This is a genomic window from Pseudomonas simiae (assembly GCF_900111895.1).
In the GTDB taxonomy this organism is placed as follows: domain Bacteria; phylum Pseudomonadota; class Gammaproteobacteria; order Pseudomonadales; family Pseudomonadaceae; genus Aquipseudomonas; species Aquipseudomonas simiae.
Genome location: NZ_FOKB01000003.1, coordinates 227,308 through 281,569, shown reverse-complemented (window position 1 = coordinate 281,569; position 54,262 = coordinate 227,308). Strand labels below are relative to the sequence as shown.

Annotated in this window: 59 protein-coding genes (1 of these 59 cut by a window edge); 31 read left to right on the top strand and 28 right to left on the bottom strand. The window is 61.9% G+C overall.

Annotated features, from left to right (window positions below):
- The first annotated feature begins 42 nt into the window (after positions 1-42).
- Together BMZ57_RS11310 and mutM are read left to right on the top strand one after the other, a co-directional pair.
- A complete protein-coding gene (locus BMZ57_RS11310) occupies positions 43-855 on the top strand; it encodes an HDOD domain-containing protein (protein ID WP_175439655.1) in 813 nt (270 codons plus the stop codon).
- A 21-nt stretch (positions 856-876) separates the two neighbouring features.
- Positions 877-1,689 (top strand): bifunctional DNA-formamidopyrimidine glycosylase/DNA-(apurinic or apyrimidinic site) lyase, encoded by an 813-nt coding sequence (gene mutM / locus BMZ57_RS11305; RefSeq protein WP_010207270.1) that lies wholly within the window; start codon positions 877-879, stop codon positions 1,687-1,689.
- 133 nt (positions 1,690-1,822) lie between these two features.
- Here the strand turns inward: mutM and BMZ57_RS11300 are convergent, their stop codons facing one another.
- From BMZ57_RS11300 to BMZ57_RS11280, 5 genes are all read right to left on the bottom strand, one after another.
- Positions 1,823-2,074 (bottom strand): YfhL family 4Fe-4S dicluster ferredoxin, encoded by a 252-nt coding sequence (locus tag BMZ57_RS11300; RefSeq protein ID WP_003195146.1) that lies wholly within the window; start codon positions 2,072-2,074, stop codon positions 1,823-1,825.
- A gap of 103 nt (positions 2,075-2,177) precedes the next feature.
- Positions 2,178-2,657, bottom strand: coding sequence for a pantetheine-phosphate adenylyltransferase (coaD, locus tag BMZ57_RS11295; protein ID WP_003176711.1), 480 nt, complete (start codon positions 2,655-2,657; stop codon positions 2,178-2,180).
- 114 nt (positions 2,658-2,771) lie between these two features.
- Positions 2,772-4,367 carry a GMC family oxidoreductase gene (locus tag BMZ57_RS11290; protein WP_042571415.1) on the bottom strand — a complete coding sequence of 532 codons (1,596 nt, stop codon included), beginning with the start codon at positions 4,365-4,367 and terminating at the stop codon, positions 2,772-2,774.
- 85 nt (positions 4,368-4,452) lie between these two features.
- Positions 4,453-4,998 (bottom strand): hypothetical protein, encoded by a 546-nt coding sequence (locus BMZ57_RS11285; RefSeq protein WP_010207265.1) that lies wholly within the window; start codon positions 4,996-4,998, stop codon positions 4,453-4,455.
- Positions 4,999-5,026: 28 nt separating this feature from the next.
- Entirely contained in the window at positions 5,027-6,454 is a 1,428-nt protein-coding gene (locus tag BMZ57_RS11280) for a coniferyl aldehyde dehydrogenase (protein WP_010207264.1), read from the bottom strand.
- A gap of 146 nt (positions 6,455-6,600) precedes the next feature.
- Here BMZ57_RS11280 and BMZ57_RS11275 point away from each other — a divergent pair, with 146 nt between their 5' ends.
- Together BMZ57_RS11275 and BMZ57_RS11270 are read left to right on the top strand one after the other, a co-directional pair.
- Complete coding sequence (locus tag BMZ57_RS11275; RefSeq protein WP_010207263.1) at positions 6,601-7,272, top strand: TetR/AcrR family transcriptional regulator; 672 nt, start codon at positions 6,601-6,603, stop codon at positions 7,270-7,272.
- A gap of 33 nt (positions 7,273-7,305) precedes the next feature.
- Complete coding sequence (locus BMZ57_RS11270; protein ID WP_010207261.1) at positions 7,306-8,169, top strand: sulfurtransferase; 864 nt, start codon at positions 7,306-7,308, stop codon at positions 8,167-8,169.
- Between the two features lie 29 nt (positions 8,170-8,198).
- On the opposite strand, the gene BMZ57_RS11265 is transcribed toward BMZ57_RS11270, so the two are convergent.
- From BMZ57_RS11265 to BMZ57_RS11250, 4 genes are all read right to left on the bottom strand, one after another.
- Positions 8,199-9,194, bottom strand: a complete 996-nt coding sequence (locus tag BMZ57_RS11265; protein ID WP_010207260.1) for a hydrolase — start codon at positions 9,192-9,194, stop codon at positions 8,199-8,201.
- 71 nt (positions 9,195-9,265) lie between these two features.
- Positions 9,266-9,874 carry a 16S rRNA (guanine(966)-N(2))-methyltransferase RsmD gene (gene rsmD, locus BMZ57_RS11260; RefSeq protein WP_010207259.1) on the bottom strand — a complete coding sequence of 203 codons (609 nt, stop codon included), beginning with the start codon at positions 9,872-9,874 and terminating at the stop codon, positions 9,266-9,268.
- Positions 9,874-11,364: a M16 family metallopeptidase gene (locus BMZ57_RS11255; RefSeq protein ID WP_010207257.1), complete on the bottom strand. Its 1,491-nt coding sequence runs from the start codon at positions 11,362-11,364 to the stop codon at positions 9,874-9,876. The genes rsmD and BMZ57_RS11255 overlap by 1 nt, the downstream gene beginning before the upstream one ends.
- A complete protein-coding gene (locus BMZ57_RS11250; RefSeq protein WP_010207255.1) occupies positions 11,357-12,712 on the bottom strand; it encodes a M16 family metallopeptidase in 1,356 nt (451 codons plus the stop codon). Before BMZ57_RS11250 ends, BMZ57_RS11255 begins: the two co-directional genes overlap by 8 nt.
- Positions 12,713-12,944: 232 nt before the next feature.
- Here BMZ57_RS11250 and ftsY point away from each other — a divergent pair, with 232 nt between their 5' ends.
- The 4 genes from ftsY to rpoH all read left to right on the top strand — a co-directional run bounded on the left by ftsY (position 12,945) and on the right by rpoH (position 17,004).
- Positions 12,945-14,330: a signal recognition particle-docking protein FtsY gene (ftsY, locus tag BMZ57_RS11245; RefSeq protein ID WP_047542507.1), complete on the top strand. Its 1,386-nt coding sequence runs from the start codon at positions 12,945-12,947 to the stop codon at positions 14,328-14,330.
- Entirely contained in the window at positions 14,327-14,998 is a 672-nt protein-coding gene (gene ftsE, locus BMZ57_RS11240; RefSeq protein ID WP_003234627.1) for a cell division ATP-binding protein FtsE, read from the top strand. Before ftsY ends, ftsE begins: the two co-directional genes overlap by 4 nt.
- Positions 14,995-16,020 (top strand): permease-like cell division protein FtsX, encoded by a 1,026-nt coding sequence (gene ftsX / locus BMZ57_RS11235; protein ID WP_010207250.1) that lies wholly within the window; start codon positions 14,995-14,997, stop codon positions 16,018-16,020. The genes ftsE and ftsX overlap by 4 nt, the downstream gene beginning before the upstream one ends.
- Positions 16,021-16,149: 129 nt before the next feature.
- Positions 16,150-17,004 carry an RNA polymerase sigma factor RpoH gene (rpoH, locus tag BMZ57_RS11230; RefSeq protein WP_003176698.1) on the top strand — a complete coding sequence of 285 codons (855 nt, stop codon included), beginning with the start codon at positions 16,150-16,152 and terminating at the stop codon, positions 17,002-17,004.
- Positions 17,005-17,112: 108 nt separating this feature from the next.
- Here the strand turns inward: rpoH and mtgA are convergent, their stop codons facing one another.
- Positions 17,113-17,835, bottom strand: a complete 723-nt coding sequence (mtgA, locus tag BMZ57_RS11225) for a monofunctional biosynthetic peptidoglycan transglycosylase (RefSeq protein ID WP_069672935.1) — start codon at positions 17,833-17,835, stop codon at positions 17,113-17,115.
- A gap of 74 nt (positions 17,836-17,909) precedes the next feature.
- Between mtgA and BMZ57_RS11220 the strand changes: the two genes are divergently transcribed.
- From BMZ57_RS11220 to trmB, 4 genes are all read left to right on the top strand, one after another.
- On the top strand, positions 17,910-18,287 hold the full coding sequence (locus tag BMZ57_RS11220; RefSeq protein WP_010207248.1) for a DUF423 domain-containing protein: 378 nt from the start codon (positions 17,910-17,912) through the stop codon (positions 18,285-18,287).
- 71 nt (positions 18,288-18,358) lie between these two features.
- A complete protein-coding gene (gene thiS / locus BMZ57_RS11215; RefSeq protein WP_010207247.1) occupies positions 18,359-18,559 on the top strand; it encodes a sulfur carrier protein ThiS in 201 nt (66 codons plus the stop codon).
- Between the two features lie 52 nt (positions 18,560-18,611).
- Positions 18,612-19,406, top strand: a complete 795-nt coding sequence (locus BMZ57_RS11210; RefSeq protein ID WP_021492666.1) for a thiazole synthase — start codon at positions 18,612-18,614, stop codon at positions 19,404-19,406.
- Between the two features lie 9 nt (positions 19,407-19,415).
- Positions 19,416-20,141 carry a tRNA (guanosine(46)-N7)-methyltransferase TrmB gene (gene trmB, locus BMZ57_RS11205; RefSeq protein ID WP_010207243.1) on the top strand — a complete coding sequence of 242 codons (726 nt, stop codon included), beginning with the start codon at positions 19,416-19,418 and terminating at the stop codon, positions 20,139-20,141.
- Positions 20,142-20,285: 144 nt separating this feature from the next.
- On the opposite strand, the gene BMZ57_RS11200 is transcribed toward trmB, so the two are convergent.
- The 9 genes from BMZ57_RS11200 to BMZ57_RS11160 form a co-directional block, all read right to left on the bottom strand.
- Positions 20,286-20,609: a DUF3392 domain-containing protein gene (locus BMZ57_RS11200; protein WP_010207241.1), complete on the bottom strand. Its 324-nt coding sequence runs from the start codon at positions 20,607-20,609 to the stop codon at positions 20,286-20,288.
- Positions 20,610-20,628: 19 nt separating this feature from the next.
- Positions 20,629-21,831 carry a radical SAM family heme chaperone HemW gene (gene hemW, locus BMZ57_RS11195; RefSeq protein WP_069672934.1) on the bottom strand — a complete coding sequence of 401 codons (1,203 nt, stop codon included), beginning with the start codon at positions 21,829-21,831 and terminating at the stop codon, positions 20,629-20,631.
- Entirely contained in the window at positions 21,828-22,424 is a 597-nt protein-coding gene (rdgB, locus tag BMZ57_RS11190; RefSeq protein WP_010207239.1) for an RdgB/HAM1 family non-canonical purine NTP pyrophosphatase, read from the bottom strand. Before rdgB ends, hemW begins: the two co-directional genes overlap by 4 nt.
- Positions 22,421-22,855 carry a DUF4426 domain-containing protein gene (locus BMZ57_RS11185; protein ID WP_010207238.1) on the bottom strand — a complete coding sequence of 145 codons (435 nt, stop codon included), beginning with the start codon at positions 22,853-22,855 and terminating at the stop codon, positions 22,421-22,423. Before BMZ57_RS11185 ends, rdgB begins: the two co-directional genes overlap by 4 nt.
- A 21-nt stretch (positions 22,856-22,876) precedes the next feature.
- On the bottom strand, positions 22,877-23,497 hold the full coding sequence (gene metW / locus BMZ57_RS11180) for a methionine biosynthesis protein MetW (protein ID WP_010207236.1): 621 nt from the start codon (positions 23,495-23,497) through the stop codon (positions 22,877-22,879).
- Between the two features lie 7 nt (positions 23,498-23,504).
- Positions 23,505-24,644 carry a homoserine O-succinyltransferase MetX gene (gene metX / locus BMZ57_RS11175; RefSeq protein WP_010207235.1) on the bottom strand — a complete coding sequence of 380 codons (1,140 nt, stop codon included), beginning with the start codon at positions 24,642-24,644 and terminating at the stop codon, positions 23,505-23,507.
- Positions 24,645-24,851: 207 nt separating this feature from the next.
- Positions 24,852-25,442 carry a YggT family protein gene (locus BMZ57_RS11170; RefSeq protein WP_010207234.1) on the bottom strand — a complete coding sequence of 197 codons (591 nt, stop codon included), beginning with the start codon at positions 25,440-25,442 and terminating at the stop codon, positions 24,852-24,854.
- 9 nt (positions 25,443-25,451) lie between these two features.
- Positions 25,452-26,270 (bottom strand): pyrroline-5-carboxylate reductase, encoded by an 819-nt coding sequence (proC, locus tag BMZ57_RS11165; protein WP_010207233.1) that lies wholly within the window; start codon positions 26,268-26,270, stop codon positions 25,452-25,454.
- A gap of 34 nt (positions 26,271-26,304) precedes the next feature.
- Positions 26,305-26,991, bottom strand: a complete 687-nt coding sequence (locus tag BMZ57_RS11160) for a YggS family pyridoxal phosphate-dependent enzyme (protein ID WP_047542517.1) — start codon at positions 26,989-26,991, stop codon at positions 26,305-26,307.
- Positions 26,992-27,048: 57 nt separating this feature from the next.
- Between BMZ57_RS11160 and BMZ57_RS11155 the strand changes: the two genes are divergently transcribed.
- Positions 27,049-28,083 (top strand): type IV pilus twitching motility protein PilT, encoded by a 1,035-nt coding sequence (locus BMZ57_RS11155; RefSeq protein ID WP_069672933.1) that lies wholly within the window; start codon positions 27,049-27,051, stop codon positions 28,081-28,083.
- Positions 28,084-28,223: 140 nt separating this feature from the next.
- Here the strand turns inward: BMZ57_RS11155 and BMZ57_RS11150 are convergent, their stop codons facing one another.
- Positions 28,224-28,862 (bottom strand): C40 family peptidase, encoded by a 639-nt coding sequence (locus tag BMZ57_RS11150; protein ID WP_021492670.1) that lies wholly within the window; start codon positions 28,860-28,862, stop codon positions 28,224-28,226.
- Positions 28,863-29,130: 268 nt separating this feature from the next.
- Here BMZ57_RS11150 and BMZ57_RS11145 point away from each other — a divergent pair, with 268 nt between their 5' ends.
- Positions 29,131-29,541, top strand: coding sequence for an NINE protein (locus BMZ57_RS11145; RefSeq protein ID WP_164673138.1), 411 nt, complete (start codon positions 29,131-29,133; stop codon positions 29,539-29,541).
- A 149-nt stretch (positions 29,542-29,690) separates the two neighbouring features.
- Here the strand turns inward: BMZ57_RS11145 and BMZ57_RS11140 are convergent, their stop codons facing one another.
- From BMZ57_RS11140 to gshB, 7 genes are all read right to left on the bottom strand, one after another.
- Positions 29,691-30,962, bottom strand: a complete 1,272-nt coding sequence (locus tag BMZ57_RS11140) for a dihydroorotase (protein ID WP_010207225.1) — start codon at positions 30,960-30,962, stop codon at positions 29,691-29,693.
- Complete coding sequence (locus tag BMZ57_RS11135) at positions 30,959-31,963, bottom strand: aspartate carbamoyltransferase catalytic subunit (protein ID WP_069672932.1); 1,005 nt, start codon at positions 31,961-31,963, stop codon at positions 30,959-30,961. Before BMZ57_RS11135 ends, BMZ57_RS11140 begins: the two co-directional genes overlap by 4 nt.
- Before the next feature lie 24 nt (positions 31,964-31,987).
- Entirely contained in the window at positions 31,988-32,494 is a 507-nt protein-coding gene (gene pyrR, locus BMZ57_RS11130) for a bifunctional pyr operon transcriptional regulator/uracil phosphoribosyltransferase PyrR (RefSeq protein ID WP_010207223.1), read from the bottom strand.
- Positions 32,495-32,575: 81 nt separating this feature from the next.
- Positions 32,576-33,013 carry a Holliday junction resolvase RuvX gene (ruvX, locus tag BMZ57_RS11125; protein WP_003195067.1) on the bottom strand — a complete coding sequence of 146 codons (438 nt, stop codon included), beginning with the start codon at positions 33,011-33,013 and terminating at the stop codon, positions 32,576-32,578.
- Entirely contained in the window at positions 33,013-33,582 is a 570-nt protein-coding gene (locus tag BMZ57_RS11120; protein WP_010207221.1) for a YqgE/AlgH family protein, read from the bottom strand. The genes ruvX and BMZ57_RS11120 overlap by 1 nt, the downstream gene beginning before the upstream one ends.
- A gap of 67 nt (positions 33,583-33,649) precedes the next feature.
- Positions 33,650-34,555 carry an energy transducer TonB gene (locus BMZ57_RS11115; RefSeq protein WP_010207219.1) on the bottom strand — a complete coding sequence of 302 codons (906 nt, stop codon included), beginning with the start codon at positions 34,553-34,555 and terminating at the stop codon, positions 33,650-33,652.
- 77 nt (positions 34,556-34,632) lie between these two features.
- Positions 34,633-35,586 carry a glutathione synthase gene (gene gshB / locus BMZ57_RS11110; RefSeq protein ID WP_010207218.1) on the bottom strand — a complete coding sequence of 318 codons (954 nt, stop codon included), beginning with the start codon at positions 35,584-35,586 and terminating at the stop codon, positions 34,633-34,635.
- A gap of 239 nt (positions 35,587-35,825) precedes the next feature.
- Between gshB and pilG the strand changes: the two genes are divergently transcribed.
- The 6 genes from pilG to BMZ57_RS11080 all read left to right on the top strand — a co-directional run bounded on the left by pilG (position 35,826) and on the right by BMZ57_RS11080 (position 45,667).
- Positions 35,826-36,233, top strand: coding sequence for a twitching motility response regulator PilG (gene pilG, locus BMZ57_RS11105; RefSeq protein WP_010207217.1), 408 nt, complete (start codon positions 35,826-35,828; stop codon positions 36,231-36,233).
- Between the two features lie 46 nt (positions 36,234-36,279).
- Positions 36,280-36,645 carry a twitching motility response regulator PilH gene (gene pilH, locus BMZ57_RS11100; protein WP_010207216.1) on the top strand — a complete coding sequence of 122 codons (366 nt, stop codon included), beginning with the start codon at positions 36,280-36,282 and terminating at the stop codon, positions 36,643-36,645.
- Positions 36,646-36,657: 12 nt separating this feature from the next.
- A complete protein-coding gene (locus BMZ57_RS11095; protein WP_010207215.1) occupies positions 36,658-37,182 on the top strand; it encodes a chemotaxis protein CheW in 525 nt (174 codons plus the stop codon).
- The gene (locus tag BMZ57_RS11090; RefSeq protein ID WP_010207214.1) at positions 37,179-39,230 is read left to right on the top strand and encodes a methyl-accepting chemotaxis protein; all 2,052 of its coding nucleotides are present in this window, start codon (positions 37,179-37,181) and stop codon (positions 39,228-39,230) included. The genes BMZ57_RS11095 and BMZ57_RS11090 overlap by 4 nt, the downstream gene beginning before the upstream one ends.
- Positions 39,231-39,414: 184 nt before the next feature.
- The gene (locus BMZ57_RS11085) at positions 39,415-45,219 is read left to right on the top strand and encodes an Hpt domain-containing protein (RefSeq protein WP_069672931.1); all 5,805 of its coding nucleotides are present in this window, start codon (positions 39,415-39,417) and stop codon (positions 45,217-45,219) included.
- Positions 45,212-45,667: a chemotaxis protein CheW gene (locus tag BMZ57_RS11080; protein WP_069672930.1), complete on the top strand. Its 456-nt coding sequence runs from the start codon at positions 45,212-45,214 to the stop codon at positions 45,665-45,667. The genes BMZ57_RS11085 and BMZ57_RS11080 overlap by 8 nt, the downstream gene beginning before the upstream one ends.
- A 118-nt stretch (positions 45,668-45,785) precedes the next feature.
- Here BMZ57_RS11080 and BMZ57_RS11075 read toward each other — a convergent pair whose 3' ends face one another.
- Positions 45,786-46,076 (bottom strand): HigA family addiction module antitoxin, encoded by a 291-nt coding sequence (locus BMZ57_RS11075; RefSeq protein ID WP_045791536.1) that lies wholly within the window; start codon positions 46,074-46,076, stop codon positions 45,786-45,788.
- Between the two features lie 415 nt (positions 46,077-46,491).
- Here BMZ57_RS11075 and BMZ57_RS11070 point away from each other — a divergent pair, with 415 nt between their 5' ends.
- The 11 genes from BMZ57_RS11070 to madL form a co-directional block, all read left to right on the top strand.
- Positions 46,492-46,731 carry a DUF6124 family protein gene (locus BMZ57_RS11070; protein ID WP_045791537.1) on the top strand — a complete coding sequence of 80 codons (240 nt, stop codon included), beginning with the start codon at positions 46,492-46,494 and terminating at the stop codon, positions 46,729-46,731.
- A 61-nt stretch (positions 46,732-46,792) separates the two neighbouring features.
- The gene (locus BMZ57_RS11065) at positions 46,793-47,422 is read left to right on the top strand and encodes a nucleotidyltransferase domain-containing protein (RefSeq protein ID WP_045791538.1); all 630 of its coding nucleotides are present in this window, start codon (positions 46,793-46,795) and stop codon (positions 47,420-47,422) included.
- The gene (locus tag BMZ57_RS11060) at positions 47,385-47,819 is read left to right on the top strand and encodes a hypothetical protein (protein ID WP_045792402.1); all 435 of its coding nucleotides are present in this window, start codon (positions 47,385-47,387) and stop codon (positions 47,817-47,819) included. Before BMZ57_RS11065 ends, BMZ57_RS11060 begins: the two co-directional genes overlap by 38 nt.
- Positions 47,820-47,983: 164 nt before the next feature.
- Complete coding sequence (gene mdcA, locus BMZ57_RS11055) at positions 47,984-49,654, top strand: malonate decarboxylase subunit alpha (RefSeq protein WP_021492675.1); 1,671 nt, start codon at positions 47,984-47,986, stop codon at positions 49,652-49,654.
- On the top strand, positions 49,655-50,488 hold the full coding sequence (locus BMZ57_RS11050) for a triphosphoribosyl-dephospho-CoA synthase (protein WP_010207204.1): 834 nt from the start codon (positions 49,655-49,657) through the stop codon (positions 50,486-50,488).
- Positions 50,488-50,787 (top strand): malonate decarboxylase subunit delta, encoded by a 300-nt coding sequence (locus tag BMZ57_RS11045; RefSeq protein WP_010207202.1) that lies wholly within the window; start codon positions 50,488-50,490, stop codon positions 50,785-50,787. The genes BMZ57_RS11050 and BMZ57_RS11045 overlap by 1 nt, the downstream gene beginning before the upstream one ends.
- Positions 50,780-51,622: a biotin-independent malonate decarboxylase subunit beta gene (locus tag BMZ57_RS11040; RefSeq protein ID WP_010207201.1), complete on the top strand. Its 843-nt coding sequence runs from the start codon at positions 50,780-50,782 to the stop codon at positions 51,620-51,622. Before BMZ57_RS11045 ends, BMZ57_RS11040 begins: the two co-directional genes overlap by 8 nt.
- Entirely contained in the window at positions 51,619-52,389 is a 771-nt protein-coding gene (gene mdcE / locus BMZ57_RS11035; protein WP_010207200.1) for a biotin-independent malonate decarboxylase subunit gamma, read from the top strand. Before BMZ57_RS11040 ends, mdcE begins: the two co-directional genes overlap by 4 nt.
- Positions 52,383-52,970 (top strand): malonate decarboxylase holo-ACP synthase, encoded by a 588-nt coding sequence (locus tag BMZ57_RS11030; protein ID WP_042571427.1) that lies wholly within the window; start codon positions 52,383-52,385, stop codon positions 52,968-52,970. The genes mdcE and BMZ57_RS11030 overlap by 7 nt, the downstream gene beginning before the upstream one ends.
- Entirely contained in the window at positions 52,967-53,866 is a 900-nt protein-coding gene (gene mdcH / locus BMZ57_RS11025) for a malonate decarboxylase subunit epsilon (protein ID WP_069672929.1), read from the top strand. The genes BMZ57_RS11030 and mdcH overlap by 4 nt, the downstream gene beginning before the upstream one ends.
- Positions 53,867-53,933: 67 nt before the next feature.
- Positions 53,934-54,262: the 5' portion of a malonate transporter subunit MadL gene (gene madL / locus BMZ57_RS11020; RefSeq protein ID WP_010207195.1), read on the top strand. 76 nt of this gene lie beyond the right edge of the window; 329 of the gene's 405 nt are visible here — the first part of the coding sequence; its start codon is at positions 53,934-53,936; its stop codon lies beyond the right edge, outside the window.

The following is a 54,262-nucleotide window of genomic DNA, read 5'->3' as shown; positions in this document are numbered from 1 at the left end:
CTTTCCGCCGAACAGATCCAACAGGCCCTGCAAGGCATCAGCGTGCCGCCCCAACCGCAAATCATGGTGGATTTGCAGATGGAGCAGTACATGCCCGACCCGGACCTGGAAGTGATCGCGCGGTTGATCTCTCAAGACCCGGGCCTGTCCGGTGCACTGCTGAAGATCGTCAACTCGTCGTATTTCGGCCTGAGCAACAAGATCGCCTCGATCCAGCGTGCGGTGAACCTGCTGGGCAGCCGTTCGATCATCAACCTGATCAACGCGCTGTCGATCAAGGGCGAAATGAGCGACGACACCATCGTTACCCTCAACCGCTTCTGGGACACCGCTCAGGATGTGGCGATGACCTGTCTCACCCTGGCCAAGCGTACCGGCGCCCAGGCGGTGGACGAAGCCTATGCCCTGGGCCTGTTCCACGATTGCGGCGTGCCGCTGATGCTTAAGCGTTTCCCCAATTACATGTCGGTACTGGAGCAGGCTTATGCCAATGCCGGCCCCGACAGCCGCGTGGTCGACACCGAAAACAACGCGTTCAACACCAACCATGCCGTGGTCGGCTACTACACCGCCAAGTCCTGGCGTCTGCCGGAGCATGTGACCGACGCCATCGCCAATCACCACAACGCCTTGGCGGTGTTCAGCGATGAGTCATCGCGCAATTCGCAACTGAAAAACCTGCTGGCGATCCTGAAGATGGCCGAGCACATCTGCTCGTCCTATCGGGTGCTGGGCAACCAGGCGGTGGACCATGAGTGGAATGCCATCGGCCATTTGGTGCTGGACTACGTGGGCCTGTCGGACTACGACTTCGAAAGCATGAAGTTGTCGATCCGCGAACTGGGTGCCCACTGACCCTTTCTTCACGAGGTACACATGCCCGAGTTACCCGAAGTCGAAACCACCCGGCGTGGAATCGCGCCGCACCTGGAAGGCCAGCGGGTCAGCCGCGTGGTGGTGCGTGAACGACGCTTGCGCTGGCCGATCCCGGAAGACCTCGATGTGCGCCTGTCCGGGCAGCGCATCGTGCTGGTGGAACGGCGGGCCAAGTACCTGCTGATCAATGCCGAAGTGGGCACCTTGATCAGCCACTTGGGCATGTCCGGCAACTTGCGCCTGGTGGAGGTCGGCATGCCGGCGGCCAAGCATGAGCATGTGGATATCGAATTGGAGTCGGGCCTGGCCCTGCGCTACACCGACCCTCGGCGTTTCGGCGCGATGCTCTGGAGCCAGGACCCGCACAACCACGAACTGCTGATCCGCCTGGGGCCCGAGCCGCTGACTGACCTGTTTGACGGCGAGCGCCTGTTCCAACTGTCCCGTGGCAAGTCGATGGCGGTGAAGCCCTTCATCATGGATAACGCGGTGGTGGTGGGCGTGGGCAATATCTATGCGACGGAAGCGCTGTTTGCGGCAGGGATTGATCCGCGTCGGGCCGCTGGCGGCATTTCGCGCGGGCGTTACTTGAAGCTGGCCATAGAGATCAAACGTGTGCTGGCTGCTGCCATCGAACGCGGCGGTACCACGTTGCGTGACTTTATCGGCGGCGACGGACAGCCGGGGTATTTCCAGCAGGAACTGTTCGTCTATGGCCGGGGCGGTGAGGCGTGCAAGGTCTGCGGGAGCGAATTGCGCAATGTGGTGCTGGGGCAGCGGGCGAGTGTGTTTTGCCCTAAGTGCCAGCGCTGATTGATGAGTGATGGCTGATGCAGCCTTCGCGAGCAAGCCCGCTCCCACATTGACCGAGTTTCTTCAGGTTGAATGCGGTCAAGTGTGGGAGCTGGCTTGCCTGCGATGAGGCACCAACAGGCACTGAAAAAGCTCAAGCCTTACCGGTAATCTTCCGGTACTTCTCCATTAACTGCTCTTCCGTCTCCGGATGGGCTTCATCCAGAGGAATGCAATCCACCGGGCACACCTGCTGGCACTGAGGTTCGTCATAGTGGCCGACACACTGGGTGCACAGGTTAGGGTCGATCACGTAGATCTCTTCGCCTTGGGAAATCGCGGCGTTCGGGCACTCGGGTTCGCAGACGTCGCAGTTGATGCAATCGTCGGTGATGATCAAGGACATGGAAACTCCTGCCGCGGCAGTCAGCCAAGGCATCTGAAAAACTAATGCGCGCAATTGTGCCGCATTGGCGCCCGCAGTGCGAGCAGGCGCCGATTCAGCGGTCTTACTTCTTGAAGCGCAGGGTCAGCGCATCGGCCACGGCCGGGTGCACGAACTTGGTGATATCTCCGCCCAAAGCGGCAATTTCACGGACTAACGTCGAGGAAATGAACGAATAGCGCTCCGACGGCGTGAGGAAAAGGCTTTCCACATCCGGCGCCAGTTGGCGGTTCATGTTGGCCAGCTGGAACTCGTATTCGAAGTCCGACACCGCACGCAGGCCGCGCAGGAACACATTGGCGTTCTGCTCTTTGGCAAAATGCGCCAGCAGCGTCGAAAAGCCCACCACTTCCACGTTGGGCAGGTGCTTGGTGACCTCGCGCGCCAGCTCCACGCGCTGTTCCAGGGGAAACAGCGGGTTTTTCTTGGGGCTGGCTGCGACCGCGATGATCACATGGTCGAACAAGCGTGAGGCACGTTCGACCAGATCGCCATGGCCTTTGGTAATCGGGTCGAAGGTTCCTGGGTACAACACTCGGTTCATCGCGTCGTCCTGGCGGAGTCCGTTGGGGAACCGGATGGTATCGCAGCCATCCCGGTCGGGAAAGTCAACTTATGCAGAAGAAAGCACTATAGACATGACGAATACCGTGTTTTTTCACGCTGTTTTCAGACGTTCGGCCAATGCTGTCGCCAGTTGGGCGGTCAAACCGTACACCGATAATTGTGGGTTGGCCCCAATACTGGTGGGGAATAAAGAGCCGTCATGGATCGACAGGTTGCGCAGTTGGTGATGGCGCCCGAGGCTGTCGGCCACTGCGTTTTTCGGGTCTTCACCCATGGCGCAACCGCCCATCACATGAGCGCTGCCCAGGCAGGTGCGGTGCAACTCCAGGTTCAGGTCGTCAATCATCGTGCGAGCTTCGCCGAGGGTTTTGACGTAGCGCGCATCGTGATGCAGCGGCTTGACCGACTTGGCGCCGGCCGCGAACTGGATCTCGGCCATGCTGTGGAACGCACGGCGCAAGCCATCCCAGGCGTAGGCCGACACCTGGTAGTCGAGCACCGGCGTGCCATCGCCGCGCAACTCCACACTGCCGCCCGGGCTGTCGGGGTGGAAGCCGTCGCGCAGGAGCGCCAGCATCGCGTGGGTGTTGGGCAACTGGCTCATGTCCAGGGCGTTCTGGGCGCCATAGCCGCCGAGCAGGGTGCTGGCCAACGCCGGGTGCAAGGGCGGTGCCTCCAGCTTGTATGACATTTTGCCAGTGGTGCCGTCCTGCCACTGGAAGTGATCGGAATAGATCGATTGCGGCGCGCCGTAGAACGGATTGATCACCTCGTCGAACAACCCGGCGGAGAAATTCACCAGGTGCAGGAAGGTGCGTTTGCCCAGCCGCGTATGCGGGTCAGGCGCGTCCGAGCGCATCAGCAGCGCCGGGCTGTTGATGCCGCCGCCGGAGAGCACGTAGTGCTTGGCCTTCACGGTGATCTTGCGGCCAGTCGGCGCCACGCACAGGCTATCCATGGCCACACATTCCAGGCTGCTAATCGTGTCACCGCTGTAGACGAGCCGTTCGGCGCGTGCCAGGTAGAGCAGTTCGCCACCCTTTTCCAGGGTGGATGGAATCGTGGTCACCAGCATCGATTGCTTGGCATTGACCGGGCAACCCATACCGCAATACCCCAGGTTGAAGCAGCCGCGCACGTTACGAGGGATGACATGCCAGCTGTAACCGAGCTGTTCGCATCCTTTGCGGATTACGTCGTTGTTGGGGTTGGGCGGCAGAGCCCAGGGCGCGATGCCCAGGCGTTGCTCCATTTTTTCAAACCATGGCGCCATCTCGGCGCTGCTATGGCCCTTCACCGCGTATTCGCTGGCCCAGTGGCTGAGGGTGGCGTCCGGCGTACGGAAGCTCGACGTCCAGTTGATCAGCGTCGTGCCGCCTACCGCGCGACCTTGCAGGATCGTGATCGCGCCATCCTTGCTCATGCGGCCGATGCCTTCCTGATAGAGGCTGGTGTAGGCCTCGTCTTCCAGCAGCTTGAAGTCGCTGCTGGTCTTGAGCGGGCCTTCTTCGATCAGCAGCACCTTGTAACCGGCGGCACTGAGGATTTCGGCGGTGGTGCCGCCACCGGCGCCGCTGCCGATGATCACGACGTCGGCTTCCAAGGTCAGGTCGTTGTCGAGGGTGGCGCCATTGTGGGTTTTCCAGCCACGGGCCATGCCGTCGCGGAACAGATCAGGTACGGGCATAGGAATGCACTCTTATTTTTGTACGGAGTTGCGGTCAATGTGGGAGCTGGCAAGCCAGCTCCCACATTTGATTGGGTTATCAAGGCTAAATCTTCGGCGGGCCTGGATAACCGCAGTGCGCCCATGACGTCGGCTGGAAGTACCAGGCCATGATCACCAGCTTGAGCAGCGAGCCCTGGCCCATGCGCAGCAGGTTCAGGTAGCTGTTTTCCCAACGGTGCAGGAAGTTGCGGATCTGCTCGCTGCTGGCGTTTTCCCAACTGCCCCAGATCCCGGTCAAGGGCCCACGGGTGATGGCCATGCCCAACACGTCGAACAGTTGCTGGGTGAGCTTGAACATCTCTGGCGACAGATGCTGCAGGCTGAAGTCGAGTTTTTTGAGGGTGCCCTCAATGCCGCTCGCAACCGCCTGGGCGCTGGCCACGCCTTCCAGCAACACAGGGATCACCGCGCGCAGGAACGGCAGATCACTGCTACGCAACATCACGAAACCGCTGGCCGGCGTGCTGCTGGAACAACCCGTGAGACTGGCGCCCAGCCCGGCGGTAGCCAGGAAGGCGCTGGCACACAGGCCGATTTTCAGGACGCCGCGCCGCGTCAACGCGGGTGAATCAGTCAGGCTAGGGTTCATTGTTGTTGTTATCCCGTGAGTGGCGGTTTCAGCGGATGAACAGCTTTTGGATCAACGTCTGGATCGATTTTCCGTAGGGCGGGTAGATCAACTTCGCTGCGTTCAGGCGCTGTTTCACCAGCACACCCTTGGCTTTGCTGAACGTGAGGAAGCCTTCATGGCCGTGGTAGTGGCCCATGCCCGACGGGCCGATACCGCCAAACGGCATGTCATCCTGGGCCACGTGCAGCAGGGTGTCGTTCAGGCACACACCGCCGGAATGGGTTTCGTGAAGCACGCGGTTTTGCTCGCCCTTGTTGTAGCCGAAGTAATACAGGGCCAGCGGGCGAGGGCGCTGGTTGATGTAGGCAAAGGCCTGGTCGATGCCGCGATACGGCACGATCGGCAGCACCGGGCCAAAGATTTCGTCCTGCATCACGGTCATGTCATCGCTGACGTTCAACAATAGGCTGTGGGCCATGCGCCGCGCCTGGCCTTGGTCGTACAGTGGAATCAAGGTGGCGCCTTTGTCGGTGGCGTCCTTGACGTAGGCATTGAGTCGCGCGAGCTGTCGCTCGTTAATGATGGCGGTGTAGTCCGGGTTGTCGGCCAGGGTCGGATAAAACCCGCGAACGGCCTGGGTGTAGGCCTCGACAAATCCCTCGACGCGATCTTCCGGCACCAGCACGTAGTCCGGTGCTACGCAAGTTTGGCCGGCGTTCAGCGCTTTACCGAAGGCGATGCGCTCGGCGGCGTCCTTGAGCGGTACATCGGCGGACACAATGGCGGGCGACTTCCCGCCCAGTTCCAGCGTGACCGGCGTAAGGTGTTCGGCCGCCGCACGCATCACATGCTTGCCAATGCTGGTGGCCCCGGTAAACAACAAGTGATCGAAGGGCAACTTGGAGAACGCCATGCCGACTTCGGCCTCACCCAGCACCACGCACACCAGGTCCTCGGGGAAGATCTTCGCCAGCAGCGCCTTGAGCAGCTCGCCGGTGGCAGGCGTGGATTCGCTCAGCTTGAGCATCACCCGGTTACCCGCCGCCAATGCGCCGACCAACGGACCGATGGCCAGGTACAGCGGGTAGTTCCAGGGCACGATCACACCGACCACGCCCAAGGGTTGATAGATGACTTTGGCTGACGCGGGCTGGAAGGCAATGCCTACGGCGCGGCGGGAAGGTTTCATCCAGCCCTTGAGGTGTTTGCTGGCATAGTGAATGCCATGCAGGCTGGGCATCAGTTCGGCGAACAGGGTTTCGTCAGCGCTGCGGTGGCTGAAATCCTGGCTGATCGCATTGATCAGCGCCTGGCGCTCGTCGCTGAGCAGGTCACGCAGGGCCTTGAGCCATTGCTGGCGCTGTGCGGCTGGCGGCATCGGGTTGGCGGCGTAGGCACGGCGTTGGGTGTCGAACAGCGCCTGGAGCTGGTCCAGCACCTGGGTATCTTGCAGATAGGCAACGTTGGCAGACATGGCGGCGTTCCCGATTGTTATAGGTCTGCCTGGGTTTTTAGAGTCATTACTCTAAATTGTCAAATGTCATTACGCCCAGATGCGGATTTATCCCTGTAAGAATAGGCCGTAAGATGCCTTATCACGTGTACAGAAGCTGATCCCCTATGGCACCACGAGTAAAGACCAGCGAGCGCATTGTGCAAACCAGCCTGGAGCTTTTTAACCAGCAGGGCGAGCGCAGTGTGAGCACCAACCACATTGCCGCCCATATGGAAATTTCGCCGGGCAACCTGTACTACCACTTCCCCAACAAGCAGGCGATCATCGCCGTGCTGTTTCGCGAATACGAAGCTCTGGTGGACAGTTTCCTGCGCCCGCCCCAAGGTCGCGCCGTCACCGTCGAAGACAAACGTTTCTACCTGCAGGCCGTGTTGGCCGGCATGTGGCGCTACCGTTTCCTGCACCGCGACCTCGAGCACCTGCTGGAAAGCGACCCGGAGCTGGCGACCGGCTATCGGCGCTTCTCCCAGCGCTGCCTGACCCAGGGGGGCGCTATTTACCAAGGGTTTGTCGACGCCGGCATCCTCAATATGGACCCGGTGCAAACCGAAGCCCTGACCCTCAATGCCTGGATCATCCTCACCTCCTGGGTGCGTTTCTTGTGCACCACCAACGAAAACTCTGCCCACTTGAGTGCTGAGGCGATCAAACGCGGGGTCTATCAGGTGTTGGTGCTGGAGGCTGGGTTTGTCACGCCTCAGGCCAAGGACGCCGTGGATGCATTATTCAAAGAGTTTTACGTGCCGTTGAATCAGGCATTGGAAGAAGTGAAGTAGGACCTTTCCCGAATCTGTTCATAGGAGTCCGTCATGCCGCTTGCCCAATTGATCAGCCCCCAGCAACTGGCCGAGCGCCAGAAGGCCGCCTCGGTGGTGATCCTGGATTGCCGCTTTGCCCTGGAAGACCCGGACTACGGGCGTTGCAGCTATGCCGAAGGGCATATCGAGGGCGCGCAATACGCCGACCTGAACCGACACCTCAGTGGCACGGTGATCAAGGGCGTGACCGGGCGTCATCCATTGCCGGCGGCAGAGACGTTGGTTCAGCGATTGCGGGCGTGGGGCATCAGCGCTGACACCGATATCGTGTTGTATGACGACGGCCCCGGCGCCTATGCCGCCCGCGCCTGGTGGCTGCTGGCCTGGCTGGGTAAGCGTGATGGCGTGTTTATCCTGGATGGCGGCCTCAAGGCCTGGCACGGCGCAGGTTTCCCACTGAGTCTGGACGCGCCGCTGGTGGCGCCTGGGACATTCGCCGGTACGCCGGACAACCGACTGTTGCTGGACGCCGAACAGCTGGAAAAACGCTTGGGCCAGCCGGAACTGACACTGATCGATGCCCGCGCTCAACCACGCTTTCGCGGTGACGTGGAGCCCATCGACCCCATCGCAGGGCATATCCCTGGCGCGCAATGTGCGGCGTTCAATGAAAACCTGGACACCGACGGCCGCTTCCTGCCGGCTGCACAGCTCAAGCAGCGCTTCGCTGCCCAGTTGCAGGGACGTTCGCCGGATGAGCTGGTGGCGTATTGCGGTTCGGGCGTGACGGCGTGCCACAACCTGTTCGCCCTGAGCCTGGCGGGTTACCCGTTGGGTAAGTTGTACGCAGGTTCATGGAGCGAATGGATTACCGATCCAAAGCGCGAAATCGCTACAGGCGACTCAGTCAGTTGAGATGTAAACCCAAGCCAGCGCCCACAGGGTTAACCGTGTTGTGCCAGCAGCCATTGAGGAATACGCCGCTCCAAGTAGTAACCCGGGCGTTTCAGGGTGCCATCGACAAATCCGACATGCCCACCCTTGGCCAGCAGCTCAAACTCCGTGCACGCCGACAGTTCGCTCGCTTCAGGTAGGCTGTGGGCGAACACAAAGGGGTCATCGGCGGCCTGGATGATCAGGCTTGGGGTGCGGATATCGCCCAGGTAATAGCGGCTCGATGCACGGCGGTAATAGTCCTCGGCACTCAGAAACCCGTGCAGAGGCGCGGTGACCCGGCCGTCGAAATCCCAGAACGTGCGCATCTTTTCCAGTGGGCCCAGGTCTTCCAATGCCTTGAGCCCGTCTGTCCGGCCGTCCAGCAGGAAACGGCTCTGCTTGACGCGGATATACGCCAGCATTTCACGCATGAAATGCTTTTGATAAACCCGCGAAAAGCCCAGGCCGATGCGATCCGCACACTGGTCCAGACGAAACGGCACCGACACCGCCGCCGCGCCTTGCAGCCCTGATGCCGAGCCGGTTTCGCCCAAATGCTTGAGCAGCACATTGCCGCCCAGTGAATAACCCACGGCATACAACGGCGCCAACGGCCGTTTGGCCCGCAGATGGGCAATCGCCGCCGCCAGGTCTTCGCTGGCACCCGAGTGATAGCTGCGCGCCAACAGATTCGGTTCGCCCGAACAACCACGCCAATTCAATGCAGCGCTGGCCCAGCCTTGCGCGGCCAGGGCTTTCTGCAGGCCGGCCACGTAGGGCGAGTTGGAGGAACCGGTCAGCCCGTGCAGCACCAGCACCAACGGCGCTTGCGCGTCGTGGGGGCCATGCCAGTCGAGGTCCAGGAAGTCGCCGTCTTCCAGCCACAGGCGTTCGCGTTGGCGTTCGATATGAGTAGTGGGGCGCCACAGCGGCCCCCACAGCGTTTGCAAGTGGGGGTTGCCGAGGCCGAAGGCGGGGGTGAATGTGTTAGCGCAAGGGTTCATGCCGATCTCTGTAGTGAGCGGTGCGACGATTCGACAAGCCCGCTCACCACAAAAGCTCGCTCGCCCGGAGGTCAGGCGGCGCTGCGGTGCCACAGCGCGTAGTACACCCGCCCGGATTTCTGTTCCCGGTGCAGGCGCCACGCTGCCGGCAGGCCCAGGGTAGAGGGCGCGGTCTCGCTTTCAGTGTAGATCCACGCATCCGGTGCCAGCCACTGACGTTCTTCCAGCAGTGCGCACACGGTTGGCAGCAGGTTCTGGTTGAACGGCGGGTCGAGGAACACCACGTCGTATTCGCTGGCCGGCTGGGTTTCCAGGTAGCGCAGGGCGTCGGCGGTCTGGACCTGACCGGTGGTGCAGCGCAGCGTGCCCAAGTGTTCCTTGAGGCTGGAGACCGCCACGTTGCTGGCGTCCAGCGCCTGGCCCAGGGCGGCCCCACGGGACAGTGCCTCCAGGAACAGCGCGCCGCTGCCGGCGAAGGGGTCGAGCACCTTGGCCCCGGCAATGTACGGCGCGAGCCAGTTGAACAGGGTTTCACGCACACGGTCCGGCGTCGGGCGCAGGCCCACCACGTCGGGGAAGCTCAGCTTGCGGCTGCGCCATTCGCCGCCAATGATGCGCAGCTGGCCCACACCGTTATGCACGTTGTGGACGGGTTTTTTCGGGCGAGATGAACTGGCCATTAATGCTCCGGAACCCCGAGCGGCTGCTCGGCGATTTTGTCAGTGGGGGGCGGTAGTGGCTTTTGCGCAATCGTCGGGCCGGCGGTCACGATGACCATCTTGTCGGCACTCAAGTGTTTGTTCATTGCAGCCTTGACCTGCTCTACGGTCAGGGCCTGGGATTGTTTCATGAAATCTTCCAGATAGGTCAGCGGCAGGTTATAGAAACCCATGGCACCCAGCTGCCCGGCGATATCGGCGTTGCTCGCAGTCGACAGCGGGAAGCTGCCGGCCAGTTCGCGCTTGGCGTCATCGAGTTCCTTTTGCGTCGGGCCGGTCTTGAGGTAGTCGGCTACCACGTCCTCCACCAGGCGCAGGGTGCCGCCGCTCATTTCTGCACGGGTTTGCAGGTTGATCATGAACGGGCCACGCACCTGCATCGGCGAGAAGCCGGAGTACACACCGTAGGTCAGGCCGCGTTTCTCGCGCACTTCGCTCATCAAGCGGGTGCCGAAACCACCGCCGCCGAGGATCTGGTTGCCCAGGGACAGGGCTGCATAGTCCGGGTCGGCACGGTCGATACCCAGTTGGGCGAACAGCAGGTGCGTCTGCTTGGAGGGGAATTCGATGCGGTTCAGACCCGGCTTGGGGTCGGTCGGCTGGGCGATTTTCGGCAACGCCGGGCCTTTAGGCAGCGAGGCGGAAATCTTGCCCGTCATGGCTTCGGCCTCGGCGCGGGTCAGGTCACCCACCACCGCGATCACTGCGTTGCCGGCCGCATAGGCCTTGGCGTGAAACGCCTGCAACTGTGCCAGGGTGATCTTCGGCACGCTCTGCGGCGTACCTTCGCTCGGGTGCGCGTAAGGGTGGTCGCCGTACAGCCGCTTGAACAACTCAAGGCTCGCCAGCTTGCCGGGGTTCTGTTTCTGGTACTCGAAGCCGGCGAGGATCTGGTTCTTGATCCGCGCCAGAGAGTCGGCCGGGAAGGTCGGCTTGCCGATTACCTGGTCAAACAGGGTAAGGGCTGCGTCACGTTTATCGCTGGCGCTGAGGCTGCGCAGGGACACCAGCGCCATGTCGCGATAAGCGCCATTGCCAAAATCTGCGCCCAGGCCTTCGAAGTCACGGGCGATCTGGCTTACATCCTTGCCCGGCACGCCTTCGTTGAGCATGGCGTTGGTCATCAGCGCCAGGCCCGGCACGTTGCCGTCCTGGCTGCTGCCGGCGGCGAACAGGATGCGCACGTCGAACATCGGCAGTTCATGGGCTTCCACGAACAGCACCTTGGCGCCTTCGGCGGTGGTCCAGGTTTGCACGTCGAGCTTGCGGTTGGTCGGTGCCTTGTCGTCCAGTTCCGCCAGCGATTGCAGCGTGTTGCTCGATTGGGCTTTTTCCAGCGCGGGGCTGGCGACGGAGTCGCTCGGACGCAGGAAATACACGGCACTGGCGGCGATCAGGGTGACAACGATCAGGCCGGGGAAGATCAGGCGGCTGCTTTTGCGATCACTCATGAGCGGTCTCCAGAGGCAAGACATGGGCGACGCTGAGACGTTCGCGGATGAAATAGGTACGCGCGGCTTTCTGGATGTCTTCCGGGGTCACGCTTTGCAGGTCGGCAAGCTCCGTGTCCATCAGCTTCCAGGACAGGCCGACGGTCTCCAGGGAGCCAATGGCCGTAGCCTGGCTGGTAATGGAGTCACGTTGGTAGACCAGGCCGGCAATGACCTGGGCGCGGATACGTTCCAGTTCTTCGGCGGTCGGAGGCTTGGCCTTCAGTTCTTCCAGAAGGCGCCACAGGCCGGCTTCAGCTTGGGCGACGGTCTTTTTCTTCTGCTGATTGGGGGTGGCGGTCAACATGAACAGGGTGTCGCCACGGGTGTAGGCGTCGTAGTTGGTGGAGGCCGCGGAGACCAGCTCTTCACCGCGCTCCAACTGTTCGGAGATCCGTGCGCTGTAGCCGCCGTCCAGCAAGGCCGAGATCAGGCGCAGGGCCTGTACCGAGCGTTTGTCTTCGGCGGTGGCCAGGCCTGGCACGTTGAAGCCCAGGATCACGCTGGGCAGTTGGGTCTGCACCTTCATGGTCAGCAGGCGCTCGCCAGGCTCGGCCAATTCCATCGGGATCTTGGCCGGTGGCACGTCACGCTTGGGGATCGGGCCGAAGTAGCGCTGGGCCAGGTTCTTCACCTCGTCCGGGGTGACGTCGCCGACCACCACCAACGTGGCATTGTTCGGCACGTACCAGGATTGGTACCAGTGGCGCAGTTCTTCGACCTTCATGCGATCCAGGTCGGCCATCCAGCCGATGGTCGGCGTGTGGTAGCCGCTGGCCGGAAATGCCATGGCCTTGAAACGCTCGTAGGCCTTGGACATCGGGTTATCGTCGGTGCGCAGGCGGCGCTCCTCCTTGATTACCTCGATTTCGCGACTGAATTCGTCGGCCGGCAGGCGCAGGCTGGCCATGCGGTCGGCTTCCAGCTCGAAGGCGACGCCCAGGCGGTCACGGGCCAGTACCTGGTAGTAGGCGGTGTAGTCGTCGCTGGTGAAGGCGTTCTCTTCGGCACCCAGGTCGCGCAGGATTAGCGAGGCTTCGCCAGGGCCGACCTTGGCGCTGCCTTTGAACATCATGTGTTCCAGGGCGTGGGACAAACCCGTCTGGCCCGGGGTTTCGTAGCTCGAACCCACCTTGTACCAGACCTGGGAAACCACCACAGGCGCGCGATGATCTTCGCGCACGACCACCTTCAGGCCGTTATCCAGGGTGAATTCATGGGTGGGTTGTGGGTCGGCAGCCAAGGCTGAAAGAGGCAGACAAACTGTGCTGAACAGCAGGCCTGCGGCGCAGCGGGCTAGAGCATTCATTCGTTTTTAAACCTGTTGGGCTGCCCGCTTGGTCTTAGCGTCGGCGGGCGAGGAGGTGCTAGGATACTGATCCGACTTAGGGACGGCCACTGCGGCTGTCCTGTTAAGGCCCCATTTTGGCCTTACAAAATGTTGCGCATGAACGAGCTGGCTAAAAAACAGTCTGTTACGCATCGAATTTTATTTACCGACGCGCCCCGTGGCGCGTCGCTACCTTGAGATAGCCGTCTCCATGTTTGGTTCCAACGACGACAAGAAGACCCCAGCTGCGGCTGGCGAGAAAAAAGGCCTGTTCGGATGGCTGCGCAAAAAGCCGCAGGAAACCGTCGACGAACAGCCACAGGTTCAAACTGAACCGGTCCCTGAGCCTATAGTAGAAGCCGAACCGGTCGCTGAAACGCCTGCGCCGGTGGTGTTGCCGATGGCTGAGCCGGTTCTGCAGCCGCTCGCCGAGGCGGAGCCTGAACCTGAGCCGGAACCCGCGCACAAGCCGTGGCCGGAACTGCCGGTAGCGGAAGAGCCCGTGGCGCTGGTTGAAGATGTGCAGGCCGCGCATGTGGTTCCGCCGATTCCGGTGGTCATTGAGCCACAGCCGGTTGTCGCTGAAGCACCCGCACCCGTGACGGTCGAGCCAGCGATTGCGGCTCCCGTCATTGTCGAAGAACCTGCCGCTCCTGCTGAAACCAGCAAGACCGGCTTCTTCGCCCGTCTCAAGCAAGGCCTGAGCAAGACCAGCGCCAGCATCGGCGAAGGCATGGCCAGCCTGTTTCTCGGCAAAAAGGTCATTGATGACGAACTGCTGGAAGACATCGAAACCCGTCTGCTCACTGCCGACGTAGGCGTAGAAGCCACCGCCGTGATCATCCAGAGCCTCACCCAGAAGGTCGCGCGCAAGCAGCTGACCGACGCTGACGCCCTGTACAAATCCCTACAGGCTGAGTTGGCCGCCATGCTCAAGCCGGTGGAAGCACCGCTGGTGATCACCCCGAAAAAACCCTTTGTAATCCTGGTAGTCGGCGTCAATGGCGCCGGCAAGACCACCACCATTGGCAAGCTGGCCAAAAAACTGCAGTCCGAAGGCAAGAAAGTCATGCTGGCGGCGGGCGACACCTTCCGTGCCGCAGCGGTTGAACAGCTGCAGGTCTGGGGCGAGCGCAACAAGATCCCGGTGATCGCCCAGCATACTGGCGCCGATTCCGCCTCGGTGATCTTCGACGCCGTGCAAGCCGCCAAGGCCCGTAACATCGACGTGCTGATCGCCGATACCGCCGGACGCCTGCACACCAAAGACAATTTGATGGAAGAACTGAAAAAGGTCCGCCGCGTGATCGGCAAGCTGGATGCAGACGCGCCGCATGAGGTGCTGTTGGTGCTTGACGCGGGCACCGGCCAGAACGCCATCAGCCAGGCCAAACAATTCAACCAGACGGTACAACTGACCGGCCTGGCATTGACTAAGCTCGACGGCACAGCCAAGGGCGGCGTGATCTTCGCCCTGGCCAAACAGTTCGGGTTGCCGATTCGTTATATCGGTGTCGGTGAAGGCATCGACGACCTGCGCACCTTTGAAGCCGAACCCTTTGTACAGGCACTGTTTGCCGAGCGGGAGCGTTCATGATTCGATTCGAGCAGGTCGGTAAACGCTATGCCAACGGGCATGTGGGCTTGCATGAGCTGAGCTTTCGGGTGCGTCGCGGCGAGTTTCTGTTTGTAACCGGCCACTCAGGCGCCGGCAAAAGTACCTTGTTGCGCCTGCTGCTGGCCATGGAACGCCCGACCACCGGCAAGTTACTGCTGGCGGGCCAGGACTTGGCCACCATCAGCAATGCACAGATTCCGTTCCTGCGCCGCCAGATCGGCGTGGTGTTCCAGAATCACCAATTGCTGTTCGATCGCACCGTGTTCAACAACGTGGCACTGCCGTTGCAGATCCTCGGGCTGTCCAAGGCCGAGATCGTCAAACGTGTGGATTCGGCCCTGGAGCGCGTGGCGCTGTCGGACAAAACCGATCTCTACCCTGGCGACCTGTCCACCGGCCAGCAACAGCGCGTTGGCATCGCCCGCGCCATCGTCCACCGCCCGGCCCTGCTGCTGGCGGACGAACCCACCGGTAACCTCGACCCGCGCCTGGCGGCCGAGATCATGGGCGTTTTCGAAGACATCAACCGCCTGGGCACCAGCGTGCTGATCGCCAGTCACGACCTGGCGCTGATCGCGCGCATGCGCCATCGCATGCTCACCTTGCAACGCGGCCGCTTGATCGGTGACGGGGAGGCCGGCGTATGAGTGCGACACGCAGCCCTAAAGTTTCCGAGCGCGTGGCGCCGAAACCGGCCGACCCGCAACCACCGAAGAAAAAACACGATCACGACGATGACGGCCCGGACTTCAGTACCTTGCTGCGCGCCTGGATCGAAAGCCATCGCGCCAGCCTGGTCGACAGTCTGCGCCGCCTGGGCAAGCAGCCGATCGGCAGCTTTTTCACCTGCCTGGTAATGGCGGTGGCCCTGAGCCTGCCGATGGGCCTGTCGCTGCTGCTCAATAATGTGGAGCGCCTGGGCGGTTCATGGCAGCGCGCAGCGCAGATTTCCCTGTACCTGAACATCGATGCCAGCGCCAAAGATGGCGAAGCGTTGCGCGACGACATCAAGAACATTCCAGGCGTGGCGGATGCCGAGTACATCAGCCGCGATCAGGCCCTTGAGGAGTTCCAGCAACAATCCGGCCTGGGCGAGGCGCTCAAGGAGCTGCCGCAGAACCCGCTGCCGGGTGTGGTGCTGGTAACGCCGAATGAGGTCGACAAGCCGGCGCTGGAAGCCCTGCGACAAAAACTCGCAGAGATGCCCAAGGTGCAACAGGCGCAACTTGATCTAGTCTGGGTAGAGCGCCTGGCGGCCATCCTCAAGCTGGGCGACCGCTTTGTGTTCGGCCTGACGGTGCTGTTGGTGTCTGCATTACTTTTGGTGATAGGTAATACCATTCGTCTTCATATTGAAAACCGTCGCACCGAGATAGAAGTGATTAAACTGGTCGGCGGCACGGACAGCTATGTGCGTCGTCCTTTTCTGTACATGGGCGCGCTTTATGGCTTCGGCGCCGGGATTTTGTCCTGGTGCGTGCTGGCATTTGGCCTGGACTGGCTGAACGACGCGGTTGTCGGGCTTGCCGGACTCTACGGCAGTGATTTCGCACTGGCCGGTGTGCCGGTAGCCGATGGTCTGAGTCTCTTGCTTGGCGCGGTATTGTTGGGGTATATCGGTGCGTGGATTGCGGTCGCTCGTCATTTACGCGAGTTGGCACCGAAGTAGTTAATGTCAGATTAATGTGGTTTCGTTTGTATTGACCGTATTGGTGGTTTAGGGAACTTGTCCTACGGTTCCCGGTCAATTTTCGCAGTGCTTCACTGCACGAGTTATGTGAGTCGGAGGTTTTTTCGTATGACCACTTCTTTGCAACCTGCCTATGCCTTGGTCCCGGGTGCGAACCTGGAAGCCTACGTGCACACGGTCAACAGCATTCCATTGCTGACGCCTGAGCAGGAGCGTGAACTGGCCGAGAGTCTCTACTATGAGCAGGATTTGGGGGCGGCTCGGCAGATGGTGCTCGCCCACCTGCGTTTTGTCGTACATATCGCCCGTAGCTACAGTGGCTACGGCCTGGCCCAGGCTGACCTGATCCAGGAAGGCAACGTCGGCCTGATGAAGGCCGTGAAACGTTTCAACCCTGAAATGGGTGTGCGTCTGGTGTCGTTTGCTGTGCACTGGATCAAGGCGGAAATCCACGAGTTCATCCTGCGCAACTGGCGCATTGTGAAAGTCGCGACCACCAAGGCCCAGCGCAAGCTGTTCTTCAATCTGCGCAGCCAGAAGAAACGTCTGGCGTGGCTGAACAACGAGGAAGTCCACCGCGTGGCCGAAAGCCTCGGTGTGGAACCCCGTGAAGTGCGTGAGATGGAAAGCCGCCTGACCGGCCATGACATGGCCTTCGACCCGGCCGCCGAAGCGGACGACGACAGCGCCTTCCAATCGCCGGCCAACTACCTGGAAGACCACCGGTACGACCCGGCGCGTCAACTGGAAGACGCCGACTGGAGCGACAACTCCAATCACAACCTGCACGAAGCGCTGGAAGTGCTGGACGACCGCAGCCGTGACATCCTCTACCAGCGTTGGCTGGCGGAAGAAAAAGCCACGCTGCACGACCTGGCGCAGAAGTACAACGTGTCGGCCGAGCGGATTCGTCAGCTTGAGAAAAGCGCGATGAACAAGCTGAAGTTGTCGATCGCCGCCTAAAACGCTGCGAAAAACCAAAAAAATGCCCCGATCAAAAGATCGGGGCATTTTTGTTTGCGTCTATTTAGTGACCGTAACAGCTGTCGAGCCCTGGCGAGAGAGGTTGGGTCAGTCGGACCAAGGGGCCTTGCGGGCGTTATTCAACTCAACCAGATATCCATCCCCACCCAACTGGCTCATCTGCTGCCGAATCCACGCCGCGCGCCTTGCCACATACGCCGTCGGATGACTGGCACTCCAGACCCGCGGGTTAGGCAATACGGCAGCCAGATAGCTGGCCTGCTGCCGTGAAAGACCCTTGGCGCTGACCCCAAAGTGATGCCGTGCAGCCGCTTCCGCACCAAACACCCCTTCATCCCATTCAACGCTGTTGAGGTAGACCTCAAGGATCCGTTGCTTGGGCCACAACACCTCGATCAACCCGGTAAACCAGGCTTCCAGCCCTTTGCGCAGATAACTGCGGCCGGCCCACAGGAACAGGTTCTTCGACACCTGCTGGCTCAACGTACTGGCGCCGCGGATCGAGCCACCGCGCTCGTTGTGCAGGATGGCCGCCTGGATCGCGCCGAAATCAAAACCCCAATGCTGCGGGAAACGCTGGTCTTCACCGGCCATCACCGCCACTTTGAGGTCATCGGAGATCTCATCCCACGGCACCCAGCTGCGCTGCAGGTCAATGGGCTCGCCGTCGAACCAGGATTCGACCTTGCGCTCTACCATCAGCGCGGTGAAGGGCGGCGGGACGACACGAAACAGCAGCACCAGCAGCACACTGCCGATGGCAAACCATTTCACGACGTTGAGAAAGCGTTTGAAAAGGAGACGCAGCATAGAGATGGCTTGGCCGAACCCGTTGAGCGGGCCATTATACAGACCCGGCCCTTTGAGTCTGACTGGAGTTCCTCATGTTGCGTGGCTTTCTGATGTTGGCTGCCTTTTTCGGCTTCACGGGTGTCGCTCTCGGCGCGTTCGCCGCCCATGGCCTGAAAAACCGCCTGAGCGCCGAGTACCTGGCGATCTTCCACACCGGCGTGACCTACCAGTTGGTGCACACCCTGGCATTGTTCGGCGTGGCGTTGCTGGCGGCACATATTCCTGGCCGATTGGTCAGCTGGGCAGGCATCTCGTTTACCCTTGGCATCCTGCTGTTCTCCGGCAGCCTGTACGTGCTGACCCTGACCGGAATCAGCAAACTCGGGATCATCACCCCGTTTGGCGGGCTGGCCTTCCTGCTGGGCTGGTTTTTCCTCGGTTTGGCAGCGTGGCGTCTACAGGCCGCCTGACCAAGGGGCTTGGGCCAGCAACCCCAATCGGGCTAGAATGCGGGCCCCTTAAAACGATGGCGGCCCGTGGCATGCGCATTCAGTTGAACGGCGAATCCTTTGAACTGCCCGACGGCGAAACTGTTGCGGCCCTGCTGACCCGCCTGGACCTGACCGGGCGTCGCGTCGCAGTGGAACTCAACCTGGATATCGTCCCGCGTAGCCTGCACGCCGACACTGCGCTCACCGAGGGTGACCAGGTCGAAGTGGTCCACGCCATCGGCGGCGGCTAATCGCGTAGCTTCCTGAATTCTGCAGAACCTCACCCCATTTCGAGGATTTCCCATGAGCATCGTTCGTAGCGACAAGCCTTTCGTCCTGGCCGGTCGTACCTACCAGTCCCGTCTGCTGGTCGGCACCGGCAAGTACCGCGACATGGAAGAAACCCGTCTGGCCATCGAAGCCTCGGGCGCCGAGATCGTGACCTTCGCCGTGCGCCGCACCAACCTCGGCCAGATCGAAGGCGAGCCAAACCTGCTCGAAGTGCTGTCGCCGGATCGCTACACCTTTTTGCCGAACACCGCCGGTTGCTACGACGCCATCGAAGCCGTGCGCACCTGTCGCCTGGCCCGAGAGCTGCTCGACGGCCACAACCTGGTGAAGCTGGAAGTGCTGGCCGACCAGAAAACCCTGTTCCCCAACGTCATCGAAACCCTCAAGGCCGCTGAAACCCTGGTCAAGGAAGGTTTCGACGTGATGGTCTACACCAGCGATGACCCCATCATCGCGCGCCAGTTGGCGGAAATCGGCTGCATTGCCGTGATGCCGCTGGCCGGTCTGATCGGCTCGGGCCTGGGTATCTGCAATCCCTACAACCTGCAGATCATCCTCGAAGAAGCCAAGATCCCGGTGCTGGTGGATGCGGGCGTGGGCACGGCCTCCGACGCAACCATCGCCATGGAACTGGGCTGCGACGCGGTGCTGATGAACTCCGCCATCGCCCATGCCCAGCAACCGGTCATGATGGCCGAAGCCATGAATCACGCCATCGTCGCGGGCCGCCTGGCCTACCTCGCCGGTCGCATGCCGAAAAAACTCTACGCCAGCGCCTCCTCGCCGCTGGATGGTCTGATCAAGTAAGAGCCATTGATGACTGAATCAAACGAAACGCCGAACACCCTGGAAACCGGTGACGAGTCCAAGCACCGCCGCATCAAGAGTTTTGTGATGCGTGCTGGTCGCATGACCGAAGGCCAGCAAAAAGGCCTGGAGCAAGGTGCGCCGCTGTACGTGTTGCCCCTGGCCGACGCGCCGGTGGACTACGATCAGGTGTTCGGCCGTTCGGCCCCGCGTTCCCTGGAAATCGGCTTCGGCATGGGCCACTCCCTGCTGGAAATGGCCGCCGCTGCGCCGGACCAGGACTTCATTGGTGTGGAAGTGCACCGTCCAGGTGTTGGCGCGCTGCTCAACGGCGTGCTGACCCAAGGCCTGACTAACTTGCGGGTCTACGACTGCGACGCGATCGAAGTGCTCAACCGCTGCATCGCCGACAACAGCCTCGACCGCCTGATGCTGTTCTTCCCCGACCCATGGCACAAAGCCCGTCACCACAAGCGCCGTATCGTCCAGGCCTCCTTCGCGGAGCTGGTACGCAGCAAGCTCAAGGTCGGCGGCATTCTGCACATGGCCACCGACTGGGAACCCTACGCGGAATACATGCTGGAAGTGATGAACGTCGCCCCTGGCTACCGCAACATCGCCGAAGACGGCAAATGCGTGCCACGCCCGGCTGAGCGCCCGATCACCAAGTTCGAACGCCGCGGCGAGCGGTTGGGGCATGGGGTGTGGGATCTGAAATTCGAAAAGGTTGACTGACAGGCCACTCGCTTGGAATGCAGTCAACAATGTGGGAGCGGGCTTGCTCGCGAATGCGGTGTGTCAGTCACTGAAAATGTCGACTGATCCACCGTATTCGCGAGCAAGCCCGCTCTCACATTTGCTTCTGTGTTGTAGCGGAGGTCAGCGGCGGTCAGCGACTACGCCAATCAACACCAGCACCACCACCAACACCGGCGCCAGGCTGTAGTTATTGAACTGGCTCAACCCCCGCACAATCCACGGCGTGGCGTAGATCAGCGCCGCGCCGCTGCCGATCATGCACAGCAACGCCATTAACGGGACGCGCAATGCGCCTGCGACGCTGCCCAAACGCGCTTCCACCCAACCCTTGATATCGGCGCCAAACAGCACCAGCAGGCAGCCCACAAGGGCCAGGGAGATTTCCGACAGGTTGCTACGGCTCCAGCGGGATACGGTGGCGAGCAGGTCGAGTACCAAATCCATTCGATTTCCTTAAGAGCGATCAGCTCAAAAACTTCTGCAACAGGTCATTGAGAAAGAGTTGCCCACGGTCGGTCGCCGCCAGGCGTGACGGTTCGACCTGCATTAAGCCACTTTGTTCTGCCTCGCGACGGCCTTCATCCAGGCTGGCCAGCTCCAGGCCGGTACGCTCGGCGTAGAGCTTGGCCTCGACGCCGTCGGTGAGGCGCAAGGCGTTCATCAGGAATTCGAACGGCAGTTCTTCGTTGGTCAGTTCTTTCGCGCCGGCCTGGAAGCTTTTGGCCGGGTTGAGGTAGTCCTTCGGTGCTCGGGTCTTCCAGGTGCGCACGATGCGCCCGTCGGGGTGGCTAAGCTTGCCGTGGGCACCGGCGCCGATGCCGATAAAGTCGCCGAAGCTCCAGTAATTCAGGTTGTGCCGCGCCGGGCGACCCGGTTGTGCGTAGGCCGACACTTCATATTGCGCGTAACCGTGTTCGGCGAGCAGCGCCTGGCCGGCCTCCTGGATGTCCCACAATGTGTCGTCTTCCGGCAGCGCAGGCGGCTGGTTCCAGAATACGGTGTTGGGCTCCAGGGTCAGTTGATACCAGGACAGGTGCGTCGGCCTCAGCGCGATGGCCTGGCGCAGGTCGCTCAGGGCGTCGTCCAGGGACTGATCGGGCAAACCGTGCATCAGGTCCAGGTTGAAGTTGTCGAATCCGGCCTGACGCGCCATGCCGGCGGCGCGCACGGCTTCGTCGCCATTGTGGATGCGGCCGAGGACCTGGAGTTTTTCCTGCTGGAAGCTCTGGATGCCAATGGACAGGCGGTTGATCCCCAGCGTGCGATAGGCCACGAACTTCTCTTGCTCGAACGTCCCTGGGTTGGCTTCCAGGGTGATTTCGATATCACTGGCAAACGGGATACGCGCTTGCACACCCTTGAGCAGGCGGCCCAATGCGGCGGCGCTGAACAGGCTTGGCGTACCGCCGCCAAAGAAGATCGAACTCAGCTCGCGACCGTACACGGCGTGCAGGTCCTGATCGAGGTCGGCCAGCAGTGCGTCCACATACTCTTCTTCCGGCAGCACTTTACTGGCGGTGTGGGAGTTGAAGTCGCAATAAGGGCATTTGCGCACGCACCACGGAATGTGGATATACAGCGACAGGGGCGGCAGTACCGGCAAGGCCGCCCGAGGTGTTTGCGCGCCGCCGTGGATCAGCGGCTGCGCAGAGGTGTTCTGGGTCATTTCAGGCTCAAGCGTTGGCGCAGCAAATCCATTGCGCGAGCACGGTGGCTGATCTGGTTCTTGTCGGCCGGGCTCAGTTCGGCGCTGGAGACATTGCGCTCCGGCACCCAGAACAGCGGGTCATAGCCAAAACCCTGTTCACCGCTGGCCGCATGCAGGATGCGCCCGTGCCACAGGCCTTCGCACAGGATAGGCAGCGGGTCATCGGCGTGGCGCACCAAAGCCAGCACACAGACGAACTGCGCGCCACGCTCGGCGTCCGGCACGTCCTTGAGCGCATTCAGCAGTTTGGCGTTGTTGGCGGCGTCGCCCTTGCCGTCGGCATAACGCGCCGAGTAGATGCCAGGGGCGCCGCCGAGGAAGTCCACCGCCAGGCCCGAGTCATCCGCCAGCGCCGGCAGGCCGGAAATGCGTGCAGCGTTGCGTGCCTTGAGGATGGCGTTCTCGACGAAGGACAAGCCGGTCTCTTCCGGCTCCACCTGGCTGAATTCGCCAATGGAGCGCAGTTGCACGGCGTCGCCGAGCATCGCCTGCAGCTCTTTGAGTTTGCCGGCGTTATGGCTGGCCAGTACGAGTTGAGTAAGGTTCATCATTCGGCCGGGAACAGTTCTTGGTTGAATTGGAAGCTATGGGCTTTGCCGCCGGTTTCAACGTTGATGGTAAACGTCTTGTATTCCCGCTGGGTCACGGAGTAGGGCGCGAGATAGTTGACGCCGCCTTTTTCGTTGATTTGCTTGAAGGTAAGGATCTCGCTCTTGCCGCCCAGGTCCTTGATGGTGCCTGTGACCTGCGCGGCCACCGGGGTCACGCCCTTGATCACTGTCACGTTGATCAAGCCCTTTTCCTTGCTGCGTACCACGCCCACAGCCTGGGCGGTTTCCGGTTGCAGGAAGCTGGAGGTGAAGGTGTTGTAGTGCACGGTGATATCACCGAAGTCTTTCTTGCGGTTAGCGTCTATAGCGTCCGCGGCCATGGCGCTGGCGCCCAGGCAGGCGGTCAATAGAAAAATAGCCAAACGACTCATGAGCGTCCCTCTTGAAGATGATTAGACGGCAATCTTGTGGTCGGTCAGGCCAGGACTGCTGACCCGGTAAATACCAATTTCACCCAACAAGTTGGGCCATAGCTTACTCGCCCAGCCGTGGCGGTGCTGTTGATCGACGGCAAGGCGGTTGATCACCTTGGCTTCACGCTCGCCACACAAGGCTTCGAAGTCTTCGAAGGTGCAGAAGTGGATGTTCGGCGTGTTGTACCAGGTGTAGGGCAGGAAATCCGACACCGGCATGCGGCCCTTGGTGGCCAGGTACCAGCGGCAGCGCCAGTGGCCGAAGTTGGGGAAGGTGATGATGCACTGGCGGCCGACGCGCAGCATTTCGTCGAGGATCCGGTCCGGATAGTGCACCGCCTGCAGGGCCTGGGTCATCACCACGATGTCGAAGCTGTTGCTGGCAAAGTTGCCGAGGCCCTTGTCCAGGTCCTGCTCGATTACGTTGATGCCCTTGGCCACGCACTGGGCGATGTTGTCCGGGTCGTTTTCCAGGCCGTAGCCGGTGACTTGCTTGTTGTCGCGCAGCCAGCTCAGCAGTTCGCCATCGCCGCAGCCCAGGTCGAGCACGCGGCTGCCGGCGGGGATCCATTCTTGGATGATTTCCAGGTCGGCTCTCATGGCGTTCTCACACAGTAATCCGGTTCATGTAATTGCCGAACGCCTGCAAATAACGCGGGATCGGAATCAGGAAGGCGTCGTGGCCTTGCGGCGCATCGATTTCCAGGTAGCAGACGTCCTTGCGCGCGGCCATCAGCGCATCCACCAGCTCGCGGGAGCGGGCCGGCGAGAAGCGCCAGTCGGTGGTGAACGACATCACGCAGAACTTGGCGGTGGCGCCTTCGAAGGTTTTCGCCAGGTCGTCATCAAAGTTGGCCGCCGGGTCGAAGTAGTCCAACGCCTTGGTCATCAGCAGGTAGGTGTTGGCGTCGAAACGCCCGGAGAACTCCTCGCCCTGATAACGCAGGTAGCTTTCCACTTGGAACTCGACGCTGTGGAAGTCGTAGTTGAGCTTCTCGCTCTTGAGGCCACGGCCGAATTTCTCGCCCATGGAGTCATCGGACAGGTAGGTGATATGCCCGACCATCCGCGCCAGCATCAGGCCGCGCTTGGGAATCACACCGGCTTCCTGGAACGAACCGCCGTGGAACTCCGGGTCGGTCAGGATCGCCTGGCGCGCCACTTCGTTGAAGGCGATGTTCTGCGCCGACAACTTGGGGGCCGAGGCGATGGCCAGGCAATGGCGCACGCGATCCGGGTAGGTGATGGTCCATTGCAGCGCCTGCATGCCGCCCAGGCTGCCACCGATCACGGCGGCCCACTGGTTGATGCCGAGCAGGTCGGCGAGGCGGGCCTGGCTGTGCACCCAGTCTTCCACGGTCAGTACCGGGAAATCGGCGCCGAACGGCTTGCCGGTTTCCGGGTTGATACTGCTCGGGCCGGTGGAACCGTTGCAGCCGCCGAGGTTGTTCAGGCTGACCACGAAGAACTTGTTGGTGTCGATGGGCTTGCCGGGGCCGATGCAACTGTCCCACCAGCCGGGCTTGCGCTCGTCGACCGAATGGAAACCGGCGGCGTGATGATGGCCGGACAAGGCGTGGCAGATCAGCACGGCGTTGCTCGCCGTGGCGTTCAGTTGGCCGTAGGTTTCATAGATCAAGTCATAGGCAGGCAGCGCACGCCCGCAGGCCAGGGCCAGCGGTTCGCTGAAGTGCGCCACTTGGGGCACGACCAGTCCAACAGAATCGGGGGGGAAGGCAGTTGGCATCGACCCTGCTCTCGTTTAAATGAGGCGTAAGTCTAAAGACCGCTGCACCCAGCGGCAAGCAAAGGCCGGCCAGGATTGAATTCAATATGCAGATACAAAATGTGGGAGCTGGCTTGCCTGTGATAGCGGCGTGCCAGTCAGCCAATCCGTTGACTGATACATCGCTATCGCAGGCAAGCCAGCTCCCACACGTTATCGCGCCGATCGTTAGATCAGCAGTCGCAGGATTTCTGGCATTCCGGTCATGGCCGCCAGGTTGTTGATTACCAGCATGTCCAGCAATTTGAGCACCATGAACGCCAGGATCGGCGAAATATCCAGGCCGCCCAGGTTCGGCAGCAGGCGGCGGAATGGCGCCAGGGCCGGTTCGCAGATCTGGTTCACCAGCTCGGCGCCAGGGTTGTGGCTGCCCGGTGCGACCCAGGACAGGATCACGCTGATGATCAGGGCGAAGAAGAAGATCTTCAGGAACAGCGCGGTCACGCCGATGATGGCCCAGACCAGCAACTGGAGGAAATTACCGGTGGTGCCGTAGGTCAGCAACAGGGTCAGCGCCATCAAGGCCAGCTGTACCAGGATCGCCAGGACCAGCGACGACATGTCCAGGCCGAACAGGCTCGGGATCACCCGGCGCAACGGCTTGAGCAGCGGCTGGGTGGCCTTCACGATGAACTGGCAGAGCGGGTTGTAGAAGTTCGCACGCACCAGTTGCAGCACGAAGCGCAACAGCACGATCAACAGGTACAGGCTGCCGAGGGTTTGCAGCACGTAGACGGCCGCGGTGTTCAAACCAATCATGTTGGCTCCTTATTTGCCCAGTTGTTCGGCGAGTTCCGCCGAGCGGTGCGCAGCGGCACCCAATGCTTTTTCCACCAGGGCTTCAAAGCCCCCGGCCTGGAACGACTCGATGGCCGCCTGTGTGGTGCCGCCAGGCGAGGTTACGCGACGGCGCAACTCGGCGGCGTCCACATCGCTGGCAACCGCCATATGCGCGGCGCCCAGGGCAGTCTGCTCGGCCAGTTGCTCGGCAACGTCCTTGGACAGGCCCAGCTTCACGCCGGCGGCGGTCATGGCCTCGATCAGCAGGAAGAAGTACGCCGGGCCGCTGCCGGACACGGCGGTGACCGCATCCAGTTGCTGTTCCTGCTCCAGCCACAGGGCGATGCCCACGGCGGACAACAACTCGTGCGCCTGGTCACGTTGTTCGGCGGTCACCTCGGCGGTGGCGTACAGCCCGCTCACGCCTTGGCTGACCAGTGCCGGGGTGTTAGGCATGCAGCGCACGATCGGCTGGGCACCGAGCCAGGTGTTCATGCTGGCGCAGGTGATGCCGGCGGCGATGGACACCACCAGCTGGTGCGGCTGCAGGCTCGGACGCAGGCTCTCGCACACGGCTTTCATGGCCTGCGGCTTCACGGCCAGTACGATGACATCGACGCCCTGGATGGCCTCGGCGTTGTCGGCAAAGGTTTCAATGCCGTGCTCGGTGTTGACGCGGGCGCGGGTGTCGGCGCCTGGGTCGCTGGCGCGGATCTGCGCGGCGTCCAGGCCCTTGGCCCGCAGGCCACCGATCAGGCTGGCCGCCATGTTACCGGCGCCGATAAAGGCAATACGCGTGTTGCTCATGACAGGTCCTTACTCAGAGGGAAGTCAGCCATGTTCATGGCTGGCCGTAGTCGCGGGCGCCAAACAGGGCGGTACCGATCCGCACCCAGGTGGCGCCTTGGGCGATGGCCGACTCAAGGTCGTGGCTCATGCCCATGGAAAGTGTGTCCAGCGGCAGGTTCAGGCTGTTTTGCAGGTCGCGTACCGCGGCGAACGCTGCGTCTTGCGCGGTCCGATCTTCAGTCGGCTCAGGAATCGCCATCAAGCCACGCAGCTTCAGGCGTGGCAGGGCACTGATTGCATGGGCCAGGGCCGGCAGGTCGGCGGGCGTACAGCCGGACTTGCTGGCTTCGCCGCTGACATTGACCTGGATGCAGATATTCAGCGGTGGCAGGTCGGCCGGGCGTTGTTCGGACAAACGTTGAGCGATTTTCAGGCGATCCACGGAATGCACCCAAGCGAAGTTCTCGGCGATAGCGCGCGTCTTGTTCGATTGAATGGGGCCGATGAAGTGCCAACTCAAGGGCAGGTCAGTTAATTCGGCCTGTTTGCCCAGCGCTTCCTGCAGGTAGTTCTCGCCAAAGTCGTGCATCCCGGCGGCATAGGCTTCGCGCACGGCTTGCGCGGGTTTGGTCTTGCTCACGGCCAGCAGGTGGATGCTGCTTGCGTCACGTTGCACGGCGTCGGCTGCGGCGCGGATGCGCTGGCTAACCTGGCCGATGTTGTCTGCTATCGTCGACATTCAAGATGCGCCCGTGGATATGGAGTCCGCGGCATTCTACTGGAAATGGAAAGCCCTATGGATATCACTGAACTACTCACGGCCAGCGTGCGCCGTGGCGCCTCCGACCTGCATTTGTCCGCTGGCCTGGCGCCGATGCTGCGGGTTGATGGCGAGGTCTGGCCGCTGGAGGGGCCGGTGCTTTCACCTACGCAAGTAGCGGACTTATTGAGCCCTTTGCTCAATCAGCATCAACAAAAGGATTTCGAAACATCTCTTGAAACGGATTTTGCGTTCGAGTTGCCCGACGTGGCGCGTTTCCGGGCCAATGTGTTCCGGCAGGATCGCGGGCTGAGCGCGGTGTTTCGTACCATACCGTCCGAAGTCCGGAGCTTGGAAAGCCTTGGTCTCGGTGAAGTATTCCAGCGTATCGCCCAACTGCCCCGGGGCCTCGTGTTGGTCACCGGCCCGACCGGTTCAGGCAAGTCCACCACCCTGGCGGCGATGATTGATTTTCTCAATCAGCATCGGCGCCATCACATCCTCACCCTTGAAGACCCCATCGAATTTATTCACACGCCGAAAATGGCGTTGATCAACCAACGCCAGGTGCATCGCGACACCCATGGCTTTTCGGTTGCCCTGCGCTCGGCCCTGAGGGAAGACCCGGACGTGATCCTGGTGGGCGAACTGCGTGACTTGGAGACCATCCGCCTGGCGCTGACGGCGGCCGAGACCGGGCACCTGGTATTTGGCACCCTGCACACCAGTTCGGCCGCAAAGACCGTAGACCGGCTGGTGGATGTGTTCCCGGCCGGGGAAAAGGTCATGGTCCGCTCGATGTTGTCGGAGTCGTTGCAAGCGGTGGTGTCCCAGGTGCTGGTGAAGAAGATCGGCGGCGGGCGGGTGGCGGCTCACGAGATCATGCTGGGCACGCCGGCCATTCGGAATTTGATCCGCGAGGACAAGGTGGCGCAGATGGTCTCAGCGATCCAGACGGGTGGGGCGTTGGGGATGAAGACGTTGGATATGAGCTTGAAGGTGCTGGTCGGGGAGGGGCTGGTCAGCCGGGAAGACGCGCGGGAGAAGGCGAGGGTACCGACAGACATATGAGGTCTTTAGAACGATGTAAATCAAATGTGGGAGCGGGCTTGCTCGCGAAAGCGTTAGATCAGTCGATTAGTCTGTTGACTGACACTCCGCTTTCGCGAGCAAGCCCGCTCCCACATTGGGTACTGCATTTCAGCCTGAAATCAGCGCTGAACGATCCGCAGGTTATTCTGCTCTTTCGGCAGCACCCGCTTGGCAATCACGTAGTTCTTGTTCCAGAACGGCTTCTTCAGCGTGTCGATGCTGACCGATTTGCCACGGCGCGGTGCGTGGATGAAGCGATCATTGCCCAGGTAAATGGCAACGTGGTTCACCTGGCGGCTCTTGAGTTTGAAGAACAGCAGGTCACCTGGTTTCAAGTCCTTGCGATCAACCTTCTGCCCGTGGCCAGCGGCCATGGCATTGGAAGTACGCGGCAGGTCCACGGCGGCTACGTCGTTGAACGCGTATTTTACCAAGCCGCTGCAGTCGAACCCTTTACTTGGGCTGCTGCCGCCCCAACGATAAGGAGTACCGAGCACGTTGACGGCGCGGCTGAGGACGGTGCTGCTCTGCTTGGTGTTGACGCCGACCAGGCCTGGAACTGCTTTGCCGTTGTGGGCCTTGCTCACTTGAGTCGGGCGGTTGACGGTCAGCTTTACCGATTTGGCGGTGCTTGGCGTGCTGTGGACTTTAGGGGTGAAACCGTTAACGTTAGGAAGTCGTTGCTCACGATTGGTGGCGTGGGCGGCCAGTGGCATTAATAGGCAAATGGTTAGCCATGTCTTGAAAAATGGTCGCATTAGGCGTGGCTCTTATGGGTTTGCGCGCAACTTTATAACAGCTTTTTGTGTCGTTCTCAGGCCGTTTGTCGACTGAACCTTGACGTCAAAATCAGGAAAAACGCGACGATTCGCCGCAATTGTCCTACACAAGTCAGGTGGCATAAGGCTTTCAGGGCAGGGAAGATACCATTTGCCGTACGTCGGGCGCCTGTAAAAAAGTCACAAAGAAAGTGAAAAAATTTATCTATCGAAGCAAAAGAGGTACGCGATGAACACCTATCAGCAGATTGGTCCGCAGCAAGATACCCACAGTAAGGTGATCGGCTACCTGCTGTGGATTTTCGGTTTTACCGGGGCGCATCGCTTCTATTACGGCAAGCCGGTGACCGGCACGATCTGGTTTTTCACCTTGGGCTTGCTGGGTATCGGCTGGCTGATCGACCTGTTCCTGATCCCGGCCATGGACCGTGAAGCGGACCTGCGCTTTACCGCCGGACCCATCGAATACAACGTGGCCTGGATCCTGTTGGCGTTTCTAGGCGTGTTTGGCGTGCACCGCATGTACCAGGGCAAATGGATCACCGGCCTGATCTACCTGCTGACCGGCGGTTTGTTCCTGGTGGGAGTGCTGTATGACTTCTGGACGTTGAATACGCAGATTTCGATCCGCAATGCCGAGCGCAACGCCGGACGGTAAGTCTGCACACAATCAAATGTGGGAGCTGGCTTGTGTAGGAGCTGGCTTGCCTGCGATAGCATCACCTCGGTCTTTGAGCCAAACCGAGGTGATGCTATCGCAGGCAAGCCAGCTCCTACATGGGCCGTGCCCACATTGGATGTGTTCTATCAGGCCTGGTAGCTGATCCGCCCATCCACCAAGGTGTAACGCACCGTCGCCGGCAGGCTATGCCCGATGAACGGGCAGTTCTCACCCTTGGACAGCCACTGTTCCCCGGCAATCGTCGAGCTGGCCGGATCAAACAGCACCAGATCCGCCGCCGAACCCACCGCCAACTTACCGGCCGGCAGGCGCAAGGCCTCGGCCGGGCCGGCGCTCAGGCGCGCCAGCAGTGTCGGCAAGTCCAGCAGTCCATCTTCCACTAACGTCATCGCCAGTGGCAGCAACAGTTCGACACTGCTGATGCCAGGCTCTGTCGCGCCAAACGGTGCCAGCTTGGCATCTCGCTCATGGGGCTGGTGATGGCTGGAAATCGCCGAGACCACACCGGACTTGACCGCCGCCCGCAAACCTTCACGGTCGGCCAGGGTGCGCAGCGGCGGTTGCACGTGGTACAGGCTGGAGAAATCGATCAGCGCCTCATCCGTCAAAATCAGCTGATACAGCGCCACATCCGCTGTGACCGGCAAACCACGGGCCTGGGCCTGGGCGATCAGGGCGACGCCGCGAGCGCTGGTCAATTGGCTGAAGTGCGCGCGCACACCGCTTTGCTCCACCAGCAGCAGGTCACGGGCCAGGGCCACGGTCTCGGCGGTTTCCGGAATGCCCGGCAGGCCGAGGAAGCTGGCCACGGCGCCTTCATGGGCCAGGCCGCCTTCGGCCAGGTCGCGGTCCTGGGAATGGAAGATCACCGTCAGGTCGAAGGTCGCTGCGTATTCCAGGGCGCGTAACAGCGTGCGGGTGCTGCGAAAGCTTTCCAGGCCATTGCCGAAGGCCACGCAACCGGCGTCACGCAGGGCGATCAGTTCAGCGAGTTGTTCGCCTTCCAGGCCTTTGCTCAGGGCGCCGATGGGGAACACCTTGCAATTGCCGGCTTCGCGGGCGCGGTCGAGGATCAGCTCGGTCACGGCCGAGGTGTCGAGAACCGGTTTGGTGTGCGGCGGGCAGCACAGGCTGGTCACGCCGCCGGCTGCTGCGGCGCGGGTTTCGCTGGTGATGTTGCCCTTGCGGCTGTAGCCCGGTTCGCGCAGGGCAACGTTCAGGTCGACCAGGCCAGGTGCGGCCACCAAGCCGTTGGCGTCAATGGTTTCAGTCGCGCTGAAACCCGCGGGGGCGGCGCCGATGGCGATGAGCTTTCCGGCTTCCAGATGCAGATCGGTGACGTGATCCAGGCCGCTGGCCGGATCGATGACGCGGGCGCCGAGGATGCTGAGCTTCACTGGGCGTTCTCCTGCTCGAATTGACGTTGCGCGGTTTGCCCGCTCATGGCCATGGACAGCACGGCCATGCGGACGGCGATGCCGTAGGTGACCTGGTTCAAGATCACCGATTGAGGGCCGTCGGCCACTGCCGACTCAATCTCCACCCCACGGTTGATCGGGCCCGGGTGCATCACGATGGCATCCGGCTTGGCGCCGGCCAGGCGCGCGGTGGTCAGGCCGAACAGGCGGTAAAACTCGCCTTCGCTCGGCAACAGGCCACCGGCCATGCGCTCGCGCTGCAGGCGCAGCATGATCACCACGTCCACATCCTTGAGGCCTTCGGCCATGTTGGTGTAGACCTTCACACCGTACTGCTCGATGCCGATCGGCAGCAGGGTTTTGGGTGCGATCACGCGGATATCCGGGCAACCCAGGGCCTTGAGGGCCAGCATGTTCGAGCGCGCAACCCGCGAGTGCAGGATGTCGCCGACGATGGCCACCGAGAGGTTTTCAAAGCTGCCCTTGTGCCGACGGATGGTCAGCATGTCGAGCATGCCCTGGGTCGGGTGGGCGTGACGGCCATCGCCGCCGTTGATGATCGCCACCTGCGGGCACACGTGTTCGGCAATGAAGTGCGCGGCACCGGAATCGCCGTGGCGGACCACGAACATGTCGGCGGCCATGGCTTCCAGATTGCGCAGGGTGTCGAGCAGGGTTTCGCCCTTGCTCGCCGACGAGGTGGACACGTTCAGCGTGATCACGTCGGCCGACAGCCGCTGGGCCGCCAGTTCAAACGTGGTGCGGGTGCGCGTGGAGTTCTCGAAGAACACATTGCAGATGGTCTTGCCGCGTAGCAGCGGGACCTTCTTCACCGCGCGGCCACCGACTTCGAGAAACGAGTCGGCGGTGTCGAGGATTTCGGTGAGCAGTTCGCGGGGCAAACCGTCGAGGGACAAGAAGTGTTGCAACTGGCCCTGAGCATTGAGCTGCAGCGGGCGCTTGGCATCTAGAGGCGTCATCGCGGGGACTCTTTACAAGGCGGTTTAAAGGGCGAGGTCTTGCAGTTCGAGTTCGAGCGGCGTGGGACCGGACAATTTTACCCGCTGGTGGGCTTGCAGCGACAGTGTGGCGCCGACCACATCCGGGCTGATCGGCAGTTCGCCGGCATCCAGGTCCAGCAGGCACACCAGGGTCACGCTGGCCGGGCGGCCGTAGTCGAACAGTTCGTTCATGGCGGCGCGGATCGTGCGGCCGCTCATCAGCACGTCGTCGATCAGCACCAGATGCTGGCCCTCGATCTCGAACGGCAGGGCCGACGGGCGCACTTGCGGGTGCAGGCCGTTCTGGCTGAAATCGTCACGGTAAAAGGACACATCGAGGGTGCCGAGGGGCGAGTCGCTGCCCAGTGCTTCCAGCAGCGCCTGGGCCACCCACACACCGCCGGTGCGAATGCCGATGAAGCGCGGTTCGCTGATAGAGCGGTGTTGCAGATGGGCCGTGAGGCTTGTGGCCATCTGGCTGATCAGTTCGGCGGGGTTCGGCAGGCTCATGGTGGCTCCTTCAAGGCCTTGCGCGGCGGGGGCCTGCAAGGTCCGGGCTCAAACGTAAAAAGACGCGGCAAGCCGCGTCAGTCAGGATTCAAATAAAGCAGTGTTTTCATCCAGCCATCCCTGCAACAACAGGGCGGCGGCGATGGCGTCCACGGGATTGTCGCGGTAGCTGCCTTTCTGTCCGCCACGGTCACGGCGCTCGCCTTTGGCTTCAAAGGTGGTGAGGCGTTCGTCATGGGTATAGAAGGGCAGGTTGTAGCGGCCATTGAGGCGGCGGGCGAACTTTTCGGCGCGCAGGCACATGTCGCTGGGGGTGCCGTCCATGTTCAACGGCAGCCCGACCACGACCGCATCGGGTTTCCACTCTTTAATGAGGGCCTCGACCTGGTTCCAGTCCGGCACACCGTTCTGGGCTTTCAAGGTGCACAGCTCGCGGGCCTGGCCGGTGATCACCTGGCCGACCGCGACGCCGATCTGTTTGGTGCCGTAGTCAAAGCCGAGGATCAGACGTAAAGCCATCAGGCGTGCCCCGCCTGGCTGGTCAACAAACTGAGGTTGACCCGCAGCTTGGCGGCAGCCGCTTCCAGGCGCAGTTCGCTGGGGGTGTTGAACAGGATTTCCGCGTCGAAGGGGCACGTCAGCCAGGCATTGCTGGCCAGCTCGGCTTCCAATTGGCCGGCTTCCCAGCCCGCGTATCCGAGGGTGATCACACTTTGCTCGGGGCCTACACCGTCCGCGATGGCGAATAACACGTCCTGGGAGGTGGACAGCGACACACCGTCCAGATCGACCGTGGCCTGGAACTTCGGCCCCGTCGGGTGCAGCACAAAACCACGATCGGTCTGCACTGGCCCGCCGATGTAGATCGGCACACCCTGGCAACGGGCCGGTGTGTCGACTTCCGGGCGCAGTTGTTCAAGGATGTCCGCCAGGTTCAGCTCCTGCGGGCGGTTGACCACCAGCCCCATGGCACCATTGGCCGTGTGCTCGACGATGTAGGTCAAGGTCTGCGCAAAGTTCGGGTCGGCCATATGGGGCATGGCGATCAGGAATTGATGCTTGAGGTAGGTCGGGCTGACGTTTTTCATGTTCGATAGTGTGGCGGTGGAGGGGCGAACTGACAAGCTGGTGATGGGCCGCAGGTGGCAATTGTCATCAATTGCTCGACAACCGATCGCCCTTGGCGAACTTCCACGTGCGGATAATTTCCAGGCGGTCGACGTCGTTCAAATCGCCGCTGAACGGCGCGAAGGGCGCGGCCAGGCGCACGATGCGCTGGGCGGCCTGGTCCAGCAGCGGTTGGCCGGACGATTCCAGCACCTGCACTTCATATAACGTGCCGTCGCGGTTGATTGAAACCAATAGACGCAAATTGCCGTAAATCTGCTGACGCCGGGCTTCTTCCGGGTAGTTGAGGTTGCCGATGCGCTCGACCTTCTTGCGCCATTCGTCCTTATACCAGGCGCCTTTGTCGCGCATGGTCGAGGCCGCGTTCAACCGGTAGATGCGCGGGCGCTTGGCGTACAGCTGTTGTTCATTGGCCAGTTCGGCTTCGAGGCTGGAGATCTCGTCGGACAACGTCGAGCTGTCGAATGTCGGTGCCGGCTTTACGGGCTCGGGCGTGGGTTCGGTCTTGGTCTTTTCGCGCTGGGTCGGGGCTTTCTGCGGCTTGGGCGCGACGGTGGTCACCGCAGCCTTGGGCGCGGCCTGCTTGACCTCCGGCTTGGGCACCGGCGGCGGGGTGACTTTATTCACCTTGTTGTCCTGGAACGGTGCGACCTCGGTGGTCTTGGGTACCGCCTTTTTATCGAGGGTGCCGCTGCCCTGCTGGTTGTCTTGGGCGAGGAAATCAGCTTTCTCGGGCTTTTTTTCGCTCTTGAACGTGGCGAGGGTGATTTCCAGGGTTTTGCTGATCTGTTTGGGCTCGACCATGGTGAAACCCACGCCGAGGATCAGGGCCAGATGAATCAACGCTGCCAGAAACAGGGTAAAACCGAGCCGATCAGCCGGGCGCACGCCGCTGTGGGAGAGTTCGGGGGGCAGCTCGGACGGGAGTGTCATGACAAAAAAACCAACATCGCGCGTTTCACAGGTGGGGCATGATAGCGCAATGTTGGTGCGTGTCCGGCTGTTCTATATCACTTGGCTTGCAGCTTGCGCTCAATGGCGGCCATCAGCATTTCGCCGATGTTGGTGCCAAACGCATTGTCGATCTCGCGGATGCAGGTCGGGCTGGTGACGTTGATTTCAGTCAGGTGCTCACCGATCACGTCCAGGCCGACAAACAGCAAGCCCTTTTCACGCAAGGTCGGGCCGACCTGGGCTGCAATCCAACGGTCCTTGTCCGACAGAGGGCGTGCTTCACCACGACCACCGGCCGCCAGGTTGCCGCGGGTCTCGCCGGCCGCCGGGATGCGCGCCAGGCAGTAATCCACCGGCTCGCCGTCGATCATCAGGATGCGCTTGTCGCCGTCCTTGATCGCCGGCAGGTAGGCCTGCCCCATGATCTGCTGGGTGCCCAGGGCGGTCAGGGTCTCCAGGATCACTGACAGGTTCGGGTCGCCCGCGCGGTGACGGAAGATCGAGGTGCCACCCATGCCGTCCAGCGGCTTGAGGATCACATCGCCATGTTTGGCGGCGAACTCACGCAGCACGTCGGCGCGGCGGCTGACCACGGTCGGCGGCGTGCATTGTGGGAACAGGGTGGCGAACAGCTTTTCATTGCAGTCGCGCAGGCTCTGCGGCTTGTTGACGATCAGCACCCCGGCGCGCTCCGCCTGCTCCAGCAAGTAGGTGGAGTAGACGAATTCCATGTCGAACGGCGGGTCCTTGCGCATGAGGATCACGTCCAGATCGCTCAGCGGGCTGTCGATTTCATCCGCAAGCTCGAACCACTTCTGCGGGTTGGCAAACACCTGCAGCGGGCGCATGCGTGCACGGGCCTCGCCGTCGCCCTGGTAAAGATCGCGCTGTTCCATATAGAACAGGGTCCAGCCGCGGGCCTGGGCGGCCAGGAGCATGGCCAGCGAGCTGTCCTTTTTATAGGAAATGCTGGCGATAGGGTCCATGACAATGCCGACGCGAACGCTCATGGGGGATTTCCTCTAGCAAATTAGGGCGCATAAAAGTGGCGTCAGAGTGGCGCTGTGGCTGTTGTGGGTCAAGGAAAAACCACCTGGCCGGTTGCTCGATAGATTGCGTCCGGAGACTGTGCTAAAAAGACTGCCACGGCGCAGCAGCCCTTGAATTCCAAGGCTTGTGGCGCTCATCCTGTGCAACATCAGGCAGTACACACCGAAAACCGATTCGCTGTGGCGATGGCAGAGCAGATATGGAACAGCATTCCAACGCCTTGAGAGTGATGGTGATCGACGATTCGAAGACGATCCGCCGCACCGCTGAAACTTTGTTGAAGAATGTGGGATGCGATGTCATCACGGCCATCGACGGTTTCGATGCCCTGGCCCGGATTGTCGATCATCACCCGCACATTATTTTTGTCGACATCATGATGCCGCGCCTGGATGGCTATCAGACCTGCGCACTGGTGAAGAACAACCCGGCGTTCAAGTCGATCCCGGTGATCATGTTGTCCTCCAAGGACGGCCTGTTCGACAAGGCCAAGGGGCGCATTGTCGGTGTCGATCAGTTTTTGACCAAGCCTTTCAGCAAGGACGAACTGCTGGGTGCGATCAAGGCCTACGTGCCGGGGTTCGCCGCAGTAGAACAAGCACACTGACGCCGCCTCACAAGGGCCGGCGTCCACCTATGTAGTGGGGAAAACCATGGCACGTGTTCTGATCGTCGACGACTCGCCGACCGAAATGTACAAACTGACGGGCATGCTGGAAAAGCATGGCCATCAAGTCCTCAAGGCCGAAAACGGCGCGGATGGCGTGGCCCTGGCCCGCCTGGAACTGCCCGACGCCGTACTGATGGACATCGTGATGCCTGGCCTGAATGGCTTCCAGGCCACCCGCCAGCTGTCCAAGGAGCCGGAAACCAACGGCATCCCGATCATCATCATCACCACCAAGGACCAGGAAACCGACAAGATCTGGGGCGCGCGCCAGGGCGCCAAGGATTACCTGACCAAGCCGGTGGACGAAGAAACCCTGATCGCCACCCTGAACAAGGTATTGGCCGGCTGACGGTCCGCCATCATGACCGAGTCGCAAACCGCCTTCGAGCTGCTGTTGGGCATCGACCAACGTTGCCGTCTGCTGGCGGCTGACCTGCCGTCCCAGGAAACCCGCCTGCAACGCTGGAGCGGGATCGGCTTTCGCCTGGGCCAGCATTGGTATGTTGCGCCCATGGGCGAAGTCGCCGAAGTCCTGCATGAACCGCGTTGCACGCTGATGCCCGGGGTCAAGGCCTGGGTCAAGGGCGTGGCCAACCTGCGTGGGCGCTTGCTGCCGGTAATGGACCTGGGCGGCTTTCTCGGCCTTGAGCTGTCCAAGGCGGGCAAACAGCGGCGGGTGTTGGTGGTGGAATATAACGACCTGTTTGTGGGGCTGCTGGTGGACGAGGTGATGGGGATGCAGCATTTCGCACAAGACGCATGGCTGGCCAACGACGCCCCCGCCGCTCCGTTTATCCAGGGCCGGTTCGATGGCGACCCGCTGTGGCAGGTCTTCAGCCCCTTCGCTCTGGCCCAGGCCCCTGGCTTCATGGATGTTGCCGCATGACCACCGCTACCACGCCAAAACCCCAGGCCGGCTCGCGCAGTCGCTCGCAGATCGTCGTGCTATTCATTGCACTGATCGTGTTCATCATGTTGCTGTTCGCCAATTTCGCCTACCTCAACACCCAGTCCACCTATGACAAGCAGTACATTGGCCACGCCGGTGAGTTGCGCGTGCTGTCCCAGCGCATTGCCAAGAACGCCACCGAAGCCGCCGCCGGCAAGGCGGCTGCGTTCAAGTTGCTGGGGGAGGCGCGCAACGACTTCGCCCAGCGCTGGGGTTACCTGAAAAAAGGTGATCCGCAAACCGGCCTGCCTGCCGCACCCAGCGCCGTACGCGCCGAGATGCGCGCGGTACAGACCGACTGGGAAGCGCTGCTGAAGAACACCGATGCGATCCTCGCCAGTGAGCAGACCGTGCTGTCGTTGCATCAGGTGGCGGCGACCCTTGCCGAAACCGTGCCGCAACTGCAGATGGAGTCGGAAAAGGTCGTTGACATCCTCCTGCAGCGTGGCGCGCCGGCCAGCCAAGTAGCGTTGGCCCAGCGCCAATCACTGCTGGCCGAACGCATCCTTGGCGCGGTGAACACCGTGCTGGCCGGCGACGAAACCGCCGTGCAGGCCGCCGACGCCTTTGGCCGTGATGCCAACCGCTTTGGCCAGGTGCTCAGCGGCATGCTCCAGGGCAACCCCGGCCTGCGCATCACCCAGGTCGAAGACCGCGACGCCCGCGCACGCCTGACGGAAATCGCCGAGCTGTTCGAGTTTGTCTCCGGCTCCGTGGATGAAATCCTCGAAACCTCGCCGCAGTTGTTCCAGGTGCGAGCCTCGGCGAGCAATATCTTCAACCTGTCGCAAACGCTGCTTGAGGAAGCCTCGCACCTGGCCACCGGGTTTGAAAACCTCGCCAGCGGGCGCAGCTTCGACACCATCGGCGGCTATGTGCTGGGCCTTCTGGCGCTGACCTCGATCATCCTGATCGGCCTGGTGATGGTGCGCGAGACCAACCGCCAATTGCACGAAACTGCCGAGAAGAACGAACGCAACCAGAACGCGATCATGCGTCTGTTGGATGAAATCGAAGACCTGGCCGACGGCGACCTCACAGTGACCGCCTCGGTGACCGAAGACTTCACCGGCACCATCGCCGACTCCATCAACTATTCCGTCGACCAACTGCGCGACCTGGTCGCCACCATCAACCTGACCGCCGGGCAAGTCGCTGGTGCGGTGCAGGACACCCAGGCCACCGCCATGCACCTGGCCCAGGCGTCGGAGCATCAGGCCCAGCAGATCGCTGAAGCTTCCACCGCAATCAACCAGATGGCCCAGTCCATCGATCAGGTTTCGGCCAACGCCGCCGAGTCCTCGGCGGTAGCGGAGCGCTCGGTGGAAATCGCCAACAAGGGCAACGAGGTGGTGCACAACACCATCCACGGCATGGACAACATTCGCGAGCAGATCCAGGACACCGCCAAGCGCATCAAACGCTTGGGCGAGTCGTCCCAGGAGATTGGCGACATCGTCAGCCTGATCGACGACATTGCCGACCAGACCAACATCCTCGCCCTCAACGCCGCGATCCAGGCGAGCATGGCGGGGGATGCCGGGCGCGGTTTTGCGGTGGTCGCCGATGAAGTGCAGCGCCTGGCCGAGCGCTCATCGGCGGCCACCCGGCAGATCGAAACCCTGGTACGGGCGATCCAGGCCGACACCAACGAAGCGGTTATTTCCATGGAGCAGACCACTACCGAGGTGGTGCGCGGTGCGCGGCTGGCCCAGGACGCCGGGGTGGCGCTGGAAGAGATCGAAGGCGTGTCGAAAACCCTGGCGGCGCTGATCCAGAGCATCTCCAACGCGGCGCAGCAACAGACCTCGTCGGCGGGGCAGATTTCCCTGACGATGAATGTGATCCAGCAGATCACCACCCAGACCTCGTCGGGCTCCACGGCGACGGCTGAAAGCATTGGCAACCTGGCGAAAATGGCTAGCCAGTTGCGCCGGTCGGTGTCGGGGTTCACCCTCCCGCCGCCCAAGCAGGTCAATGATTGAAATGCTATCTGAAGAACACCACAGTCCAACTGTGGGAGCTGGCTTGCCTGCGATAGCGGTCTGTCAGATACAGATGTGTTGCTGACCCACCGCTATCGCAGGCAAGCCAGCTCCCACATTTGATCTCCACCAGTCGGGAGATCTTGGCAACACCAGCAACCCACGAATTCTAAGCGGAGCAGTTATGGTTGATCGGCACGACTACGTGGCCCTCGAATGGGTCAAGGGCGACATTGCCGAAACCCTGAAACAGGCCCGTTCGGCGCTGGACGCGTATGTCGAAACCAGCGACGGCGACGCCATCAGCGAGTGCCTGGCCGCTGTCCACCAAGTGCATGGCGCGTTGCAAATGGTCGAGTTCTACGGCGCAGCCTTGCTCGCCGAGGAAATCGAAGCGCTGGCCCTGGCCCTGCAAGCCGCAGGCGTGAGCCAGCGCGATGAAAGCATCCGCCTGCTGCAACAGGCCCTCAACCAGTTGCCGCTGTACCTGGACCGTGTGCACAGCGCCCGCCGCGACCTGCCGCTGGTGGTGTTGCCGCTGCTCAATGACCTGCGCAGCGCGCGCGGCGAAAGCCTGCTGTCGGAGACCAGCCTGTTCAGCCCGCAACTGCTGACGATAGCGCCGCTGCCCGACGAGGCCCTGGCCCAACGCGCGGTGCCCGACCTGAAAGAGCAACTGCGCCAGTGGCATCAACTGCTGCAACAGGCCCTTGCCGGGCTGCTGCGCGAAGATCATGGGCCCAGCAACCTGGAAGACATGGCGCGGGTGTTCGCGCGCCTTGAAACGCTGTGCCAAGGCGCGCCGCTGTTGCCGCTGTGGCAAGTCACCTCGGCCCTGGTCGAAGGCATGCTCACTGGCGTGATCGCCAACAGCCCGGCGCTGCGCAGCCTGCTCAAGGCCAGCGACAAACAACTCAAGCGCCTGCTGGCCCAGGGCATCGGCGGGATCAACCAGCCGGCACCGGATGAGCTGCTCAAGAGCCTGCTGTTCTATGTCGCCAAGGTCACCCGGCCGACGCCGCGCATGCAAAGCCTGAAAGAGCGCTACGGCCTGGATGAAGCCTTGCCCGACAGTGCGTTAGTCGACGCCGAACGCGCCCGCCTGGCCGGGCCGGACCGCAACGCCATGGGCTCGGTGCTGGGGGCCTTGTGTGAAGAGCTGGTGCGGGTCAAGGAACGCCTCGATTTGTTCGTACGCAGTGACCGCCAGCACACCAGCGACCTCGATGCGTTGCTCGCGCCGCTGCGGCAGATCGCCGATACCCTGGCGGTGCTGGGCTTCGGCCAGCCGCGTAAAGTCATCATCGACCAACTCGCCGTGGTGTTGAGCCTGGTTCAAGGCCAACGCGAACCCAACGACGCAGTGCTGATGGACGTCGCCGGCGCGTTGCTCTACGTCGAAGCCACACTGGCAGGCATGGTCGGTACCGTCGAGCCGGAAAGCCGCGAAGAAAACCGCCTGCCCACCACCGACCTGACCCAGATCCATCAGTTGGTGATCCGTGAATCCTGCCAGTGCCTCAAGCAAGCCAAGGAGCTGGTGATCGACTGCATTGAAGCCGACTGGGACCGCCAACGCCTTGAGTCCCTGCCGGAGCTGCTGAGCCAGGTGCGCGGCGCTTTGGCGATGATTCCGCTGCCCCGCGCGGCAAGCCTGATGCGCGGCTGCACGGATTATGTTGATGAACAGTTGATGGGTAACGACGCACCACCCTCCGAGGGGCAACTGGCGCATTTCGCCGATGTGATCAGCAGCCTGGAATACTACCTCGAACGGATGCTCCAAGACCCCGATGCCGCAGGGGAACGGGTGCTGGAGCTGGCCACGCACGGCCTGGCGGCGCTGGGTTACCTGCCTGCCGAGAAACCCTGGCGCCAAGCCCTGGTTGCACCGGACGGAGCACGTGCGGTGGAGGTTACGCCGAGCCAGTCGCAGTTCGACGCGCTGGCCAGTCCCACGTCGCGCCTTAACCCGCCCGCCCTCCAGCGCCCCGGCAGCCTGCTGCCGCCGCCGGCCGATGAAGAACCCATCGACGATGAACTGCGCGAGGTCTTCCTTGAAGAGACCGACGAAGTGCTTGAGGTGCTGCACCGCAATCTACCCAACAGCGCGGACAAAATCGCCCAGGGCGAAATGCGCCGTGCCTTCCACACGCTCAAGGGCAGCGGCCGCATGGTCCGCGCCCTGGTCTTGGCCGAGCTGGCCTGGGCGGTGGAGAACCTGCTGAACCGTGTGCTCGAGCGTAGCGTGACCCTTGGCCCCGACGTGCAGCAGGTACTGGATGAAGCGGTGGCCTTGCTGCCTGAGTTGATCGCTGACTTTGCCATCGACGACCAGCGCCAAAGGGATGAGGTCGACGCCCTGGCCGCCCGCGCCCACGCCTTGGCCAGCGGCATGCCGGTGCCGGCCGCCGAGCCTCATGACCCGATGCTGCTGGAGATCTTCCGCAACGAAGCCCAGAGCCATCTGGACAGCCTCAATCACTTCCTGCACCAGGCCGCCGAGCACGTGCCATTGCAAGTCAGCGATGAACTGCAACGCGCCCTGCATACCCTCAAGGGCAGCGCCTACATGGCGGGCGTGTTGCCGATCGCCGAGCTGGCCCGCCCGCTCGACCACCTGACCCGTGAATACAAGGCCCACCGCCTGCCGCTGGACCTGGACGAGGTGGAGTTGCTGTTGGAAGCCGAAGGTCTGTTTCAACGGGGTTTACGCGATCTGGACAGCGATCCCCTGGCGCCGATCAAAGGTGCAGAGGACTTGATCAACCGTACCCAAAGCCTACTGGATCATCAGCTTGAAGCGCTGCTCGACGTGCGCATCAAGCGCGACCCTCAGCTGATCGCCAACTTCCTCGCGCAGGGCATGGACATCCTGCTCGATGCCGAAAACCTGCTGCGTCGCTGGCAGCAACACCCCGGCGAGCGCCAGGAACTCACCGCGCTGCTGGACGAACTGACCACCTTGGGGGAGGGCGCACACGTCGCTGACCTGCACGCCATCGATGCACTCTGTGAAGCCTTGCTCGACCTGTATGGCGCTGTTGAGGAAAGCAGCCTGGCCGTCAGTGAGCGGTTTTTCCATGAGGCCGAACAGGCCCATGAAGCGCTGATCAGCATGCTCGACCAACTGGCCGCCGGCCAGGAAATCAGCCCGGCGCCAGCCCGCGTCGAAGCCCTGCGCGAGCTGCTGGATGAAGCCCTCGACCCGTCCGCCACCGGCCTGATCAAAAGCGACGGCAGCCGGGTGTTGAGTGTTTCCGAACTGGGCGCCGCCACACAGCAGTTGGGTCACGAAACGGAGAGGGACGACGAGATCGTCGAGATCTTCCTCGAAGAAGCCGTGGACATCCTCGACAGCGCCGGGCAGTCGCTCAAGCGCTGGTTGCTGGAGCCCGACAACGCCGCACCGCTGTCGTCGCTGCAACGCGACCTGCACACCCTCAAGGGCGGTGCGCGCATGGCTGAAATCGAGGCCATTGGCGATCTGGCCCATGAGTTGGAATGCCTGTACGAAGGGCTGGTGGACCGCCGCTACAGCTACACTGCCGAACTGTCCCACGTGCTGATGGCGAGCCATGAACGCCTCGCCTTGCAGCTTGAAGAACTGCACCATCACCAGCCGCTGAGCGACAGTGCCGAGCTGATCGCCAGGGTGCGGGCGTTGCGCCAGGGCAGCGCGCCAGCGGCACCGGCCGCCGCACCGCCAGCGTCCGGCGCCGACCCTGAGCTGCTGGATATCTTCCTCGAAGAAGCCGCCGACATCCTCGACAGTTCCAGTGCTGCGCTGTCGCGCTGGCAGGCAGAGCCGGGCAATCGCCAAGAAGTGGAAACCCTGCTGCGCGACCTGCATACCCTCAAGGGCGGCGCACGTATGGTCGAGATCGCGCCCATCGGCGACCTGGCCCATGAGCTGGAGTTTCTCTACGAAGGCCTGTCCGCTGGTTTGCTCGCGCCGTCCCCGGAGCTGTTCGCGTTGCTGCAAGGCTGCCACGACCGTTTGGCGCAGATGATCGACGCGGTGGCGGATGGTTTGCCGGTCGGTTCGGTGGACAAGCTCATCGAGCGCATCAAAACCCTGGTACATCCGAGCGACGAACCGGTGACGCCGGTGGCGCTGCCTGCAGGCAAGGCGGAGGCCGTCGTCGACCCGATGGCCGATATGGTGAAGATCTCTGCCGAGCTGCTCGACGACCTGGTCAACCTGGCCGGTGAAACCTCGATCTTCCGTGGCCGCATCGAACAACAAGTCAACGACGCACGCATCGCCCTCACCGAAGTGGAAACCACCATCGAGCGCATGCGCGACCAACTGCGACGCCTCGACACTGAAACCCAGGGCCGCATCCTCAGCCGCCAGCAAGCCGAAGCCGAGCGCCTGGGCTATGAAGACTTTGATCCGCTGGAAATGGACCGTCATTCGCAGTTGCAGCAACTGTCTCGCGCGCTGTCCGAGTCCGCCTCCGACCTGCTCGACCTCAAGGACACCCTTGAGCGCCGCAACGAGGACGCCCACGACCTGTTGCAGCAACAGGCGCGCATCAACACCGAGTTGCAGGAAGGCCTGATGCGCACGCGCATGGTGCCGTTCGAACGCATGTTGCCGCGCCTCAAGCGCATCGTGCGTCAGGTGGCGGAGGAGTTGGGCAAAGACGTGGAGTTTATCGTCGGCAACGCCGAGGGGGAGATGGACCGCAACGTGCTGGAGCGCATGGCCGCGCCGCTGGAACACATGCTGCGCAACGCCGTGGACCATGGCTTGGAATCCCGCGACGCAAGGCTGTTGGCTGGTAAGCCGGAAAAAGGTCGCATCACCCTGGACCTGACCCACGAAGGCGGCGACATCGTCTTCGACATGCGTGACGACGGCGCCGGCGTTCCGCTGGAGGCCGTGCGGCGCAAGGCGATCAAGCGTGGGTTGCTCGACCCGAATCAAGACATCAGCGACCGCGACGTGTTGCAGTTCATCCTGCAACCGGGGTTTTCCACGGCGGAAAAGATCACGCAGATTTCCGGTCGCGGCGTGGGCATGGACGTGGTGCATGAGGAAGTGCGTCAGTTGGGCGGCTCGATGGTCATCGATTCGACGCCGGGCGAAGGCGTGCACTTTCGCATTCGCTTGCCGTTCACCGTGTCGGTCAACCGCGCATTGATGGTGCAGTGTGCAGACGACCAATACGCGATTCCGCTCAACACCATCGAAGGCCTGGTGCGCGTGCTGCCCCATGAGCTGGCCGGGCACTATCAGCAAGACCCGCCGCGATATGAATACGCCGGGCAGCGCTACGAGCTGTTTTACTTGGGCGACCTGCTGCACACCGTCAGCCGCCCGAAACTGCTGGGCCACTATCAACCGGTCCCGGTGCTATTGGTGCAGTGCAACGAGCGGCGCGTGGCCATCCATGTGGACGCCATGGCCGGTACGCGGGAGATTGTGGTCAAAGGCCTGGGCCCGCAGTTTGCCGGTGTGCAGGGTTTGTCGGGTGCGACGATCCTGGGTGATGGCCGCGTGGTGCTGATTATCGACTTGCTGGCGCATATCCGTGCGCGGCAACCCGCGTTGCCGGCGCAAACGGCTGACCTGCCATTGATCCTCAACGACCCGCTGAAAAAGCGCCCGTTGCTGGTGCTGGTAGTGGATGATTCCGTCACCGTGCGCAAAGTCACCAGCCGTCTGCTGGAGCGCAACGGCATGAACGTCCTCACCGCCAAAGACGGCATCGACGCGCTCGCTGTGCTCGAAGAACACACCCCGGACCTGATGCTGCTCGACATCGAAATGCCACGCATGGACGGTTTTGAAGTCGCCACCCAAGTGCGCAACGACCCCCGGTTGATGCGCCTGCCGATCATCATGATCACCTCGCGCACCGGCCAGAAACACCGCGACCGCGCCATGGCCATCGGCGTCAACGACTACCTCGGCAAGCCGTACCAAGAGTCGGTGCTGCTCGAAAGCATCGCCTACTGGAGCAAGTCCCATGCTTGACCACCGCACCAGCCAACTCACCGGCCTGCTGCTGCCCCTGGCCGACCGCCACCTGGTGTTGCCTAACGTCGCCATTGCCGAATTGATCGACTTCCAGCGCGGCGAACCGGCCAGCGATGCCCCCCCGTGGTATTTGCGGCAAGTGACCTGGCGCGATCGGCAAATACCACTGATCAGCTTTGAAGCGGTGTGCGGCGAAGCGAGCGTAACCGGCGAACGCTCGCGGATCGTGGTGTTGAATGCGTTGGGTGGGCGGCCGACGTTGAAGTTTATTGCGCTGGTGATCCAGGGCATTCCACGCTCGTACAAGCTCGACAGTGAGTTGAGTTACGTGGACGTGCCGCTGTGCTCGCTGGAGTTGGCGGCGGTGCAGGTGGGGGAGCATGTGGCGAGGGTGCCGGATCTCATGGGGCTTGAGGCCCTGCTGGTCGAATCCGGTTTGGCATAGATCCCTGTAGGAGCCGGCTTGCCGGCGATGACGGTCTGCCAGCCCACTCATTAACAACTGACCCACCGCTATCGCTGGCAAGCCAGCTCCTACAGGGGATTGTGCGTGCCTTTAGGCCTCAATCAATCCGCGCAAACCGCTCAATCACTGGCTGCTCCCGATGCTCGGCCTGCCACAAGTCATAGGCGCTTTGCATCGACAGCCATAACTGCCCAGTGCTCACACCTGCCCGCTCAAGCCGCACCGCCAAGTCAGGACTGACAGGCGCACGCCCATGCAAAATTCTCGAAAACGTCTCACGGGCGAATCCCAGGCGCCGGGCCATTTCGGTGATGGTGATGTCCAGGGTAGGGATTACATCTTCAAGCAGGATTTCACCTGGGTGAGCCGGGTGGCTGGGCTCATCCACGTCACCTGTTCGTGGGGAGGTTTATGAATACCGCAGCTACCCGCTGGAAGGGTTGGGCGCTGTGACCATAGATATGAAGTTGTAGGCCGAATGGGCTCTCGGATTTTTCCTGCAAGATTTTGGGCTGTGCATGAACTTGTCGCGTGCCGTCAGCGCGCCTAGTCTTCGTTCTGTCATCGCAAAAAACGGTGACACGGACGTGCAAGTCCGACGAAACTGTTTAGGCGTACAAACGCCCAGCCATCCAACGGGCGTTTTTTGTGCTCGCTGCTTTATGGCGGCTGCGCGCAGGAGGTCTTCGGACCTGCTGGGTGTCCTAAACAGGCCCGGTCTTGCACACCTGCGCACGGTCGCCACCCTCATTCGCGTGCAAGCGAACGGTGGCGCTCCTTAGTCACTGTTTAGGAGCTTCATCATGGTCAAACCTACCCCCAATCCGCCGCTCTTCACCGTAAACCCGCACGAAAACACCGAAACCCTGCTGGTCAACGCCAGCGAAACCCTGTCTTCCCTCAACGCACTCACCTGCAACCTGGCCTTCGACCTGGACACCTCCCAGCGCGCAATCATGCTCGGCATCCAGCAAATGGCCGCGTTGGGGCAGCTATTAGTGGACCGTGCCCTGGAACAGATTTCCCCTTCTTCAGTCGCTTAAAACTTGATCGTTCCCAAAAAGGGACCTATCGTTCCCTTTTTGGGACTCTTTGGCCGCTGCCATGCACACCTTGCCGCTCAGCACTGCACTCTTCACCGTCACCCAACAAAAAGTACTGGGCTTGCTGTTCGGCAAACCCGACCAAAGCTTCTTCACCAATGAAATTGCGCGATGGGCCCAGGTGGGCAAGGGCAGCCTCACCCGCGAGCTTGAACGTCTGCAGTTGGCGGGCATCTTGAGCATGACGCGCCAAGGCAACCAGACCCATTATCAAGCCAACCCCCAATGCCCGATTTATTCGGAATTGTTGGCCATCGTGCGCAAGACCCTGAGTCTGGATGAACCATTGCGCACTGTACTGGCGCCGTTCGCCAAGCAGATAACCTGGGCGTTTATCTACGGCTCCATCGCCAAAGGCGAGGCGCACTCATCCAGTGACATAGATCTCATGTTGATCGGCGAAAGCCTCAACTACAGTGAAGTCATGGAGCGGCTCATGCCGCTGGAAGAGCAACTGGGCCGCACCCTCAACCCGACGCTTTACACCCCCGAAGACTGGATCGGCAAATGGAATGCCGGGAACAGTTTTGTGCAGCGGGTCGTGCAGCAGGACAAGATCAATCTTATGGGGAGCAACCCCCTGGAATCCACGGATGGACAACAAGGTAAATCTGGAGAACCTGCAACGTAGCGGCGGCTTGAAGGCTGAGCCGCCGGATCGCAAGGAGTGTGATGGGCTGATGCGTTCAGCCAGGGATCGGTTGAGGGATGCTGGCAATCCACAGTTATCATTCGCCAGTCGTTTCGACCTGGCTTACAACGCCGCCCATGCCATCGCTCTTACGGCCTTGCGCCTGCAAGGGTATCGCTCGGACAAACGCTATCTGGTCTTTCAATGCCTGGTTCATACCGCAGACGCCGGCAAGGTGCAGGTGAGGTTGTTGGCGTTGTGTCATGAACGTCGGAACCTGGCGGAATATGAAGGGTACATGGATGAAGATGAGGCGCTGCTGGGCCAGTTAATGGAAAGTGCTAAGACATTAATGAGCAATATGGAAGCATTGCTTGCTGGTCATAGGTGGGAATGAATCACCGGTCAACTGTAGGAGTTGGCGAGCCAGCCCCTACAGGAGGCTGCATGTTTGTTGGTGCTCTGTTACTCCAACCGTAACGATCCGCCGCTGAGCTTGATTGATGCCCCCCAGATTCACTCCTAAGGTACAGCCCACGACAGCAAACCCGTGGAGCGACCATGACAACAACAATAACCCCCGACTCGCGCTGGACGCGGCGGCGCGACGAGAAGCAGCGGCGGCTCGCGCTGGTCAAGCAGTATGCAGACGGGGCGGTGTTGCCCAGTGACAAGATCGTCGAGGCGCTTGAGGCGCTGATCCTCCCCGGCGACCGTGTTGTACTGGAAGGCAACAACCAGAAACAGGCCGACTTCCTCTCGCGCTCCCTCGCAAAAGCCGACCCCGCCAAGCTCCACGATTTGCACATGATCATGCCCAGTGTCGGCCGTTCCGAGCACCTGGACCTGTTTGAAAAAGGCATCGCGCGCAAGCTGGATTTCTCCTTCGCCGGCACCCAATCCCTGCGCATCAGCCAGTTGCTGGAGGACGGCCTGCTGGAAATCGGCGCGATTCATACCTATATCGAACTCTATGCACGGCTGGTGGTGGACCTGATCCCCAACGTCGTGCTTTCCGCCGGTTTCATGGCTGACCGCGCCGGCAATATCTACACCGGCGCCAGCACCGAAGACACCCCGGCGCTGATCGAACCCGCCGCGTTCAGCGATGGCATCGTCATCGTGCAGGTCAATCAACTGGTGGATGACGTCACCGATCTGCCCCGTGTGGATATTCCGGCGAGCTGGGTGGATTTTGTGGTGGTGGCTGACAAGCCGTTCTACATCGAGCCGCTGTTCACTCGCGACCCGCGCCATATCAAGCCGGTGCACGTGTTGATGGCGATGATGGCGATCCGTGGCATTTACGAAAAACACAATGTGCAGTCGCTCAACCATGGCATTGGCTTCAATACCGCCGCCATCGAGTTAATCCTGCCCACCTACGGCGAATCCCTGGGTCTCAAGGGCAAGATCTGCCGCAACTGGACCCTCAACCCGCACCCCACGCTGATCCCCGCGATTGAAAGCGGTTGGGTGGAAAGTGTGCACTGCTTCGGCACCGAACTGGGCATGGAGAACTACATTGCCGCCCGGCCGGATGTGTTCTTCACGGGCCGTGATGGCTCGATGCGCTCCAACCGGATGTTCTGCCAACTCGCCGGCCAATATGCGGTGGACCTGTTTATCGGCGCCACCCTGCAGGTCGATGGCGACGGCCATTCCTCCACCGTGACCCGTGGCCGCCTTGCCGGGTTTGGCGGCGCACCCAACATGGGCCACGACCCGCGCGGCCGTCGCCATGGCACGCCCGCCTGGCTGGACATGCGCCACGACGATGCCCCGGAAGCCCTGCTGGAACGCGGCAAGAAACTCGTGGTGCAAATGGTCGAGACCTTCCAGGAAGGCGGCAAACCCACTTTCGTCGACACCCTCGACGCCGTGGAAGTTGCCCGCAAAAGCGGCATGCCCTTGGCGCCGATCATGATCTACGGCGATGACGTTACCCACCTGCTTACCGAAGAGGGCATCGCCTACCTGTATAAGGCGCGTTCCCTCGAAGAGCGCCAGGCGATGATCGCCGCTGTCGCAGGTGTCACGGCCATCGGCATGCGCCACAACCCCAAGGACACCGCGCGCATGCGCCGCGAAGGCCTGATCGCCTTGCCCGAAGACTTGGGTATCCGCCGTACCGACGCCACCCGCGAGCTGTTGGCCGCCAAAAGTGTGGCCGACCTGGTGGACTGGTCCGGTGGTTTGTACAACCCGCCCGCCAAATTCAGGAGCTGGTAAATGCGCGCACTCAAACTGCATGAACTGACCCTTGCTGAACGCCTGGCGGACATGGCCGTCGATGCGCTGATCGATGAAGCTGACTTGTCGCCCAAACCCGCTCTGGTGGACCGTCGTGGAAACGGCGCCCACCACGATCTGCATCTGGGCCTGATGCACGCCTCGGCGCTGTCGCTGTGGCCGATGTTCAAGGAGATGGCTGAAGCGGCGATTGAATGGGGTGAAGTTGGCGTGCCCTTGCGCGAAGCTCTCGGTCGTATCGGCCGTGAAGGTGAGCAAGCAATGCTCGTCACCACCAACGGCGTGAATACCCATCGCGGCGCGATCTGGGCCCTGGGCTTGCTGACCGCAGCGGCGGCGCTGGAACCCCGCGCCGTCACCCTGAACGCAGCCAGATTAGCCCTGCTCAACGACCGCTACGCCCCACAACCCATGAGCCACGGTGCCCAGGTCGCGCAACGCTACGGCGCTCGCGGTGCCCGTGAAGAAGCCCAGCTCGGCTTCCCCTCGGTTGTGCAACGCGGCTTGCCGCAACTGTATAAAAGCCGCCAGCAAAATGCAGGCGAACAGAACGCACGCCTGGATGCCCTGCTGGCGATCATGACCGAGCTGGCCGACACCTGCGTGCTCTACCGCGCCGGTCCCGAAGGGATCAGCACCATGCAACGCGGTGCGCGCGCCGTGCTGGACGCGGGGGGCAGCGCCACTCTGGCCGGTCGTCGTCAATTACATGAACTCGATCAACACCTGCTGGCCCTGAATGCCTCCCCCGGCGGCGCCGCCGACCTGCTGGCCGCCTGCCTGTTTATCGACCGCCTCGACGGAGCGTTGTGATGGAAACCTTATCCTTTGAATTCCCCGCCGGGCAGCCGCCAACAGGCCGAGCGCTGGTAGGTTGCGTTGGCTCGGGCGACCTGGAGGTGCTGCTGGAACCGGGTACCCCGGGCAGGCTGACCATCCAGGTGCAGACCTCGGTGAATGGCGCCGAACAACGCTGGCAGCATCTGTTCGAACGCATCTTCCAGGAACAGACGCCACCGGCCTTGAAGATTGATATCCACGATTTCGGTGCCACCCCCGGCGTGGTGCGTTTGCGCCTGGAGCAGGGTTTCGAGGAGATCGGCCATGACTGACTTACTCGCCAAACACAGCTTCGTTGAGTTGGGCGCTCGGCAGCGGGCCAAGGCTCTGCTGGACGCCGGCTCCTACCGCGAATTGATCGACCCGTTCCAGCGCGTCATGTCACCGTGGCTCGGCCGCCAAGGCGTGGTGCCCCAGGCCGATGACGGCGTGGTGATCGCCAAGGGCAGCGTCGATGGCAAGCCTGTCGTCATTGCTGCCATCGAAGGCAACTTCCAGGGCGGTAGCCTCGGTGAAGTGGGTGGCGCGAAAATCGCCGGCGCCTTGGAGCTGGCAGCCGAAGACAATCGCAAGGGCATTCCCACTCGCGCCGTGTTGCTGCTGGAAACCGGTGGTGTGCGCCTGCAGGAAGCCAACCTCGGCCTGGCAGCCATCGCGGATATCCATGCGGCGATTGTCGACCTGCGCCAGTACCAGCCAGTGATCGGCGTGGTGGCCGGCAGTGTCGGCTGCTTCGGCGGCATGTCCATCGCGGCCGGGTTGTGCAGTTACCTTGTCGTCACCCGCGAAGCCCGCCTGGGCTTGAATGGCCCGCAAGTGATCGAACAGGAAGCGGGGCTTGACGAGTACGACTCCCGCGACCGGCCTTTCATCTGGAGCCTCACCGGCGGCGAGCAACGTTTCAACAGCGGCTTGGCCGACCGATATGTGGCTGATGATGTGGTCGAGCTTCAACAGACCGTCAGCGCATTGCTGCAACAAGGCCTGCCCACCCAGCAACGCAGCCGCCAGGCCGAGTATTACCTGGCACGCCTGGCCGAACTGGACGCCACGGCGCAGATCGACCCGGTGACGGTGCGCGAGTTGTATCAAGGAGAACGCTCATGAGAGGTTTGCAGTGGTTCAACGCATTGAGCGTCGGAGCGACAGCCGTTGAAGGTTTGCCAAATTCGCTGAAAGTCGCCGATGGTGTACTGGGCGAACAGCCCGTGCGCTATATCGCCGTGGTTACCGACGCGCAAAACCACTTTCCCCGCGCACGCAAGGGTGAGGTCGGTCTGCTGGAAGGCTGGGGTCTGGCGAAGGCCGTCGATGAAGCCATCGCCCGTGGCGACAAGCGCCCCATCATCGCCATCGTCGATGTACCGAGCCAAGCCTACGGGCGTCGCGAAGAAGCCCTCGGCATCCACCAGGCCCTGGCGGCCGCCGCCGACAGCTACGCCCGTGCTCGCCTCGCCGGGCACCCGGTGATCGCGCTGCTGGTGGGCAAGGCCATGTCCGGCGCGTTTCTCGCCCATGGGTATCAAGCCAACCGCCTGATCGCCCTGCGTGATCCCGGTGTGATGGTGCACGCGATGGGCAAGGCCTCGGCCGCGCGCGTGACGCTGCGCAGCGTCGAAGAGTTGGAAGCCCTGGCCGCCAGCGTGCCGCCCATGGCCTATGACATCGACAGTTATGCCAGCCTGGGTTTGCTGTGGGAAACCTTGTCGGTCAGCCACATTGAGCAGCCCACGCCGGAGGATGTGGCGCAGGTCAGCGATTGCCTGGTGAGTGCGATCAAGGATATTGCCAGCACCGACTTGAGCGGGCGCCTCGGCGCGACCAACCGCGCCGCCTCCAGCCACGTGCGCCAACTGCTGCGGGAGCAATGGTGAACGCTCACGACCTGCTCTGGGGCATGACCCCGGCGCACCTGCCCGCTGACGCTGCGGCGTGGGCGGTGGAGGCGGTTGGCACGGTGGTGGTGCGTCGCGCAATTGTCGCGCCGGGCCTGGTCGCGGTGGGCGTGCGCGGGCGTCTGCGTGAGCAGCGTTTTGCCGCTGAACTGCCGATTGCTGCTGTGCAGCGGCGAGTCGTGCCGGAAGCGCTGCGTGACGTTGTCTCGACACGCGACTTACCGGCTTTGCAGGCACTCGAACAGCTGCGACCGGTGCTGGCACCCTTGAATTGGGGCATCACCGGCAGCGCAGGTTTTGAGCTGGCAACGGGCATTGAAGCAATGCATGCCCAGAGCGATCTGGACTTGATTCTGCGCACGCCCGCGCCGCTGGATCGCAACGATGCGCGCGACCTGCTGGCAACGTTGGACAAGGCCGCGTGTACCGTGGACCTGCAACTGCAAACACCGTTCGGTGCTGTCGCCTTGCGCGAATGGGCGAGTCCATCGCGGCGGGTGCTATTGAAAACCGCCGGCGGTGCGCACCTCGTCATCGATCCCTGGCAGGCCGTGGCATGAGCAGCCTTCTGGTCTTTCCCGGCCAGGGCGCCCAGCGCCCCGGCATGCTCCAGGCGTTGCCGGCCGATGTATTGGAACAGGCCAGCGATGCCTTGGGTGAAGACGTTCGCGCATTGGATTCGGCGCAAGCCCTGGCGAACACCCGCGCGGTGCAGCTTTGCCTACTGATTGTCGGCGTAGCCCACGCCCGCCAGCTGCAACGCACGCCGGATTACGTCGCGGGACTGTCCATCGGGGCTTACCCTGCGGCGGTGATCGCGGGTGCGCTGGACTTTGCCGATGCGATCAGGCTCGTCAGCCTGCGCGGCGAGCTGATGCAGAACGCTTATCCACAGGGCTACGGCATGACGGCGATCATCGGCCCCGAGTTATCCACTGTCGAACACCTGCTGGCCGATATCCACAGCCCCGACAGCCCGGTGTACCTGGCCAATATCAACGCCGACAACCAGACCGTTATCGCCGGCAGCAACGCGGCGATGAAGCGTGTCGCCGACCGCATCAAAGGCAACGGCGTCGCCAAGCGCCTGGCCGTCAGCGTGCCGTCCCATTGCGCGCTGCTGGAGCAACCGGCCCAGGCGCTGGCGCAAGCCTTTGTGCCGCTCAAGGCGCCGCGTATCACCTACCTGAGCAGCACTCGCTCGCGGCCTATCCACAACCCCGAGCAATTGCGCGACGACCTGGCCTTCAACATGTGCCGCATCGTCGACTGGCGCGGCACCGTACAAAGCGCCTACGAGCGCGGCGTGCGCCTGCAAATCGAATTGCCACCGGGCGCCGTGCTCACTGGCCTGTCACGCCGGGTGTTTGAACAGGGCACGGTGATCGCCTGCGAAGGTGCGCGCCTGGATACCTTGCAGGCCTTGCTGGAAGAGGAGGGGCTACGCCACCGATAAAGCACTACCCAAGGCTTTCGAAGCACAAAAACAACAATTTCGATCGAGCACTTTGAGGACAACAACAATGATTATCTACGGTGTGGCATTGCTGGCGATCTGCACGCTTGCGGGCGTGATCATGGGCGACATGCTTGGCGTGTTGCTCGGCGTCAAATCCAATGTGGGCGGGGTAGGCATCGCGATGATCCTGCTGATCTGCGCCCGCCTTTGGATGCACAAACACGGCGGCATGACCAAGGACTGCGAAATGGGCGTTGGCTTCTGGGGCGCGATGTACATCCCGGTGGTGGTGGCGATGGCCGCACAACAAAACGTAGTGACCGCTTTGCATGGTGGCCCCGTTGCGGTGTTGGCAGCGATTGGTTCAGTGGTGCTGTGTGGTTGCACCATCGC

What these genes read in the sequence shown, in the direction of transcription:
- BMZ57_RS11280 (WP_010207264.1), bottom strand. Translation starts at nt 6,454, where the DNA reads ATGTCTGCCAACGTTGCCTATCTGCAAGATACCCAGGTGCTGGACCAG.
- BMZ57_RS11300 (WP_003195146.1), bottom strand. Translation starts at nt 2,074, where the DNA reads ATGTCCTTGATCATCACCGACGATTGCATCAACTGCGACGTCTGCGAA.
- coaD (WP_003176711.1), bottom strand. Translation starts at nt 2,657, where the DNA reads ATGAACCGAGTGTTGTACCCAGGAACCTTCGACCCGATTACCAAAGGC.
- rsmD (WP_010207259.1), bottom strand. Translation starts at nt 9,874, where the DNA reads ATGGCCAGTTCATCTCGCCCGAAAAAACCCGTCCACAACGTGCATAAC.
- BMZ57_RS11090 (WP_010207214.1), top strand. Translation starts at nt 37,179, where the DNA reads ATGACCACCGCTACCACGCCAAAACCCCAGGCCGGCTCGCGCAGTCGC.
- trmB (WP_010207243.1), top strand. Translation starts at nt 19,416, where the DNA reads ATGACTGAATCAAACGAAACGCCGAACACCCTGGAAACCGGTGACGAG.
- BMZ57_RS11085 (WP_069672931.1), top strand. Translation starts at nt 39,415, where the DNA reads ATGGTTGATCGGCACGACTACGTGGCCCTCGAATGGGTCAAGGGCGAC.
- BMZ57_RS11050 (WP_010207204.1), top strand. Translation starts at nt 49,655, where the DNA reads ATGCGCGCACTCAAACTGCATGAACTGACCCTTGCTGAACGCCTGGCG.
- gshB (WP_010207218.1), bottom strand. Translation starts at nt 35,586, where the DNA reads ATGAGCGTTCGCGTCGGCATTGTCATGGACCCTATCGCCAGCATTTCC.
- BMZ57_RS11155 (WP_069672933.1), top strand. Translation starts at nt 27,049, where the DNA reads ATGGATATCACTGAACTACTCACGGCCAGCGTGCGCCGTGGCGCCTCC.
- BMZ57_RS11265 (WP_010207260.1), bottom strand. Translation starts at nt 9,194, where the DNA reads ATGAACCCTTGCGCTAACACATTCACCCCCGCCTTCGGCCTCGGCAAC.
- BMZ57_RS11250 (WP_010207255.1), bottom strand. Translation starts at nt 12,712, where the DNA reads ATGAATGCTCTAGCCCGCTGCGCCGCAGGCCTGCTGTTCAGCACAGTT.
- BMZ57_RS11150 (WP_021492670.1), bottom strand. Translation starts at nt 28,862, where the DNA reads ATGCGACCATTTTTCAAGACATGGCTAACCATTTGCCTATTAATGCCA.
- BMZ57_RS11185 (WP_010207238.1), bottom strand. Translation starts at nt 22,855, where the DNA reads ATGAGTCGTTTGGCTATTTTTCTATTGACCGCCTGCCTGGGCGCCAGC.
- thiS (WP_010207247.1), top strand. Translation starts at nt 18,359, where the DNA reads ATGCGCATTCAGTTGAACGGCGAATCCTTTGAACTGCCCGACGGCGAA.
- mdcA (WP_021492675.1), top strand. Translation starts at nt 47,984, where the DNA reads ATGACAACAACAATAACCCCCGACTCGCGCTGGACGCGGCGGCGCGAC.
- mutM (WP_010207270.1), top strand. Translation starts at nt 877, where the DNA reads ATGCCCGAGTTACCCGAAGTCGAAACCACCCGGCGTGGAATCGCGCCG.
- BMZ57_RS11210 (WP_021492666.1), top strand. Translation starts at nt 18,612, where the DNA reads ATGAGCATCGTTCGTAGCGACAAGCCTTTCGTCCTGGCCGGTCGTACC.
- BMZ57_RS11080 (WP_069672930.1), top strand. Translation starts at nt 45,212, where the DNA reads ATGCTTGACCACCGCACCAGCCAACTCACCGGCCTGCTGCTGCCCCTG.
- mdcH (WP_069672929.1), top strand. Translation starts at nt 52,967, where the DNA reads ATGAGCAGCCTTCTGGTCTTTCCCGGCCAGGGCGCCCAGCGCCCCGGC.
- rdgB (WP_010207239.1), bottom strand. Translation starts at nt 22,424, where the DNA reads ATGATGAACCTTACTCAACTCGTACTGGCCAGCCATAACGCCGGCAAA.
- hemW (WP_069672934.1), bottom strand. Translation starts at nt 21,831, where the DNA reads ATGACCCAGAACACCTCTGCGCAGCCGCTGATCCACGGCGGCGCGCAA.
- BMZ57_RS11070 (WP_045791537.1), top strand. Translation starts at nt 46,492, where the DNA reads ATGGTCAAACCTACCCCCAATCCGCCGCTCTTCACCGTAAACCCGCAC.
- BMZ57_RS11200 (WP_010207241.1), bottom strand. Translation starts at nt 20,609, where the DNA reads ATGGATTTGGTACTCGACCTGCTCGCCACCGTATCCCGCTGGAGCCGT.
- BMZ57_RS11290 (WP_042571415.1), bottom strand. Translation starts at nt 4,367, where the DNA reads ATGCCCGTACCTGATCTGTTCCGCGACGGCATGGCCCGTGGCTGGAAA.
- BMZ57_RS11030 (WP_042571427.1), top strand. Translation starts at nt 52,383, where the DNA reads ATGGTGAACGCTCACGACCTGCTCTGGGGCATGACCCCGGCGCACCTG.
- metW (WP_010207236.1), bottom strand. Translation starts at nt 23,497, where the DNA reads ATGAGAGCCGACCTGGAAATCATCCAAGAATGGATCCCCGCCGGCAGC.
- rpoH (WP_003176698.1), top strand. Translation starts at nt 16,150, where the DNA reads ATGACCACTTCTTTGCAACCTGCCTATGCCTTGGTCCCGGGTGCGAAC.
- BMZ57_RS11060 (WP_045792402.1), top strand. Translation starts at nt 47,385, where the DNA reads ATGGACAACAAGGTAAATCTGGAGAACCTGCAACGTAGCGGCGGCTTG.
- BMZ57_RS11120 (WP_010207221.1), bottom strand. Translation starts at nt 33,582, where the DNA reads ATGAAAAACGTCAGCCCGACCTACCTCAAGCATCAATTCCTGATCGCC.
- BMZ57_RS11285 (WP_010207265.1), bottom strand. Translation starts at nt 4,998, where the DNA reads ATGAACCCTAGCCTGACTGATTCACCCGCGTTGACGCGGCGCGGCGTC.
- BMZ57_RS11275 (WP_010207263.1), top strand. Translation starts at nt 6,601, where the DNA reads ATGGCACCACGAGTAAAGACCAGCGAGCGCATTGTGCAAACCAGCCTG.
- pilG (WP_010207217.1), top strand. Translation starts at nt 35,826, where the DNA reads ATGGAACAGCATTCCAACGCCTTGAGAGTGATGGTGATCGACGATTCG.
- BMZ57_RS11220 (WP_010207248.1), top strand. Translation starts at nt 17,910, where the DNA reads ATGTTGCGTGGCTTTCTGATGTTGGCTGCCTTTTTCGGCTTCACGGGT.
- BMZ57_RS11040 (WP_010207201.1), top strand. Translation starts at nt 50,780, where the DNA reads ATGACTGACTTACTCGCCAAACACAGCTTCGTTGAGTTGGGCGCTCGG.
- pilH (WP_010207216.1), top strand. Translation starts at nt 36,280, where the DNA reads ATGGCACGTGTTCTGATCGTCGACGACTCGCCGACCGAAATGTACAAA.
- BMZ57_RS11255 (WP_010207257.1), bottom strand. Translation starts at nt 11,364, where the DNA reads ATGAGTGATCGCAAAAGCAGCCGCCTGATCTTCCCCGGCCTGATCGTT.
- ruvX (WP_003195067.1), bottom strand. Translation starts at nt 33,013, where the DNA reads ATGGCTTTACGTCTGATCCTCGGCTTTGACTACGGCACCAAACAGATC.
- ftsE (WP_003234627.1), top strand. Translation starts at nt 14,327, where the DNA reads ATGATTCGATTCGAGCAGGTCGGTAAACGCTATGCCAACGGGCATGTG.
- BMZ57_RS11045 (WP_010207202.1), top strand. Translation starts at nt 50,488, where the DNA reads ATGGAAACCTTATCCTTTGAATTCCCCGCCGGGCAGCCGCCAACAGGC.
- pyrR (WP_010207223.1), bottom strand. Translation starts at nt 32,494, where the DNA reads ATGAGCCTGCCGAACCCCGCCGAACTGATCAGCCAGATGGCCACAAGC.
- mtgA (WP_069672935.1), bottom strand. Translation starts at nt 17,835, where the DNA reads ATGCTGCGTCTCCTTTTCAAACGCTTTCTCAACGTCGTGAAATGGTTT.
- BMZ57_RS11135 (WP_069672932.1), bottom strand. Translation starts at nt 31,963, where the DNA reads ATGACGCCTCTAGATGCCAAGCGCCCGCTGCAGCTCAATGCTCAGGGC.
- metX (WP_010207235.1), bottom strand. Translation starts at nt 24,644, where the DNA reads ATGCCAACTGCCTTCCCCCCCGATTCTGTTGGACTGGTCGTGCCCCAA.
- BMZ57_RS11160 (WP_047542517.1), bottom strand. Translation starts at nt 26,991, where the DNA reads ATGTCGACGATAGCAGACAACATCGGCCAGGTTAGCCAGCGCATCCGC.
- BMZ57_RS11115 (WP_010207219.1), bottom strand. Translation starts at nt 34,555, where the DNA reads ATGACACTCCCGTCCGAGCTGCCCCCCGAACTCTCCCACAGCGGCGTG.
- BMZ57_RS11170 (WP_010207234.1), bottom strand. Translation starts at nt 25,442, where the DNA reads ATGATTGGTTTGAACACCGCGGCCGTCTACGTGCTGCAAACCCTCGGC.
- proC (WP_010207233.1), bottom strand. Translation starts at nt 26,270, where the DNA reads ATGAGCAACACGCGTATTGCCTTTATCGGCGCCGGTAACATGGCGGCC.
- BMZ57_RS11095 (WP_010207215.1), top strand. Translation starts at nt 36,658, where the DNA reads ATGACCGAGTCGCAAACCGCCTTCGAGCTGCTGTTGGGCATCGACCAA.
- mdcE (WP_010207200.1), top strand. Translation starts at nt 51,619, where the DNA reads ATGAGAGGTTTGCAGTGGTTCAACGCATTGAGCGTCGGAGCGACAGCC.
- BMZ57_RS11065 (WP_045791538.1), top strand. Translation starts at nt 46,793, where the DNA reads ATGCACACCTTGCCGCTCAGCACTGCACTCTTCACCGTCACCCAACAA.
- BMZ57_RS11270 (WP_010207261.1), top strand. Translation starts at nt 7,306, where the DNA reads ATGCCGCTTGCCCAATTGATCAGCCCCCAGCAACTGGCCGAGCGCCAG.
- ftsX (WP_010207250.1), top strand. Translation starts at nt 14,995, where the DNA reads ATGAGTGCGACACGCAGCCCTAAAGTTTCCGAGCGCGTGGCGCCGAAA.
- ftsY (WP_047542507.1), top strand. Translation starts at nt 12,945, where the DNA reads ATGTTTGGTTCCAACGACGACAAGAAGACCCCAGCTGCGGCTGGCGAG.